Source organism: Anaerotruncus sp. (assembly GCF_057433415.1).
In genome coordinates this window covers 1-55,561 of record NZ_DBMDHH010000003.1, presented here as the reverse complement: position 1 = coordinate 55,561, position 55,561 = coordinate 1, and the positions used below count along the sequence as shown (strand labels likewise).

Here is a 55,561-nt window from a genome sequence, read left to right as displayed (position 1 = left end):
ATGGTTCATATAACTTCCTCCCGTCACATATATACTTTCATGGGGATTGTTCATTTTCCTGTTATCATGATACCCGTACAGGCTGTCAAAGTCAACCGATTACTGGGGAGAAATGGAAGCGTCCGGAAAAATTCTCCCGAAACGCCGCCCGGCTCTTGCATCGGGCGGACGGTCATGTTATACTGGGCTAAGATTTCCGCATGGGGGAGTAGTTTGCGCGCATTCCGGCGCGTGGCAAGTCAACATATTGGCCTCACGGCCTGGCTTGCCTGAAAGAACAAGACTCATGGACGGGCCCGAAGAGCCATGTCCGTGGGTCTTTCGTTTTGCCGGGGCGGGCGCGCCCCCGCAGGAGCCGAGCACCGTCCGGGGGCGGCCGCGGGCCCGGGGCGCGAACGCATCCGGGTTACTGAAACAACATGGCAAGGGGGATTCTTCCTATGGGAACGCCGACACTTTTTCTGATCGCGCTGGGGCTGTCGATGGACGCCTTCGCGGTATCCATCTCCAACGGCATGTGCTACCGGGGCTTCGGCCGGAAGCAGGCGGCGGCCGCCGCCTTTTCCTTCGGCCTCTTTCAGATGCTCATGCCGATCATCGGCTATCTCGCCGGGCGGACCTTCAGCGACGCGATCTCCGCCGCCGACCACTGGATCGCTCTTCTGCTGCTCGGGTTCATCGGGGGGAAGATGGTCTTCGACGGCGTCCGTGAGCTGCGCCATCCCGAGGGCTGCTCCCCCGACCATCTCTTCACCTTCAAGGTCCTCGCCGTGCAGGCGGTGGCCACGAGCATCGACGCGCTCGCCGTCGGGGTCGGGTTCGCGGTCATGCAGGTCAACATCGTCACGGCCGCGGCCTTCATCGGCGTGGTGACCTTCCTCTGCTGTATCGTCGGCTCCATGCTCGGCAGGCAGTTCGGGCTGCTGCTCGGCAGCCGCGCGCAGGTGCTCGGCGGGGTTATCCTCGTGGGCATCGGGCTGAAAATCTTTGTCGAGCACATGTTCGGCTGATCAAATCCGCACCCTGTTTTCGACCTATTTCGACAAAATTTGCCGAAACAGGTCGATTTTGCTTTCCGGATATGGTATCCTTTTCCTATCAGAGGGGAGGAACGCCGCCATGCTGTCCACAATCCAGAGCCTGGGGATCCTGGGAATCGATCCCTATCCCGTCACCGTCGAGGTGAACGTCGCCCGGGCGATGCCCGCCTTCGACATCGTCGGCCTGCCCGACGCGGCGGTGCGCGAATCGCGCGAGCGGGTGCGTTCCGTCCTCTCCAACTGCGGCTATCCCTTCCCTGACGGACGCATCGTCGTCAACCTGGCGCCCGCCGACGTAAAGAAGGCGGGCTCCCTCTACGACCTGCCCATCCTCGTCGGGCTGCTCGCCGCGCAGGGGCTCCTGCCCGAAAACGCCCCGCTTGCGGATTCCGCCTTCATCGGCGAGGTCTCCCTCTCGGGCGGGCTGCGCCGGGTGTGCGGGGTGCTGCCCATGCTGCTCGGCGCGGCCGGGACGGGGATGCGCCGCGCCTTCATCCCCGCCGCCAACGCCGCCGAGGCGTCGGCTGCGCGGGGGATCGAGGTCTTCCCGGTCGGCTCGGTCGGGGAGCTCGTCTCCCACCTGCGCGGGGAATGCGCCCTCCCGCCCGCCGGGACGGCCCGCTTTGGCGGCGGGCCACAGCCGCCCCTGCCCGACTTCGCCGACGTGAAGGGGCAGGGCCCCGCCAAACGGGCGCTCGAGGTCGCGGCGGCGGGCGGGCACAACCTGCTGATGATCGGCGCGCCCGGCACCGGCAAGAGCATGCTCGCCAAGCGCCTGCCCTCCATCCTGCCCGACATGACCGAGGAGGAGTCGATCGAGACGACGAAGATCTATTCCGCCTGCGGGATGCTCGCGCCCGACCTGCCGCTCATCCGGACGCGGCCCTTCCGGGCGCCGCACCACACCGTCTCGCCCGCGGGGCTCTGCGGGGGCGGCCCGGTGCCCCGGCCGGGCGAGGTATCCCTTGCCCACAACGGCGTCCTCTTTCTCGACGAGCTGCCCGAATTCCAGCGGCAGGCGATGGAGGCCCTGCGCCAGCCGCTGGAGGACGGCGTCCTCACGATCGCGCGGGCGGGCGCGCGGCTGAGCTATCCCAGCCGCTTCATGCTCGTGGCCGCGATGAATCCCTGCCCCTGCGGCTATTTCGGCCATCCCACCCGGCGCTGCTCCTGCCCGCCCTCCCGCGTGTCCTCCTATCTGGGGCGGGTGTCGGGGCCGCTGCTCGACCGCATCGACCTGAACGTCGAGGTCTCCCCCGTCACCTACGCCCAACTCTCCGCACGGCGGGACGCGGAGGAATCCTCCGCCGCGGTCCGCCTCCGGGTGCAGGCGGCGCGCGAACGCCAAAACGCCCGCTACGCCGGGACTGGCGTCTCCTGCAACGCCCGGCTCGACCCGTCGATGCTCGCCGAATCCTGCCCGCTCGACCCCGAAGCGCAGCGGATGCTCGGGCTGGTGTTTGAAAAGCTAGGCCTCTCGGGGCGCGCCTACGACCGCATCCTCAAGGTGGCGCGCACGATCGCCGATCTCGACGGGAGCGAACGCATCCGCGCGCCCCACCTCTCCGAGGCGGTGCAGTACCGCTCCCTCGACCGCAAATACTGGAACCGCGGATAATTTCAAAACGCGCGCCCCCGCCCCGGAAGCCCCGGGACGGGGGCGCGTTTTTTACCCCGCCGGGAAGAGGGCCCTGAGCGCGTGCGCGAGCGGGTCCCGCCCGCAGCGCGCGGTCACGCGCGCGCCCGGCAGCCTGCCCGAGATCGCCGAGCCCTCCGGCACGAAGGGATGTCCGCAGATTTCCAACATGGAACGGTCGTTTTCCTCGTCCCCCAGCGCGAGGGTCCCCGCGAGGGAAAGCCCCTCCCGGCGGCAGTATTCCCGCAGGGCCGCGCCCTTGGAAACGCCTGCGCCGCAGAGGTCGACGCAGCTTCCGCTCGACGAGACCAGCCGCACCCCCTCCATCCGACCGGCGAGCGCCCGCAGCGCCTCCGCCGCTTCGGATGGGACCCCCGGGAGCAGCAGGTCTGCGATCTCCCGCCCGCCGAAGTCCGCGCTGTCCCGGCAGTAAACCGGCTTATGGCGGAAACGGGACCCGCACCGGGAAAAATGCGCTTCGTAAAAATTTCCCGCCTCCCACGCACCGGCCAGCAGGATCGCGTCGGCGGCATAGGCCGCGTAGGGCGCGCCGAGCCGGTCGAGCAGGCGGCAGGCCCGGTAGGCCTCCTCCCCGGGCATGTATTCGACCGCACGGTAGGCCCCGGCCGCAAAGTCATAGACCGCCGCGCCGTTCATGCAGATGGCGGCGGGATGGCATCCCGCGAGACGGACCGGCCACTCCGCGATGTGGGGATGCCGCCCCGTGACGGCAACGACCCGGATCCCTGCGGCAGACAGCGCGCGAACGGCGGCACGGTCCGCCTCCCCCGGCAATTCGTCGGGGCCGAGCAGCGTCCCGTCCAGGTCGGCCGCGACACATTCGAGTCCGCCGAACATCCCCCTACCTCCCATCCGCGGGAGCTTCCAGGCTCCCAGCGCGGCAGGGGGCCCCGGACCCGCTCTCTTTTCCCGTCCCGGCCTCCCGTTCCTTTGCGCGCTGCTCGCGCCCGGCGCGTACCTGCGCGGCGCACGCCTCGTCGAGAATGCCTCCCGTCACCGTGATCCCCATCTCCGCGTAGCTTCCCGCCGTTTTCATGAGGAGCGCCGGGAAATCCAGCGCGGCGGAGCCGATGTAGATTTCCCGGATGCCCGCCTGCACCATCGCGGCCGCGCACATCGGGCAGGGCCGGTAGTTGCAGACGAGCAGGCAGTCCGAAAGGTCGTTCCTCCCCAGCTTCGCGCAGGCCTCACGGATGAGCACCATCTCGGCGTGCGCGCAGGGGTTTCGTTCGGTGTTTTCGCGGTTGCCGTCCCGCACAAGGACGCGGCCCTCCCGGTCGGCGATGACGCCGCCGTAGGGGTCGTCCCCCCGCGCGAGCGCGGCGGCCGCCTCCTCCATCGCCATGAGCACGAGCGCCTCGGCCCGTTTTCGTCCGAGCATCACTCCACCTCCCCGAGCGCGCGGGCAAGCGCGGCCCGCGCCTCCTCCATATCGAGCGACCGGACCCGTTCGCGCGCCTCCGGCAGCGCGGCGGGCGACATCGAAAGCTCGGTGATACCCATCGCGAGATAGAGCGGGATGAGTGCCGGGTCTGCGGCCGACTCGCCGCACACCCCCGTCCAGACGCCGTTTTTCCGGGCGTTCTCCGCCGTCAGCTTCATGAGCCGCAGGACGGCCGGGTCCGCCGGGCGGTAGTACCCGGCGATCCGTTCGTTCATCCGGTCGGCGGCCAGCGTATACTGGGTGAGGTCGTTGGTGCCAATGCTGAAAAAGTCCGCCTCACGCGCGAGCAGGTCGCTGAGGACTGCCGCCGCGGGCGTCTCGATCATGACCCCGACCTCCACGGAAGCGGTCCCCGTCCCCTCCGCCTCAAGCTCCGCGCGCGCCTCCCCGAGCAGTTTCCGGGCGCAGCGCAGTTCCTGGAGGGAGGCGATCATCGGGAACATGACCGCGAGCCTTCCGTGGACGGAGGCGCGCAGCAGCGCGCGCAGCTGGGTCCGAAAGAGCTCCCGCCGGTCCAGGCAGATACGGATCGCCCGCCAGCCGAGCGCCGGGTTTTCCTCCCGCCCCGTGTCGAGACAGGGGGCGCGCTTGTCCGAGCCGATGTCGACGGTGCGCACGATCACCCGCCTGCCCTCCATCCGTTCGAGGGCCTCCCGGTAGGCGAGATACTGCGTCTCCTCGTCGGGCGGCGTCTCCCGCCCGAGGTAGAGAAACTCGCTGCGGAAAAGGCCCACCGCCTCCCCGCCGTTTTCCAGAACCGCCCGCGCCTCCCCGGGCGCGCCGATGTTCCCGGCCAGCTCCACCCGGATTCCGCCGCGCGTTTCGGCGGGCGGGAACCCGCCGGCCCGCAGCCGCCCGAGGCGGCGCGCCGCCGCCCTCCGGCGGCTTCGCGCCTCAGAGAGCGCGGCCTCGTCCGGGTCGACCGTCACCCTGCCCGCGTCTCCGTCAACGGCCAGCAGCCTCCCCTCGAGCTCCGGGGCCGCCGCAATCCCCACGACGGCGGGGATCCCCATCGCGCGGGCGAGGATGGACACATGGGAGGCCGCCGACCCGCGCCGGGTGACGAACCCCGCCACCCGCGAGCGGTCGAGCGAGAGGGTGTCGCTCGGGGTCAGCTCGTCCGCGACCAGCACGACGGGGCCGTCCGGCTCTCCCTCCCCGGAAAGCCCCCCTCCGCCGCCGAGCGCCGAAAGCAGCCGGCGGGACACGTCTCGGATATCCGCCGCGCGTTCGCGGATGTTGGGGTCCCCGAGCGCCTCGAACTCCGCCGCGAGGGTCTCCCCCGCACGGCGCACCGCCGTCTCCGCCGCCGCGCCCCCGTCGAGCTGCCGCTGAATTTCCCCGGTGAAATCCGGGTCGTCGAGCAGCAGCGCATGGATTTCAAAGATCTGCGCCTCCGCCTCACCGGCGGCTTCGGCCGCCCGCTCCCGCAGGCCGCGCAGCTCCCGCCGGACGGCGTCGGCGGCCTCGCGGCATCGCCGCGCCTCCTCCCGCGCGCCTTTTCCGGGGATTTCCTCCTCCACCGCGGAGGGCGCGGCCAGCAGCCGCGCCCTCCCGACAGCGATTCCTCCGGAGGTTCCCGTTCCTTCCAGAATCTTCATGTTGTTCTCCCTTCCGCTCACAGGCTTTCGGCGCAGAAGGCGCGCATCGCCTCGCACGCGGCCTGCTCGTCCTCGCCGTCCACCGTGAAGGTCACCGTCTCCCCCGCCGCCGCGCAGAGAGCCATCACCCGCAGCAGGCGGGTACAGTCGGCCTCCCGGTCCCCCCGGCGGATGGTCACCCGGCTTTTGAAGGCCGCCGCCCGCCTGACGAGCTGTCCGGCCGGCCGGGCGTGCAGGCCCATCGGGTCGCTGATCGTATAGTCAAACTGCTGCATAAAGCCCCTCACAAACCCCTTCCGCTCACAGCGCGTGGTATTCCCGCGCGATGACCGCCGCGACGCGCGCGTTGTTGCGGATGATTTCCACGTTGGCCGCAAGGCTCGCGCCTCCGGTCAGCTCATTGACTTTGGAGAGCAGGAACGGCGTGTTCTTTTCGCCCGCGATCCCCTCCTCCTTCGCCATCTCGACCGCCCGGGCGATCGCCGCGTCGATGACCTCTTCCGCGATCGCGAACCGTTCGGGGATCGGGTTGGAGAGGATTGCCGCGCCCTCGAAGCCCAGCTCCCACTTCGCCTTGAGGAACCGGGCCACCATATGGTAGTCGTCGATCCGGTAGTCGATGCGATACTGGCTGTGCGGTGTGAAGAAGGCGGGGAAGGAATCGGTGCCCATGCCGATGACGGGCACGTCCTTGGTTTCGAGGTACTCCTTGGTGCGGCCGATGTCGAGGATCGACTTGCAGCCAGCGCTGATGACCCCGACGCTCGTGCGGCCGAACTCCTCGAGGTCGGCGGAGACATCCATCGACAGCTCCCCACCCTTGCTGACCCCGCCGATGCCTCCGGTCGCCATGAACCGGATGCCCGCAATCGACGCGCACCGCAGGATCGCCGCGATCGTGAAGCCCGCGTTGAGCCCGTTCACGATGGCGTAGGGGATGCCCTTGACCGACGCCTTCATCGCCCTGGAGACGGGGTCCGCCGGGTTATTGGCGAGCGCGCCGACCTGTTCCCGGTCGAGCCCCACGACGATCTTCCCCTTGTAAACGCCGATGGTCGCGGGCACCGCGCCGTACTCCCGCACCGTCTCCTCCGCCATGAGGGCGGTCTCGACGTTGGTCGGGTAGGGCATGCCGTGCGAGATGATCGAGCTTTCAAGCGCGACGACCGGCTCGCCGTTTTGGACCGCCTCCCGCACGCGGGGGGCGACGGTCAGATATGGTTCGATATTCATTCGTCAGCTTCTCCTTCTCATTATATAATGTGCAGCAGGCTGAGCGCCACGACGCCCACCGCAAGGATTCCCATGATCTTGATCGCGCCCTTGCCCTTCTTGACCAGCCAGAAGCAGACGAGCGTCACCGCGAGCGGGAGCATCTTGGGCATGAGCTGGTCGAGGAAATCGGCCTGCAGGCTGATGGCCTGCTCGCCGCTGCCGTAGGTGAGGGTGGTGGACAGGCTCACATAGGTGGCGGTCAGCGCGCCGAGCACGCCGCATCCGACGATGCCCGCCGCGTGGACGATGCGGTCCATGAGCCCGCCCTTCAGGATTTTGGAGACCGCGTCCTTGCCGAGGCGGTAGCCGTAGTTGACGAAATAGATGCTCTGGGCGGCCATGGCCGCGACGACGAGTACGCAGTAGATGACGACGCCCGCGACGCCGAGGTTGTTTTCCAGCACGAGCGCGACGGAGAAGGCGAGCAGGATGGGGTAGATGATCGCCTGGTTGAGGGTGTCGCCGATGCCCGCCAGCGGGCCCATGAGGCCGGTCTTGACCGCGGTGATCGCCTCGCCCGAGACGCTGCCGTCCTTGGCGCGCTGTTCCTCCATCGCCACGCTGATGCCCATGATGACGATGCCGATGTAGGGCTCGGTGTTGAAGAACTCCTGATGCCGCTCGAGCGCCTCGCTCAGGTCCTCCTTGGAGGGGTAGAGTTTGGCGAGGATGTGGCTGATCGCGTTGGTGAAGCCGAGGCTCTCAAACCGCTCGTAGTTGATGCAGCAGTGGGAAAAAATGAACCACTTAAACCAGGCGTAAAGCAGGTCCTTTTTGGTGACGATCGACTGGACGACGCCGGTTTTCTCCTTTGCCATTTAAGCCACCTCCGCTTTCTGCATGTCGTTGAAGAGATAGAGCGCCGCCGCCGCGATCGCGAAGGCCGCCACGCCCATCATCGTCATGCCCAGGTAGGACACGAGGAAAAAGCCCATGAAGAAATAGGGCGCCACGCTCTTTTTCATGATCACCTTGAGGTTGAGCGCGATGCCGACCGCCGGGAGCACGCCGCCGATGAGGGTGAGGATGCCGAGCACGCGGGTGCCGAGGAAATCGAGCGCGCTCTGGACGAACTCGGGCCCGAAGTAGGCGGCGAGCGCGACGGGCAGCACGGTCATGAGCAGCAGGACCGGCTGCGGATAGAGCACGTTCACCCGCCAGATGCCGCGGGTGTTCGCCTCGCGGGTGGGCTTGTCCGCCATGTGGGAGATGACGACGTTGAAGGTGTTGCGTCCGACCCACACGAAGGTGCCCAGCATGCCGAGCGGGACCGACAGGGTGAGCGCGACGCCCGTGTCGAGATTGGAGGCGATGGCCAGCGCCGTGGCCAGCGTCCCGGCGAGCGCCGGGTCGGAGGGCTGGGAGCCGCCGACCGACATCCAGCCCAGGTAGATCAGCTGGATGGTCGCGCCCATGATCGCGCCCTCCGCAGGCGCGCCGAGGATACAGCCGACCAGCGTGCCGGCGACGAGCGGTTTGCAGACGGTGAGGTAGCCGATGGCCCACGGCGCGCTCCCCAGGTAGTAGACGACCCCGATCAGAATCGCTTGCAGAACAGTCATTGTCCTTCCTCCTCTATAACACTTTGTCGATTTCCATTTCCTTGTCCTCCGGCACCACCTGCACATAGACGCGCACGCCGCGCTTCTGCAGGCGCAGGAGGGTCTCGTTCTCCGCCGGGGAGGAGGAGATGTTGCGGTAGAGGGTCGACCGGCCCGCGCGCTTGCACATGCCGCCCACGTTGAGCGCGCGGATCTCGACGCCGCGGTCCACGAGCGCCTCCACCGTTTCGGGCACCTTCACCAGCATGAGGATGCGTTCCTCCCCCGCCTCCTGCAGCAGGTATTCCGCCGCCCTGTCCACATCGGCCACCACGGCTTTGAACTCCTTGGGCACCGCCATCAGCAGCACCTCGGTCATAAACGAATCCCGGCAGGTCTCGTCGTCGACCACCATGATCTCGGTCGGGCTGTAAAGCCGCGACCACTGGGTCATGATCTGCCCGTGGATGAGCCGGTCGTCGATCCGCACCAATACGATATTTTTCATCTGCCTTCCTCCCCTACTGGTAAATTTCACGCAGGTTCCGGATCGACTCCCGCGCCGATTCGAGCGCGGCGTCCCGGATTTCGGCCGCGGTGCGGCCCTCCCGCATCGAGATCGCCTCGATGAGCATCGCGAGGTTCGCCCCGCTCACGCACTCGTACCCGAGGCCGCGGATGTTGCGGGCCGCCACGTTGCAGGGGGTCCCCGCGTACATGTCGGCCAGTACGAGCACGCCGCTGCCGTCGTCAAGCGCGCGCACCCGGCTGCAAAACCGCTCGTTGAAGGCGTCCATATCCACGCCCGGCTCGAGCGAAACCGCCTCGACCCGCTCGCTCTTCCCAGCGATCAGCTCGCTGGCTCTGACCATCGCCTCCGCCAGCCCCCCGTGGGACACCACCAGTATTCCAACCATACCCGTTCTTCCTTTCTTTTGTCAGTCCTCGTAATCCAGCGCGACGAGCTGGTAGATGTAAGCGATCTCGCTGACGGGGATTTCCACCGCGTAGTGGCTCGTCAGGAAGTGGAACGCCTCCTTGACCTGCGCCACGAACCGCTCTTTCTCCCGCAGGAACCCCTCCGTCTCGGGATACTGTTCGATGGGGGTCCGGGTGATCAGCCGCTCGATCAGGCAGCTGATGTGGATGTAGAGCGCGATGGTCACCCGGTTGCTGAACCGCTTGCCGGTGATGCCGCGCAGCCGGGTCACCGCCTCCTGCACGTACCCCATCAGCTTTTCGGGGTTGAGGATGGTGAGGTGCTTGACCACGTTGAGCAGCGAAAAATCCTTGAGCAGGTTCTTGTTGAAGGCGTCGAGCTCGGCCGCGTCGAGCCCGCCCGACAGCGCCGCGTCGATCCTGCCGAGCCCCTCCGCCGTGATCATGTCGCCGATCGCCAAAAAGGGAATGCCCTCGAAGCCGGGGTCCATCGCGCCGATCAGCAGCTTCACGTCGTACCGCCCAAACAGCTCGTCCTCCTCGCGGCTCTGGATCAGCCGGTAGTAGTCATAGGCGATCACCGCCGTTTCGATCGGGCGCGGCAGGCTGCCGCTGAAAAGGTCGATCATCCGTTCGGCCACGCCGGTGTCGGCGTCGCTCATAAAGACGACCGCCTCCTGCTTGCGCCGGCTGGCGAGCACCCGGCAGCCGGGCGCCGCGTCCCCGCAGGCGCTCTTGAGGATCGTGCCGATCTCCTGCCCGCTCCAGATGCCCCTGCCGACCGCAAGCGCCAGCGCGGTGGAGACGTTGTCCGCCAGCCCGAGCCGGATGTTCGCGATCCCGCCCACCCCCTCGCCGACCGCCTCCATCGACCCGGTGTCGAAGAGCAGGATGAACGCCCGGCACGTCGGCCGCCTGCGGATGTACTTCCCCAGCCGCACCGCGAGGTCCGCCTCGCCGGCGTTCACCGGCAGGTCGATCGCGTCGAAGGTGTGCCGCCCGATCAGCTTGTTGACCGTCTCGGCCATGCTGCTGGCCGTGGCGTAGCCGCGGCAGGCGATCACGCCGCGGATGGCGCTCACCTGCACCCCCTTGTTGCTGTATTTGATGTTGAGCGCCAGCAGCAGCAGGTCCATCTTGGAGATGCGCAGGTCCATGTTCTGCCCGATGAGCTCGGACGCCTCGAGCGCGATGGTCATCTCCCCGGGCGAGGTCCTCCGCAGCGTCCCCAGCGCGCCTTCCAGCTCGGCGTCCCGCCGCTCCAGCCACCGCTGGAGGGTGAGGTTGCGCTGCATCTGGGCGTGGAGCCCGCGCGAAATGAGGAACCCGCAGTGGACGGGGAGCACGGCGTGGTACTTCTCCGACACGGCCTCCAGCACCCCGTCCACCACCTGCTTGATCGCGTTGAACCGGCTGTTGGTGTGCTTTTTGTCGAAGTAGAGGTAGTCCATAAAGCTGTTGATATAGGCGTAGCAGCGCTCGAACACGCCGCCGAGCGACGCCTCCTCCCCCGCCTGCCGGGCAAAGCACCCGAGGACCGAATCGTAGAAGCGCACGAAGATGTCCACCGCGTCCAGCTTCTCGTACTCGTTGATGCTGATGAGGCTCTCCTGCTCGTTCTCGGCGGCGGGGTCCGCGCGGGAGGCCGCCAGGATCTCCTCCGGCAGGTGGTACTGGTAGACGTAGAGGCTTTCCGCGTCCGCGTCGCTGTAGAGGAAGGCATTGGCGCAGCAGCTGCGCACGCAGTTTTTGAGCTGCGCGACGTTCCCCGCGTAGACATAGTCCATCATCCGGTGGAAAACGCTCGTGCCGATAAAGATCTTGCGCCCGTTTTTGCGGGCCTCCCGCTTGAAGAAATAGAGCAGCAGTTCCTTTTTCTCCTCGGGGGTGCGCTCCTCAAGCGGCGGGACGCTCACCGAAACGGGGATCAGGCGCTGCAGCGCCCGGTCGAGCGCGCGCCCCGGCTCGGCGGAAACGGTGAAGACGAGGCGGACGTCCGCCATACGCACGGCGTCCTCCCCGCAGCGGGAATAGCGCCCGGTCTGCATGAACTGTAAGAGCCTCTCCTGACACTCGCTTCCGAGGGCTCCCGCCTCGTCGAGCAGCAGCATCCCGCCGTCCGCGGCGGCAAGGCAGCCGGGGGCGTCCCCCCGGCGCACGTCGCCGAAAATCTGGGCGAGCGCCTCCCCGTCGCTGCGGTATTCGGCGCAGCCGGCGGCGACCAGCCGCCCGGGCGGCAGCACCCCCTCGTCCGCCGCGTACTCGTACATCAGCCGCGCGAGCAGCTTTTTGCCGGTCCCGGGCTGTCCCGCCAGCAGCACCGGCAGGCCGTGGGGCGGATATTTCACCGCCGCCTTGAGTTGCTCGATGCAGTCGCTGATGCTGCGCGTGCTGCCGACCGCCTTCTGGAAGTTGCGCAGCCGGTTTTTTTCACGGTTCAGGTGCGCCGCCAGCTCCCGCAGGCTGTCGAAGGCGGGCTGGGCGACCGTCGCGTCGTACTGTGCCTCGAGCATCCCCTTGTGGAAGAAGTAGACCGGGCGCAGGTTCGCTTTGACGAGCAGCCCGTCCTTGACAAGCTCGTTGAGATACTGGCTTGTGAGGTTCCTGCTGACGTTCAGCCGGGCGCTGATGGCCGATGCGGTGAACCGCTCCGGCTCCTCTCCCCGGAAGCCGTCGGTCAGCCCCTTGATGTATTCCAGCAGTTCCTCTTTCGTTTTGACAAACATGTTGGCGCCCTCCCGTTGAAATGATCATAACCCCGCGCCCCGGGCGCGTAAATAGGTTTTGCGAAGGTTCGACACAGTGGCGTGATTTCCGTCAGTCTTGTGGGGTTTTTCCAGTTTATCCCCCGTTATGTCGACGTTTTTCAGGCACATTCCCTCATCCGCCCGGCCGTTTTTTGTCTCTTCGACAGATTTTTCACACCGTCCATGATACCATGCGCGCGCGGGAAAAGGACCCTTTCCGGCGCATCTCCAGTTATTTCCTCCCGCCGCTGCAGAAAAAGACAGCCCCCGCTCCGGGACCCGGAGCGGGGGCTGTCTTCGGCAATTTCCTATGTGGGAAGGTAAAGCGTTATAAGCGGAAGTTGATGTCATAATCCTCGGGCAGGAAGTAGAACTTGCAGCGGGCGATCCCCTCCTTCTGGGAACCGTAGAGGATCTCCTCGATGTAGATGATCTGCGTCTCGTTCTCCACCTGCAAAAAGGCGGTGACGTTGTCCTCCGCAGGGACGACCTTGAAGGAGAGCTCGGCGGAACTCGCCAGCTCGAAAATCCTCCGGTTGACCAGCGCGTAGGCCTCGTCCTCGTTGTTGAGGTCGACGTCGAGCTCGTTGACATACCGCACGGGGATCTGCACGAACGAATGCCCGATCGGGCGGCCGCCCGAATAGTAGACGTTGTTGCTCGCCATGACGATCTCGCTGACGCGGATGCCCAGCCGGTGCTGGGCGATCTCGGTGGGCGGGCCGTAGTTATAGGAGATCTTGATCTCGGTGATCTCCCGGCGCGCGCATTCGATGACCGGGTTCACGATCCGGCTGGCGGGCGCGCCGCGCCCGGGGTCGTAGGTGATGAAGGTCCCCTTGCCCTGCTGCTTCGCGATGAGGTGGTCCTCATTGAGGATGGTCAGCGCCTGCCGCAGCGTGTTGCGGCTGACCCCGTACTTTTCGGCGAGCACCGGCTCGCTCGGCAGCTGGGAGCCGTTTTTGTAGACGCCGTCGACGATGTCGGAGTAGATCTGGTTGTAGATCGAAACGTAGGAAGGGATTTTGTTGTCGTTGAGGCTTGTGATCTTCTTATTCATCGAGTCCCGTCCTTTCCACCGCCTCCAAAGTCGCCCAGCCCCCCACCGTCCGGAAGCCGAGACGGTCGAAGAGGTTCTCCTCCGGCCCGCGCCCGCAGAAGACGCAGGGCTTCTTTCCCTCGGCCAGCACGGCGCGGGAGAGCGCGGAGACGATCTCGGAGGCGTACCCGCGTCCGCGGAAGGCGGGCGCCGTGCCCACCCCGCCGAGCATGACCGTCCGCCCCGCGCCGGCGGTGCTGTTGCCGTGCGAAACGATCTCCCCGTCCCGCTCGAGCATCAGGTGGATGCCGTCGTTATTGCGGATGCGGTCGGCGATCATCTCGCCCGACGCATAGAGGGAGGTGAACTCCGGCAGGCTCTGCAAAAACCGGTGGATGCGCCCCGCGTCGGCGGGTTCCGCCCTGCGCGCCCGGCCGGCGTCCGGCTGGAGCGCGTCCTCCCCCTCCAGCATGCAGAGCCGTTTGCACCGGAGGATATATCCATCGCCCGCGTCCCCGCTAAGCCGTTCGACGAGCTCTTGTTTTCCCATTATAACAGAAATTGGAAAGCGTTTCAAAAGGGACCGCACAAAGGCCCCGTCCACGGCCTCCCCATAGACCATCAGGTTCTGGTAGAACCGCATGTATACCGCCCGGCAGACGCCGTTTTCCACATCCGCCCAGGTGTCCTGGAAGGGGGCGCTGGCCCCATAGAGCCGCAGGTCGGCCAGCAGGAAGGTGTTAAAGACGTATTCTTGCTCGAGATAGCGTTCGAGCAGCCCGGCATGCGAATCCGCGCATGTGATAATCAACCGATCACCTCAATCGGAAGCGGGCGGGCCCCGCGGCCCGCCCGCGCCGCTTCATTATTTCCAGATGCTGATCGTCCAGTCGGGACCGTAGGAGATGCCGTAGGTCTCGCCCATGCTGACCTCGTTGAGGGAGAGGTCGAGGTTGTTGAGCTCGTTGTTGTAGATGATCGGCTCCCCCTTGGCGACGTAGCCGAAGGAGCGGTGGAAGAGCACCTTGCCCTCGAACTTGACCTCCTCGCCGTGCTTGACCAGGGTGTTGACCATATCGCCGTGCCGGAAGCCCGCCGCGACAAACTGCTGGTAGTTGATGTTGGTGTCCACGCAGCCGAAGTTCGGGCAGATCATCGCGACATAACCGTCGGCACGGCCCTCGGTGATCTTCGCCTCGGGCAGCGGATTGCAGATGATCTCGTCGACGCTGTAGGCCGGGCCGACCCCCTCGTAGTCGATGAGCCCCGCCGCGAGCTTGCCCGCGCAGTAGGCGAACAGGTCGCGGCCGTGGAAGATCGCCACGTCCTCGGTGCCCGCGCCGACCAGGCGGTTGCGGGTCTCGTCGATCTCACGGACCTCGTCGATGCCGAACTTCTCCTTTACCAGCGTCAGCGAGCCGTTGTCGGGAGTGACGACGTAGTAGCCGTTGCTCGTTTTGGCGACGCACGCCTTGCGGGGGGTGCCGACGCCCGGGTCGACGACCGATACGAAGATGGTGCCCTTGGGCCAGAAGGCCATCGACTGCCACAGGCGGTAGGACGCCGTCCAGGTGCAGAACTTGGTGACCTCATGGGTGAGGTTGAACATCTCGATCTCCGGGTCGATCGACTTGACGACGCCGTACATCGAGCAGACCGCTCCATCTTTGAGGCCGAAATCCGTACTGAACACAACATAGGGTTTTCTCATTTTGTTACCTCCATTTACTGATCCGGCTTTGTGGCAGCCGCGTGCCCTGCAATTTCGATGGCAGTTGCAAGCCTTTAAAACGGGTACCACATCGGCGGCTTGACGATGACGCCGTAGGCCATGTAAGCCGCCGTCAATGCGGCCAGCACGGCCGCCAGTACAAGACAGATCTTATCGAGCCTGCCGTAGGGCGTCTCGACATACCAGGTGCGCTTTTTGTTCTTCCCGAAGCCGCGCAGGTCGAGCGCGTCCGCGATGACCCCCACGTCGTCGAAGGAGGAGAGGATGAGCGGCACCGCGATCGACACGACCCCCTCGATCTTCGCCTTGAGGGTGGTCTTTTTGCGGCCCAGCTCGAGCCCGCGCGCCTGGATGGACGCGGAGATGTTCTTGTAGTCCTTGATGAGGTCGGGCAGGTAGCGCAGCGCGATGGAAAAGACCATCGACAGCTTGTAGGGCAGCCCGACCCGGTTGAAGCCGGCGGCCAGCTGGGTGGGGGTGACGACAAAGATGAGCCAGAGGGAAACGAGGAACATCGCCACCACCTTGAGGGTGCGCACGGCAAAATACCAGAGCGTTTCGGCGGGCATGACGAGCCGTTCGGTGAACCGGAAAAGCTCGGTGCAGGTGCCGACGAACTCGCAGCCGATATGCGGGTTAAAAAGGTAGAAGAGGATGAGGTTCACCGTGTTGAGCCCCATCGCGACGAGCATGAGTGCCCAGATGATCTTCCAGTTCGGCTTCAGCGACGCGAGCGCCGCCGCCGCGACCGCCGTGACCGCCAGCAGGATGCGGCAGTCAAAGGTGGAGATCGTCAGGATGATGGTCACAATGAAGAGCAGCACCTTGACCTGTCCGCAGAGGGTGTGCAGCGGGGTGACGCCGGGGCTGAACCGGACGAGGTTATTGCTCGTCATGCCGCCTCACCATCCTTTCATATTCGATGAAGTGGCGCACAAACGCCTCCGGCTCGATCCCGAGGCGGCGCGCCAGCTTGCACAGCGACGTCTCCTTGAGGCTCGCACGGCGCAGGATGTCCGGGTCGGAGAGCATCCGGAAGACGTCCCCGTCCCCGATCTTCTCCCCGTCCGCCATGACGACGGCGCGGTCGGTGTATTCGATCGCCAGGTGCATGTCGTGGGTGATAAAGAGGATCGTGAGCCCCATCTCCCGGTTGAGCCGGTCGAGGAAGTCCATGATCTCGCGGTAGTGGAAGTAGTCCTGCCCCGCGGTCGGCTCGTCGAAGATCATAATCTTCGGCTGCATGACGAGGATTGAGGCGATCGTCACCCGCTTGCGCTGCCCGTAGGAGAGGGCCGACACCGGCCAGCTGCGCATTTTGGAGAGCCCGCAGAGGCCGAGCACCAGCTCGAGCTTTTCATCGATCGTCTTCTGGTCCACCCGGCGGAGCTTGAGCGCGAGGGTGATCTCGTCGCGGATCATATCCTTGACGAGCATCTGGTTGGGGTTCTGCATGACGTAGCCGATCCGCTCGCCGATCTCCTTGATCGAGAGGACGCCGTAGTCCTCCCCCTCGATGAGCACGCGGCCCTCGTCGGGGCGGATGACCCCGATCAGCAGGTTGGCGAGGGTGGTCTTGCCCGCGCCGTTCTTGCCGACCAGCGCGATGCGTTCGCACGCGCTGACCGTCAGGTCCACATGGCTGAGAACCTTGTTATCGTCGTAGGAGAAGGACACGTCCTCCACCCGCACGAGCTCCCCGGGCGCGGGCTGCGCCCGGTGGGGGGTCTCGCTGGCGAACCAGCCGCGCAGCGCCTCCTCCCGCCCCTCAAGGCGGATCTCCTCCACCGATTCGGGGTGGTCCTCCTCGGCGATCTCACAGCCGGCGTATTTGAGCGCCGTCACGTAGAGCGGCTCCCGGATGCCGTGCTCCTGCAGGAGCGGGGAGCTCAAAATCTTGGCCGGGGTGGTGTCCGCGACGATCCGCCCCCCGTCGAGCAGGATGACCCGGTCGACCGGCCGGTGGAGCACGTCCTCCAGCCGGTGCTCGATGATAATGACCGTCTTCTGCTGCTCCCGGTGGATCCTGTCGATCAGCTCGATCGCCTGGAGCCCCGCCTGCGGGTCGAGGGCGGCGAGCGGCTCGTCGAAGAGCAGGATTCCCACGTCGTTGTGCATGACGCCGGCGAGCGAGACCTTCTGCTTCTGTCCGCCCGAGAGGGAGAAGGGGGTGTGGGCGGTAAACCGCTCCATCCCCACGATGCCCAGCGCCCGCCGCACCTTTTCGAGCATGACGGGGCGCGGGACGCAGTCGTTCTCCAGCGAGAAGGCGACGTCCTCCCCCACCGTGAGCCCCGCGAACTGGCAGTCGGAATCCTGCATGACGGTGCCGACGCGGTTGCTGAGCTTATGGATGTCGAGGCTGCGCGTCTCGTCGCCCATGACCTTGAGGCTGCCGGTGAACTCCGCCTTGACCGAGAAGGGCAGCAGCCCGTTCAGGCAGGAACCCAGCGTGGATTTCCCGCTGCCGGACGGCCCGAGGATGAGCACCTTTTCCCCCTCGTAGATGGTCAGGTTGATGTCGTAAAGGGTGGGCTTCTGCTGTGACGCGTAGCGCATCCCGAAATCCCGGAATTCGATCACGGGCTTTTTCATGTCGGATTATTCCTCCGTGAGATTGGTTTTCAGCCGGTTCTTTTTGGCCATCATCTTGAGCAGCGGCACGCCGATGATCGCGGCCATGAGGCCGTCCTTGACGCCGGCGATGACGCCCTGCACCATGCCGATCTCCAGTTCGCCCTGGTACCACATCATCGTGAAGAGCGGGGTGATGCCGCAGAAGGCGATGAGCGGGGCGACAAAGGCGAGCACGGCGAAGGTGGCGGCCTGCTTGTTGGTGAAGACCCCCTCGCCGACCCTCGCGCCGTAGACGGGCAGCAGGCCGGTGATGAAGCCGCAGAAGAAATGCCCGATCGTCCAGTCGAACCAGAAGCCCCAGCCGCCGATCATGTCGGCCAAAAAGTTCCCGAAGCACGCGGCGATCGCCGCGGGCAGCGGCCCGAAGAGCGCTCCGACGATGACGATAACGACGGGCGCGAGGCTGAACTGCACCTGCGTAAAGATGGGGATCTGGATGTAGACCATCATGATCGCCATCAAAATTGCGCCGAGCGCGACGCCGACCACCGTTTTCGTGTTCCACTGACCTACCAGTTTTCTCCCGATTCCATTCATAACATACCCTCCTGCTTTTCCTCAGTTGTTCATATTGTTCAACCTGTTGAACAAGTTGCTTTCATTATAAAAAGCGCGCCCCCGCTTGTCAATGCGCAAAACCTGAAAACCGCAAATTTCAGCAGTTTCCACCATCCCGCCCCACGGATTCCGCCAGTTTGCACAAACCTGCTCCGCCGGAAAATATTTCTGCGTTTGGACTTGTATTGCCACACTAGATATCGTATAATACTATTTGTAAAACACAATATCTAGTGAGGAAGGGTTCGCAATGATCAATACGATTCGGAAACGCAGCGGCGAGGTCGTCGCCTTTCAGCCGGAGAAAATCACCCGCGCCATCTATAAGGCGGCCGTCGCGGTGGGCGGCAGCGACTGGGGCCGCGCCGAGGAATTGACCGAACAGGTCGTCGTCCTCGCAAACGCGCAGTTCCCCGACGGCACCGCCGAAGTGGAAAAGGTGCAGGACCTCGTCGAGAAGGTGCTCATCGAAAACGGCCACGCCAAGACCTCCAAGGCGTACATCCTCTACCGGGAGAAGCGCCGCAGCGCGCGCGAGGCGAACGCCCTGATCGGCGCGACGATCGACATGTTCTCCAAGTACATGGGGGACGGCGACTGGCGCGTCAAGGAAAACGCCAACGCCCAGAAATCGATCGCGGGCATGAACAACTACATCCGCGAAACGTTCACCAAGCAGTACTGGCTGCATGAGATCTACCCCGACAAGATCCGCGACGCCCACCTCTCGGGCGACCTGCACCTGCACGACCTCGGGTTCTTCGGCCCCTACTGCGCCGGCTGGGACCTCAAGCAGCTGCTGCTCGGCGGCTTCGGCGGCGTGCCCGGCAAGGTCGAATCGAGCCCCGCCAAGCACCTGCGCAGCTTTTTGGGCCAGATCGTCAACTCGACCTTCACCACCCAGGGCGAGACGGCGGGCGCGCAGGCGTGGTCCTCCTTCGACACCTACTGCGCCCCCTTCATCCGCTACGACCACCTCGATTTCGCGACGGTCAAGCAGGCGCTCCAGGAGTTCATCTTCAACCTCAACGTCCCCACCCGCGTGGGCTTCCAGTGTCCCTTCTCCAACCTCACCTTCGATATCAAGCCGCCCCGCACCCTGCGCGACCAGGCGGTCATCATCGGCGGCCAGCCGATGGACGCGACCTACGGCGAGTTCCAGGCGGAGATGGACATGCTCAACCTCGCCTTCTGCGAGGTCATGATGGAGGGCGACAAGAAGGGCCGCGTCTTCACCTTCCCCATCCCGACGATCAACGTCACCAAGGATTTCGAGTGGGACAGCCCGGTGGTCAACAAATTCATGGAGATCACCTGCAAATACGGCATCCCCTACTTCTCCAACTACATCAACTCCGACCTCTCCCCCGAGGACGCGCTCTCAATGTGCTGCCGCCTGCGGCTCAACACGGGCGAGCTCAGAAAGCGCGGCGGCGGTCTCTTCGGCTCCAACCCGCTCACCGGCTCGATCGGCGTCGTGACGGTCAACCTCCCGCGCATCGGCTATCTCTCCAGGACGGAGGAGGAGTTCAAATCCCGCCTGCTCGACCTGATGGAGATCGCCAAGGAGAGCCTCGAGATCAAGCGCAAGACGATCGAGGAGCAGACCCGCCGCGGCATGTACCCCTATTCGGCGCACTACCTCGAAAACGTGAAGGAGCGCACCGGCAGCTACTGGTTCAACCACTTCAACACGATCGGCCTCATCGGCATGAACGAGGCCTGCCTCAACTTCATGGGCAAGGACATCACCACTCCCGAGGGGCAGAAATTCTCCCTTGACATCCTCGACTTCATGCGCGACACGATCACCCGCTTCCAGGAGGAGACGGGCCACGTCTACAACCTCGAGGCGACTCCGGCGGAGGGCACCAGCTACAGCCTCGCCCAGCTCGACAGGAAAAAATATCCCGATATCATCACCGCCGGGCAGGACGCCCCCTACTACACCAACTCGACCCAGCTGCCGGTCGGCTTCACCGACGACATCTTCGAGACGCTCGACCTCCAGGACGAGCTGCAGTGCAAGTACACGGGCGGCACGGTGCTCCACCTCTATCTCGGCGAGCAGATCAGCGACGTCGAGGTCGCCAAATCGCTCATCCGCAAGGCGTTCACCAACTACCAGCTCCCTTACATCTCGCTGACGCCCACCTTCTCGGTCTGCCCCGAGCACGGCTACCTGAACGGCGAGGTCTATTCCTGCCCCGAATGCGGCCACGACACCGAGGTGTGGAGCCGTGTGGTCGGTTACCTGCGCCCGGTCCAGAACTTCCACCGCGGCAAGCGCGAGGAGTATAAGGAGCGCAAGAAGTACCGCATCAAACCGGAGGAGCTGAGCGCATGATCTTCGGCGGGATGCAGCGCAGCAGCACGATCGACTTCCCCGGCGCGCTCGCCTGCGTGCTCTTCACGCGCGGCTGCGACCTCGACTGTTTCTACTGCCACAACCGCGAGCTGATCGCCGGGGACGGCGACCAGCTCGCCGAAGCCGCCGTCTTTTCCTTCCTCGAAAAGCGGCGGGGCCTGCTCGACGGGGTGGTCGTGAGCGGCGGGGAGCCGACCCTCCAGCCCGATCTCGAGGAATTCCTCCGCCGCGTCCGCCCGCTCGGCTACCGCGTCAAGCTCGACACCAACGGCCGGCGGCCCGCGCTCGTCGAACGTCTCTGGAGGGAGGGCCTGCTCGATTACGTCGCAGTCGACGTCAAGGCGCTCCCGGCGGACTGCCCCGCCGTCTGCGGCGCGGACTGCTTTTCCGACGTGCGCCTTACGATCGATACCCTCCGTTCTCTCGGCGCGGCGTTCGAGGCGCGCACCACCCTCTACCCCGGCCTGGATGCCGGGGCGCTCAGGGAACTGCTCGCCTCCTTCCCGCCCCTGCCCCGCTGGCGGCTCAACTACTTCCACATGCCCGGCGCCTTCCGGCCCGCGGACGAAACGCGCCTCCGGCTTCCCGCGCTCACCCCGCAGTCGGTCGGGGAGGCGCTGCCGAAGCTGCTCGCCGCGCAGCCCAGCCTGCTTCACGGCGCCTGAACCCAAAACAGCGGCAGCCCCGGAACCATCTGGTTCCGGGGCTGCCTTTTCGCGCGGCTGTCAGAGGCCGCAGACCTTGTGCGGATTGAGGATGTTTTCGGGGTCGAAGGCGCGTTTGACGCCGCGCATGAGCTCGAGCACCTGCGGCTCGAGCGACTCGCGCAGGTAGGGGCGCTTGGCGTAGCCGATGCCGTGCTCGCCCGACACCTGCCCGCGCAGGACGTTCGCCTCGGCGTAGATCTTCTCCATCGCGAGGTGCAGGATGCGCTGCCATTCGTCCTCCTCCCTGCCGTCCCGCAGGATGTAGGCGTGGAGGTTGCCGTCCCCCGCGTGGCCGAAGCTCTTGATGCGCACGCCGAGCTCCGACTGGAGGGCGTGGATGTAGGCGACCATCCGGTTGATGCTGCCGCGCGGCACCACCACGTCGACCTCGTCCATCTCGTCGGTCGAGCCGCGGATCGCCTCGAGGAAGGCGCCGCGCGCCTTCCAGATCGACTCGTCCCGCTCCTCGGTGTCGGAGATGAGCACGTCGAGCGCGCCCTGCTCGAGGCAGAGCTTGGCGACCCCCTCGTAGTCCCGCTCGATCTGCTCGAGCGAGGGGCCGTCGAACTTGAGGATGAGGTAGGCGTCGGCCGAGTGGTCGGGGAACTTTTTGCCGAGGTACTGCTCGGCGTCGAGGATGACCTCCCGCTCCATAAATTCGACCGCGGTGGGCGCGGCCTTGGAGCGGACGATGAGGGGCACGGTGTTGATCGCGTCCCGCAGGCTCGGGAAGGGCACGAGCAGGCTGACGGTGCGCTTCGGCAGCGGCAGCAGCTTGAGGATGATCTTGGTGACCACGCCGAGGGTCCCCTCCGAGCCGACGATCAGATCCTTCATCGAATAGCCCGAGCTGTTCTTGACGACCTTGCCGCCGAACGTGACGATCTCCCCGTTCGGCAGCACGACCTCCAACCCGCGCACATAGTCGCGGGTGACGCCGTACTTGACGGCGCGCATGCCGCCCGCGTTGGTGCTGACGTTACCGCCGATCGTGGCGGATTTTTCGCCCGGGTCGGGCGGGTAGAAAAAGCCCTTCTCCTCGACATAGGCGTAGATCTCCATGAGCAGCACGCCCGGCTCTACGGTCAGAGTCAAATTGTCCTCGTCGAGCTCGAGGAAGCGGTTCATGAGGCTCATGTCGAGCAGGATGCCGCCCTCCGCGGCGACCGCCGCGCCGACGAGACCGGTGCCCGCGCCGCGCGGGGTGACGGGGATGTGCTCACGGGAGGCGTAGCGCATGACGGCGGACACCTCCTCCGCCGAGAGCACCCGCAGCACGACGTCGGGATAGTGGACGGTTCCGCTCAACTCGTCGTGGCTGTAGTCCTCGTGGATTTCCTCCCCCGCAAAGACGCGCTCGTCGTCCCCGATCAGCTCCCGCAGGGCGGCGATATCCGCCGCGGTCATCTGCTTATAGCTCATACCAGCACCCCCTTGGCGGCCTTGATCCGTTCGATGAGGCGGGGCACGATCTCATAGAGGTCCCCCACCAGCCCGTAGTGGGCGGTTTTGAAGATGGGCGCCTTCTCATCCTGATTGATCGCGACGATGAGGTCGGCGCCCTGCATCCCCGCGACAAACTGCACCGCTCCCGAGACGCCGCAGGTGATGATGAGCCGGGGGCGCACGGTGCGCCCGCTGAGTCCCACCTGGCGCTTGGCCTCCACCCAGCCGCTCTCGGCGAGCGGGCGGGTGCAGGCGAGCTGCCCGCCGAGCAGCTCCGCGAGCTCCTCGAGCAGCGCGAGGTCCTCCTCCTTTTTGACGCCGCGGCCCGCCGCGACGAGCACGTCGACCCCCTCGATGAACTGTTCCGGCTCCTTGGGGGTGACGCCGAGCACCGTCACGCCGCTTTCCAGCATGGCCGGCGTGACCGCCCGCTCCGTAATTTCGCCCGACGGGGCCTCCGACCGCGTGGGCGCGTCCATCACCTTGTAGCGCACCGTCGCCATCTGCGGGCGGTGGTTGGGGGTGACGATCTGCGCCATGATGTTGCCGCCGAAGGCGGGGCGGATCTGGATGAGGTCGGTGTTTTCGAGCATATCCAGCACGGTGCAGTCGGCGGTGAGGCCGGTGTGCAGCCGCGCGGCGACGCGGGGGGCGAGCTGCCGCCCGACGGGGGTGGCCCCGACGAGGATGGCGGCGGGCCTCTCCGCCTTGACGAAGTCCTCAAAGACGTTGGCGTAGGGCTCGATACGGAAGCGCGCGAGCGCGGGGGCGTCGTAGACGAACACCCGGTCGACGCCGTAGTGGAGCAGCTCCCGCGCGGAACCGGCAACGTTTTCCCCGATGAAGAGGGCGTAGACCGGCTGGTCCGCCTTGGCGGCCAGCTCGCGGGCCTTGCCGATCAGCTCGAGCGTGACGGGATGAACCCGCCCGTCGACATGGTCGACGTAGACCGCCACCCCCTGCCACGCCGCTTTGTCGACGGCGGGGGCGGGCGCGTCCTCGAGGTATTCGACCGCGCCCGCGGGGCCCTTCTTGACGCAGATGCGGCACATCTTGCAGGCCGCGTTGACCGAAACGCGCCCCTCCCGCTCCTCGAGCGCGCCGAAGGGGCAGAGCGCCGCCAGCGCGCGGGGGTCGGGGATTTTCTCCTGATGAATCACCAGCCTCGGCATAACGGGGCCTCCTTACACAAACTTTTTGTCGCGCAGCAGCGCGTAGAGCCGGTCGGAGAGGGCCTCCCCCTCCTCCTTCCACAGCTCCCGGCGGTCGTTCACCGCGGGCGGGAAGATCCGCTGCACCTGGGTGGGCGAGCCGTTCAGGCCGTAGTGGGTTTCCTCGCGGTCCTCCATCTCGTCGAGCGTGAGAATCTCCACCGGCCGCCCGGCGCTCTCCGTCTTTTTGACGTAGGAGGGCAGGCGCGGCTGGAAGATGTCCTGGTCGACGGTGAGCAGGCAGGGAAACCGCACCCTCACCCGTTCGACGTCGTCGGGCATATCCATCTCCACCGAAACGCCGTCCTCCCCGATTTCGAGGATCTTCCGCACGTTGGAGACGCTCGGGATGCCGAGCCACTCGGCCAGCTCCGGCCCGACCTGGGCGGTGTCGCCGTCGGTCGTCTGCTTGCCGCAGAGGAGCAGGTCGAACTCGCCGAGCCTGCGCACCCCCTGCGAGAGGGCGTAGCTCGTGGCGAGCACGTCCGCGCCGCCGAACCGCCGGTCGGAGAGGAGCACCCCCTCGTCCGCGCCCATGGCGTAGGCCTCGCGGATGACCGTCTCGGCCTGCGGCGGCCCCATGCTGACGACCGACACCTTCCCGCCGCACCGCTCCCGCAGGCGCAGGGCGGTCTCGAGCGCGTAGAGGTCGTAGGGGTTCATCTTGGAATCCACCCCGCCCCGCTTGAGGGTGCCGGTCACCGGGTCGATGTCCACCTTGTTGGTCCCGGGGACCTGTTTGATGCACACGAAAATATTCATCTGCGCTATTTCCCCTTTATCCGATTTGAGTTTTCAAGCAAAAGAGGCCGTCGGGACTGCCGGCGGCCTCTGCGTTCCGTGTCTTACGGCGCGCTCACGACGCTGTCCAGCCTGCCGATCCCGCCGATCTCCACCGAGACCCGGTCCCCCGGCCGCATCGGCCCGATGCCGAGGGTGGTCCCCGTCAGGACGACGTCCCCCGGCTCGAGGGTCATGACCGCCGAGATGTAGCTGACGATCATGCGCGGCTTGAAGAGCAGGTGCTTCGTGTTGGAGTCCTGCACCACCCTGCCGTTGAGGATGGTGCGGATGGGCAGGTCCGCGGGGTCCGCGTCGGTGTCGACGCAGGGGCCGAGCGGCAGGAAGGTGTCGAACCCCTTCGCCACGGTCCACTGCCCGTCGGAGGGCTGGAGGTCGCGCGCGGTCACGTCGTTCGCGCAGGTGTAGCCGAGGATATACTCCCCCGCCGCGTCCTCCGGGACGTTTTTGGCGCGTTTCCCGATGACGATCGCGAGCTCCCCCTCGTAGTCGACCCGCCTGGACTGCGGCGGATAGACGATCGCCTCCCCCGGCCCGATGACCGCGGTGGCGGGCTTCATGAAGATGACCGGCGTCTCGGGCACCTTCTCATTCGATTCGATGATATGGTCCATATAGTTGAGTCCCACGCAGACCGCCTTGGTGGGTTCGACCGGCGCGAGCAGCTTCACCCCGGAGAGCGGCGCGCCGCCCTCCGCCGGGGTGAACCCCTCCGCGACCGAGCCGTCCAGCCATTCCACCCGTTCGCCGCAGAGCTTTCCGTAGCGCGCGCGGCCCTCGTGGAGCACCCTTACCAGTTTCATAGTCGTCCCGACTCCCTTCTTACTCATCAGATTGTCAGACATTAAAGCGGCCCAACCGGCGCAAAACCCGTTCCCGCGCCGGAAGCCCGGCGGGATGAAACGCATCCTCCGGACCATTCTAACATGCCGCGCGTCCCGCGCAAAGTGTGAAAATCCCGATTTGCAGCGGGAAAATCCCGCGGTTTCCCGCCGGCCGCCGTTGGGAAACGGCCCGGCGGCCGGCCCGCGCGCCCGCGCGGGCCCCGCCGCGGCCAGCTTCTCTCTTCCGTCAGCCGCCGAGGTATGCCTTTTTGATGTCGGGGCTGTTCAGCAGTTCCTGGCTCGGGCCGCTGCCCACGATGTGCCCGACCTCGAGCACGTAGGTGCGGTCGGAGATGGACATCGCCATGAACGCGTTCTGCTCGACGATGACCACCGGGGTCTTGCGGGTGCGGTTGATCTTGACGATCGCGTCGAACATCTCGTCGACGATGACGGGCGCGAGCCCGAGACTCGGCTCGTCGAACATGAGCAGCCTGGGGTCGCTCATCATGCCGCGGCCGATCGCGAGCATCTGCTGCTCGCCGCCCGAGAGGGTCCCCGCGAGCTGCCTGGCGCGCTCCTTGAGGCGCGGGAAGAGCTCGTAGACCTCCTCGACGTGGCGGTCGAGCTCGGCCTTGGAGTACTTCTTGCAGAAGGCGCCCATCTCGAGGTTTTCGAGCACGCTCATCTGCGGGAAGACCTCGCGGCCCTCGGGGATGTAGACGATGCCGCGCCCGACGACGAGGTGCGCCTTGAGGTTGCTGATGATTTCGCCGTTATAGGTGATATCCCCCTTGGCGGGGCGGTTGATGCCCATGATCGTCTTCATCAGGGTGGTCTTGCCGGCGCCGTTGGCGCCGATGATCGAGACAATCTCGTTGTCCCCCACCTCGATGGACACGTCGAAGAGGGCCTGCACGTTGCCGTAGAAGACGTTGATCCCGTTTACCTTCAGCATAGCCATAAGCCTAACCCTCCACCGCCGGCGGGAGGTCCACCGGCTTATACTTGTCGCCGAGATAAGCGCGGATCACCTCGTCGTTGTTCTGGATCTCATAGGGGTTGCCCTCGGCGATCTTCGCGCCGAAGTTGAGCACGGTGATCTTGGTGCTGATGTTCATGACGACGTCCATGTTGTGCTCGATGAGGAAGAGGTCGATCCCCTTCTCGTGGGTCTTGAGCAGGATATCGACGAACTCGCGGCGTTCGGAGGGGTTGAGCCCCGCGGCCGGCTCGTCGAGGATGAGCAGGTCGGGCTTCATCATGAGCGCGCGCCCGAGCTCGGTCATTTTCTGCTTGCCGTAGGCGAGGTTCTTGACCTTCTCATGCCGCAGGTCGGCCATACCGATCTCCTCCAGGACCTCCTCGGCGCGTTCGATGAGCAGCTTCTCCTCCCGTTTTTCGCCGCGCAGGTCGACCAGAAACTGGATGAGCCCGATCCTGGTCATCTGGTGCGCGCCGATCATGAGGTTTTCGAGCACGCTCATCGAGCTGAAGAGCTTGAGGTTCTGGAAGGTGCGCCCGATGCCGAGCCGGGCGATCTGGAAGACCGGCTTGCCGCTGATCTGGGTATCGCCGTAGAAGATCGTCCCGTCGCTCACCGGCAGCACGCCGGTGATCATGTTGACGGTGGTGGTCTTTCCGGAGCCGTTGGGACCGATCAGGGAATGGATGCAGTTTTTGGGCATTTCCAGCGACAGGTCGTTGACGGCGACCAGCCCGGAAAACCGTTTGGTGACATGTTCCAGCTTCAAGACAGGTTCCATCATCTGCGCCCTCCGGTCTTTTCTTTTTTGGCCATCCAGAACATCCCCAGCCGGTTCTCCTTCGTGAAGAGGGAGACGAGCCCGTTGGGCAGGAAGATCGCGAAGAGCAGGGCGATGATACTGAAATAGAGCCAGTAGTTGGTTCCCAAAAAGCGCAGCATCTCGGGCAGCAGGGTGATCATCGTGGCGCCCAGGATGTTGCCGACGACCGAACCGATGCCGCCGAGCATCATCATGATGAGATAGTTGGCGGACAGGTCGGTGGTGAAGGTGGTGGGGTTGATGTACCCCATCAGATAGGCGTACATCGCGCCGCCGAGGCAGCCGAAGACGGTCGCGAGGGTGAACGCCTGAATTTTGAGCTTGGCGATGTCGATGCCGCACGCCTCGACCGCCTCAACGTTGTCGCGGATCGCCTTGAACACGCGGCCCCACTTGGAATGGACGATGCGCCACGCGGTGAAGGCGAGCAGAATGACGACGACGAGATAGAGGTAGTAGACCTTGCGGGAGGTGTCGAGCACATAGCCGAAGAGGTTGATGTGCGGGACGCCCTGCACGCCCATCGTGCCGCCGGTGAGCTCGACCCAGTTGGTGAGCACGAGGCGGACGATCTCGCTGAAGCCGATGGTGGTCAGCGAGAGGTAGACCCCCTTGAGGCGCAGGCTCGGATAGCCGAGCACCCAGCCGATTGCGACGCCCATGACGATCGCGAGGAGAAAGCCGATCCAGGGCGAGGTGCCCAGGCGGGTGCTGGTCAGCGCGGCGATGTAGGCGCCCAGCGCCATGATGCCGGCGGTGCCGAGGTTCATCTGCCCGGTGAGGCCGGTGATGAAGTTGAGGCCCATGACGATGACGATGTTGACGAGCGTCTGGCTGAGCAGGATATGTACATAGGCGTTGTCGTAGCTCATCGGGAAGACGATGAGCACCGCCAGGAGCACGGCCAATAAAACACGTTTTACGATTTTCATATCCGGCCCCTCCTAGCGTCTGTGTCCGAGCAGGCCGGACGGTTTCACGAGCAGGAAGACGATCAGCAGCACGAAGGCCACGCAGTCCTTATAGAGCGTCGGGATGATCAGCGTGCTGAGGTTCTCGAGGATGCCGATGAAGATGCCGCCGGCGATCGCGCCGGGCAGGTATCCGAAGCCGCCGATGACGCCGGCCGCGAAGCCCTTGAGGCCGATCATGTTGGCGATCGTGAGGTCTATGGTGAAGAGCGGGATGACCATGATGCCGATGGCGGAGCAGATCACCGCGCTGAGCGCAATTGTCAGGTTGATGTTGGCGGTCACGTTGATGCCCATGAGGGTCGCGGCCGTCTTGTTCTGCTGGACGCAGCGCATCGCCTTGCCCATCTTGGTGGTCTTGAAGAAGACCTGCAGGGCGGTGACGATGATCGCGGAGACGAGGATGATGGCGATGTTCGCCTTGGGGATGACGATGTTCCCGACCTTGACGATCCCCTTGAGGAAGCCGGGGACGGTGAAGGGGGTGGCGCCCCAGATCACGCGGGCGGACTCGGTGAGGATGCGCCCGAGGATGACGGTGCCGATGACGGCGAAGACGGGGGACGCCATGTTGCGCAAGGGATTGAAGATGCCGGTTGCCACGAGCACGCCGAAGAGGAACATGGTGGCGACGGTGGCGATGACGGCGACCGCGGGCGCGGCGCCCATGCGGACGACGAACTGTCCGGCAAAGACGTAGGCGCCGAGCATGATGAGCTTGTCGTGGCTGAAGTTGAGCAGGCCGGTCGCGTTGAAGATGATGGTGTACTCGATTGAGACGAGCGCGTAGATAAATCCGAGGGCCAACCCGCTGACGATCAATTGGACGATGATTTCGGCTGTCATTCTTTCACCCCTGTATTCGTTGCTGTTTTGTCAGCGGCGCGCGCAAAACAGCCGTATTCTGCATGGAGAAGGGGGCCGCGGGGCCGCCGCCTGGCGGCCCCGCGCAGCGCCCCCGGCGCGTGGGAGAGGTTCACATGGTCCGATCAGCTGTTGAGGTCGACGTACTCGACCATCGTGGGCACCTTGTCGAGGATCTGCGCGATGACGCAGCCGTGGAGCAGGTTGCCCTTGTCGTCGCACTTGTAGCTGCCCTCGGGGAGGGTGAGGCCTTCGGTGGCCGCGAGCGCGTCGCGGACCGCCTGCGGGTCGTCGGAACCGGCGCGCTCGATCGCGTCGGCGAGCACGTAGGTCGCGCTGTAGTAGGTCGCGGCATAGAGCTCGGGGGCGTAGCCGTACTTATCGGTGAACTTCTTGGTAAAGTCCGCGGTGATCTGGTCGTTGCTCGTGGAGACGAAGTCGGTGACCGAGTACCAGCCCTCGACATATTCGGGTTCGAGCAGGTTGAGCACCTGGTCCATGACGACGCCGGCGGAGGCGATGACCGGGACTTCGACGCCCAGCTCATAGAGCTGGCGGGCGGTCAGGGCGACCTCCGCGTCGTCGGTCCAGGAGATGATGCAGTCGACGTTCTCGCTCTTGAGCTGCATGATCTGGCCGGTGAGGTCCTTGTCGCCCGCGTTGTGGCCGACGGCGACGTAGGGCACGCCCGCCTCTTCCAGGTAGGCGATGATGACGTCGCGGCCGCCGGTGCCGAAGTCGTTGTTGTTGAAGGAGATGCCGATCTTGGTGGCGCCGAGCTTCTCGATCGCGAACTTGGCGGCAACCTGTCCGTTGATCGTGTCAGCGGGACGGCAGCGGAACATGTACGGGTTGCCGGCCTCCTCGAGCTTGGGGCTCGTGCCGCCGGTCAGGAAGGCCACCTGCGCGTTCTTATAGAGCTCGTTGGTCGCCATGGCGTTGCCGCTCGTGTGCGGGCCGATGACCGCCGCGACGTCCTGGGTGAGGATTTTGGTGACGACGTTGACCGCGGTGGTCTGGGTGTTCTGGTCGTCCTCGATCGTATAGACGAGCTTCTTGCCCAGCACGCCGCCGCCCGCGTTGATCTCCTCGAGCGCCAGGTCGACGCCCTCGCGGGTGCGCTGGCCTGCCAGCGGGAAGTTTCCGGTGAGCGCGCAGCTCAGGCCGATGAGGATTTCGCCGTCGGTGGCTGGAGCGGCGTCGCCCTCGGGGGCGGGCTCGGCGGAGGCGGCGGGGGCCGCGTCCTGGCTCGGGGCGGCGGGGGCCGCCGCGGTGTCGCCGCAGGCGCCCAGCATGGCCGCCACCATCATCACTGCCAGTAGGATTGCAAGATGCTTTTTCATTTTCTTTCCTCCCGTTACTTGTTCTCTTTCCACAGCCCCGCCTCCGCGGGGCCAAAATCACATCGGATCAGGAGAGCTTGCCGACCTTTTTCAGCACGTCCACGAGGACCGCTTTCTCCTCGTCGGTGATGGGGGCGAGCGGGCTTCTGGCGGGGCCGACCTTGATGCCGGTCACGAGCTCGATGGCCGGGCGCATGATCGAGTTGGGCAGGATGCGGCCGTTCTGTCCGCAGCTCTTGCAGAAGCGGTAGAGCGGGACGAAGAGCTCCTTGGCCTTCTCGTTTTCGCCGGCGGCGAACGCCTGCATGATCGCGCGGATCTCGTGTCCGAAGATGTGCGCGCCGCCCGAGACGATGCCCATGGCGCCCTGCACGATGGTGGGCAGCAGCATGATGTCGTCGCCGTTGAAGATGACGAACTCGGGGTTGACGTCCTCGGTGGCGAGGAAGTAGTCGGTGACCTGGGTCGGATTGATGCCCGCCTCGTCCTTAATGCCGATGATGTTGGGGATCTTGGCGAGCTCATGGACGGTGGGGGCGTCGATGTTGATGCCGACGAAGATGGGGATGTTGTAGAGCAGGATGTTGACGCCGACGCTCTCGGCAATCGTCTTATAGTGGTTGTAAACGCCCGGCTGGGTGGGTTTGTTGTAGAAGGGGCAGACGACCATGCACAGGTCGATGCCGAGCTCCTCGGCCTTTTTGGTGAGGGCGACGGTCTCCTTGGTGGAGGCGCAGCCGGTGCCGGCGATCACGGGTTTGCGGCCGGCGCTGACGCGGACGGCGGTCTCCATGAGCTTGACGCGCTCGTCGAAGGTGCAGAGGCTCGCCTCGCCGGTGGTGCCGGTGACGATGAGGGAGTCGCACAGGTCGTTTTTAATGAGGTATTCGATCAGATCCTCATAGACCTTGTAGTCGATCTCTTCCTTCTCGTCGAAGGGGGTCACCAGGGGCAGGAGAATCTGCCCGTATTTCTCGGAAAACTCTTTTCTCGTCATGCTGCGTTCCTCCTAAATTCTGTTTGACATCAGCGCCCCGCATTGCTTATCGGGTTATAATGTTATCTGACATCTTGCCTCCATTATATTCATGCTGCAAAGGCATGTCAATCACCATTCGGAAGATTTGTCGTAAATCATTAAAATTAGTGGATATTTTTTGTCGATAGAATACATTTTACCCCCTTGACACGCCATTTGCGCGTTGCTATAATGAGTGCAGATATCAGACAACCTTATATCCAACCAATTACAACGGAGGACGCCTATGATACTCGACGCCCACTGCCATCTCGGACGCGACTGCGTCTACGACTTTGAAGTGACCGAAGAGCTCCTGTTGCGCACCTTCTCGGAGAACGGCATCGACGGCGGCATCGTCCAGCCCTGCATCACCCGCCCCTACCTGGCCGATGCCCGCGAAGCCCACGACCGCATCCGCCGCCTCTGCCTCGCCCATCCGGGGCGCTTCTGGGGCATGGCCTCCCTCAGCCCCCACTACACGCCGGAGGACTACTATGAGGAGGTCCGCCGCTGTGTGCGGGAGCTCGGGTTCGTCGGCGTCAAGCTGACCCCCAACGGCCACGCGGTCGACCTCATGAGCCGCGACGCGCGCACCGTCTACGAGACGGCCCGCTCCCTCGGCATTCCGGTCATGGTGCACACCGGCATGGGAATCCCCTTTGCGGACCCCGCCCGCCTCTACCCCCTCGTGCGCGACTTCCCCGGCGTCAAAACGGTGATCGCCCACGCGGGCTCCGATTTCTTCACCGTGCAGGCCATGCAGCTCGCGAAGGCGTTCGACCACGTCTGGCTCGAACCGAGCGGCGTCGGCATCGAGGGGATCGAGGGCTTTCTCGCGGAGCTGCCCCCCGACAAGCTGATGTTCTCCACCGACGTGCCGGTCCAGGCCGCCGGGGAGCTGCTCAAATACCGCCGCGCCGTCAAAAGCGGGGCGGCGCTCGAACAGATCTTTTCCAAAACGGCCATTCAGGTGTTCGGGCTCAGCCCGGACGGCAAACAATAAAAGGAGTTGGTTTCAATGAGAGACGGAGCCCAGATCATCCTCGGCGCCGGCAGATACATCCAGACCCCGGGCGCGGCGGCGCTGGCGGGCCGCGAGGCGAAGCTCTTCGCCGACCGGGCGCTCGTCGTCGCGGGGCGCACCGCGTGGGAGATCGCGGGACCCGACGTGGAAAAGGGCCTGCGGGAATCCGGCGTGGAGTACAAGGTCCACCCCTTCTCCGGCTTCTGCAGCGAGACGACGGTCGGTTCGATCGTCGCCGACGCGCGTACATACGGCGCGAAACTGGTCATCGGCGTGGGCGGCGGCAAATGCATGGACGCCTCCAAGCTCGCGGCCGACCGGCTGGGCGTGCGGGTCGTCACAGTGCCGACGACGGCGGCGACCTGCGCCTGCTACGCGACCGTCTGCATCAAATATGACGACACCGGAACGCCCGACTGCAACGAATACTGCAGCCAGCCGGTGGGCGCCGTGCTGGTCGACACCGAACTGCTCTCCCGCCGCTCCCCCTCGCGGATGCTCGCGGCGGGCATCGCGGACGCGATGGCCAAATACCCCGAGATCGACTTCAGCATCCGCTTCGTCAAGGGCTGGGACATCACGATCATGCCCGTCTCGGCGCTCCAGGTGGCCAAGTCGAACACCGAGAAGTACTTTGCCGACGCGGCCGAAAGCGTGCGCGACGTGGCGGCCAAGCGCCTCACCCCGGTCGTCGACGACATCCTCTTCACCAACCTCGCGCTGACCGGGCTCACCTCCCAGCTTTCAAGCGGCAGCAAGCAGCTCGCGATCGCGCACGGCCTCTACGACGCGGTGAGCAAGCTCTATAAGCCCCAGCGCGCCAGGCTCCTGCACGGCGAGATCGTCTCGGCGGGCATCCCGGTACAGCTCGCGGTCAACGGCTACTCGGAGGAATACATCGAAAAGAACATCCGCTTCCTGAAGGAGCTCGGCACCCCGACCTGCATCTCCGACCTGGGCATCGAACCGACCGGAGAAACCCTCGAAGCGGTCCTCGACTTTATCTTCACCAACGTGGGCATCGATGAGCCCGGGCTCCAGCGGCAGATCCGCAAGGAGTTCGCGCGCGTCATGAAATAGCCACAATTTCCCTGCCGAGGCTTGATGAAAGGGAATGCGGGTGTTATAATGGAGGCGGATAAACCCCCTCCCGGTTGTCGGATGATAGGACAGGAACGGACGGCGGGAGGCGGCGAGCGCGATGAAGGTGGTGGGAACGATGAAACCGATCGAACGGATTTCGATCGTCGATCAGGTGATCAACAACCTGAAGGACTACATCGTTGAACAAAACGTCGCCGTGGGCGACAAGATGCCCACGGAAAAGGAAATCTGCGAGATGTACGGCGTGGGGCGTTCGACCGCGCGTGAGGCCTACCGGATGATGCAGGCCATCGACATGATCGACGTCAAGCGCGGCAAGGGCGCCTATTTCAAAGGGGTCCCCAGCGAGCGCACCGACGACAGCTGTGTGGCCTGCTGGTTTAAGGAGCACGGCCAGCGTCTGACGAGCATCATGGAGGTGCGCATGGGCATCGAGACGATGACCACGCGGCTTGCCATCCAGCGGATCAGCGACCGGCAGCTCGAACAGCTGCGGGTGATCCACGACCTCTTCATGCAGAGCGCCAAGGCGCGCAACTATGTCAAGATGGCCTTCTACGACGAGGAGCTCCACCACAAGATCGCCGAGGCGAGCGGCAACGAGCTGCTCATCCGGATGGAGAAGATCATCGCGGAGTGCATCGTGGATTACCGTGTGCAGACCTACCTGCTGCCCGACAACGCCGACCATGCGATCACCACCCACGAGGCCCTGATCGGCGCGTTTGAAAAGCGCGACGTCGAGGCGGGCGTCGCGCTGATGACCGAGCACATCGAAAACTCCCTCGAGGACATGGAAGCGATCGTGCAGGAAAAGGAATCCTGAACGAACCCGTCCCCGCCGCGGCCGCGGCGGGGATTTTTTTACCGGAACGGAGGAACGGCATGGACGTCTACGGCGAGATCCTGCGGGGGACCGCGCTCCCCCGCTTTTTCCCCCTGTGCCAGCGGTTTGACCGCGCGGAGGTCCCCGACGCCGGGGAGGCGGTGCGCTGCACCCTTTGCGAGGCGGGCGTGCTCGAACGCCTTCGCCCGGGGGACACGGTGGCCCTCACGGCGGGCAGCCGGCAGATCGACCGGCTCCCTGAGATTCTGCGCGCCCTGGCCGAAGCGGTGCGGTCGCGCGGAGCCCTCCCCTTCCTCGTGCCCGCGATGGGCAGCCACGGGGGCGCGACTGCGGAGGGGCAGCGCGCGCTGCTCGCCCGCTACGGCGTCACCGAAGAGACGGTTGGCGCGCCGGTGCGCTCCTGCATGGACACGGTGGAGGTCGGCCGCCGGGCGGACGGCGTCCCCGTGCGCATCGACCGGCTCGCGGCCGAAGCCGACTGGATCGTGCCGGTCGGCCGCGTGAAGCCCCACACCGACTTTCGCGGCCGGGTGGAAAGCGGCGTCATGAAGATGCTCGTCGTCGGGCTCGGCAAGCGGTACGGCGCGGACCTCTGCCACAGCGCGGGCTTCTCCCATATGGCGGAAAACATCTGGGAATGCGGACGGGTCATCCTGCAAAACGCGCGCGTCGCCTTCGGGGTGGCGCTCGTGGAGAACGCCTGCCACCGGCTGCGCGTCGTGGAGGCGATCCCCGCGGAGCGGATTCCCCTGCGGGAGCCCGAACTGCTTGAACAGGCCAAAGCTCTCATGCCGCGCATCCCCTTCGACCCGCTCGACGCGCTCTTTGTGCGCCGGATGGGCAAGGAACTGAGCGGCGCGGGCATGGACCCGAACGTCACCGGGCGCTCGGTGCAGCTCGGCGTCGGCCCGCCGCACGCCGCGCGCCTCGCGGTGCTCGATCTGACCGCCCATTCGGCGGGCAACGCGGCGGGCATGGGCAACGCCGACTTCATCACCGAGCGGCTGCGGGGCAAGATCGACTTCACGCCGATCTACGTGAACGGGCTGACCTGCCGCGACCCGGCGGGCATGCGGATGCCCTGCGTGATGCCCGACGACCGCTCCGCCCTGCTCGCCTGTCTGCACACCTGCGGCGCCGCCGGGCCGTTCCGCGCAGTGCTCATCGAGGACACGGCGCACATCGAAACGCTGTGGGCGTCGGAGGCGCTGCTCGCCGAAGCGCGGGAGAACCCCGCCCTCACGGCGGCGGGTCCGCCCCGGCCCCTCCCCTTCGACGGCGAAGGGGCGCTCGGGACGCTCGCCTTCCCTCTTGCCGAACAGCTCTAGAACGCACGAAAGCGCCGGGGATTTCTCCCGGCGCTTTCCTTGTTTTTGGAGTTTTTCCCACAGCCGCATAAAACACCCGGGCCCCCGGCGTCGGCCGGGGGCCCGGGTGTTTTCTATTTCTTCGTGGGCGGGCGGCGGCGCGCCGTGCGCACCCACGATTTTTCGAGGTTGCCGGCCGTGATCAGCACCGGCTCCACGACGACATAGGAGGGCAGGTGCTTGCCGAGCAGGCTGCTCGCGGCGGCGAGCCCCAGGTAGCGGCCCATCTCGTACGCCTGAGACGAGACGATGCCGATGACGTTCTGGTTCATGAGGAAGAGGCGCGCGATCTCGTCGTTGATCTGGGTGGTGACGAGCAGGATATCCTCACGGCCGATCGACTGCAGATATTTCTGCGCCGTGAGGGTCGCGTCCGCGCTGAAGATGTAAAGCCCCTCCGTCTCGGGGTGGGCCTCCAGCGCGTCCCGCACCACCGACAACGCGTTCTGCTCCCGGATGAAGTCCTTGCGGAAGACGATGTCCAACTGGGGGAAGTCCTCCGTCACCGTGCCGATCGCGGACATGTCCCGCTGGCGCGCGGTGAAGTTGATGTCCGCGTTGCAGACGAAGCCGATCTTGCGCTTTCCCCGCCGGATCATTTCGGAGGCAAGCAGCCTGCCGGCCAGCCGCTCCTTCTCGGTCTCGTTGGTCGCCACACAGGTGGCGTAGGCGTATTCCGGCAGGTCGGGCGGCACGTCCACGCCGAGGATCAGCTTGGTACGCTCGGCCGAAAGCGCGAGGAACCGGTCGCGCAGCGCCGTCTGGTCGTTGGAAAAGCTGATGATCGCGTCGGGGGCGAGCCGCGCGAGCTCCTGGAGCTGCATGTCCCGCATGCCGACGCTCCCCTTCGCCTCCGCCACCTCGAGCAGCGTCATGTCGAGGCTGGCCAGCGATTCCCGCACCCCCTGCAGCACGAGCTCCGAGAACATCGTGCCCGCGCCGTCAAGCGCGATGCAGGCGGTAAAGCGGCGGGAGCGGATGCGCCCGAGCTCGTCCTCCGAAAGCTCGAGCAGCTCGGGGCGCGCCGCCGGTCCGCCCGACGGCGCGCGTGCGAGCGACCGGGTGCTGCCGCCCGGCAGGAAGGAGGGGAGCAGCAGCGTGCGGCTCTGGTCCATCCGCTCATTGAGCAGCGCCCGGACGACCGCGTCGGCCAGCTGGGGCGCGCCGAGATCCACCCGCGTCAGGTCGGGACGGCTCTCCTCCATCGCGTAGAGCCCGCCCATCGCCACGAGCGAGACGTCCCGCGGATAATCCAGCCCGTGCCTGCGCAGGCTCGCGGCGGCGTGCACCGTCGCCCACGTCCCGGCGGCGGCCACCGCCGTCAGGCCCGGATGGCGCGCGAAATGCGCGTCCACCACCGCCTGGACGGCCTCGTTCCCCTCCTCCACGGCCCGCGCGATGTTCAAAAAGCGGGAGGGCCAGTACTCCAGCCCCCGGTCGGCAAAGAGGGCCCGCGCGCCCGCGCGGATCTCCTCGGTGACGTCGATGTTGTGGATGCTCGTAAAGATGGTGATCTCCCGGTGTCCCCGGCTGATCAGGTGGGAAAGCGCCATCCGCACCGCCTGCCGGTAATCGAAGGAAACGGCGCAGGAATTGCCCGCCGGGGGCGGCGCGCTGCTGAGGAAGACGGTCGGCACCTCATAGGGCGGCGCCTCCCGCCTGGCCGGCGGGACCCGCACCGAGGTGTGCACGACGCAGAAGCTCAGCCGGTGGAACCGCTGGAGCGCGCGGAGCTCCCCGTCCGGGATCGTCTCCGGCGCCGCGATGAGCACCAGCTGGATCTTATGCTCCGCCAGCCGCTGCTCCAGCAGGCCGAAGAAGTCCGCGCAGGCGCACATCCCCGTGCCGTGGGCGAAAAAGCCGGCCAGCCGGATTCCCCGCAGGCCGTAGCGGTCGTATTCCCGCAGCGGGCGGTATCCGAGCTTTTCAATCGCCGCGCGCACCCGCGCCGCGGTCTCCGGCTCCACACGCCGGGTCCCGTTGAGCACGTGTGAAACCGTCGCCGCGGAAACGCCGCTTTCCCGCGCGACCTCACGGATCGTTACCATACAGCCGCCTCCTTCGTGAAAACTACACAAATCATACTTTTAGCATAATCTCTCACGCGCGCATTGTCAATTTGGGAGTTGTGCCGAAACGCCCCCCGGCCGAAATTTCGCCGTTTTGACCGCGCGGACCCGTCGAACTTTTACAAATTCACCACGAAACTGGTAGATTTTTTCGATTTTGTTTTCTTGTTTACGCAAACATGTGTACGCATTTATTAAAAATCGGCTTAATTTTACAAATTTTAAGTGCAATTTTCACAGAAAATCATTTGACAGCACCCCGTCATCTTGCTATGATGAAGTAGAAAAGCGGCCCTGAGACCGCTGAAAAATCGATTTGAGGAGGAACCCCTATGCTGCTCATCCGCAATGCGAACATTGTGGGGCGTGGAATGTCCGATATCCTGATCGGAGACGACGGAAAGTATCTCGAGATCAAACCGGAAATCCGCGCCGAAGGGATCGAGAACTGCGAAGTGATCGACGCCCGCGGCATGCTCGCCGCCCCCACGTTCGTCAACACGCACATGCATTTCGACAAGGCCTACACGGCGCTTCAGGGCCGTGAGAGCTCGGTCGAAACGCTGGAGGACTCCATCCATATCATGCACGACTTCAAGCGGCATTACACCGTTGAGGAAGTCAAGGCCCGCGCCGAGCGCGCGATCCGCGAGTGCGTCATGTTCGGCACCACCAAGCTGCGCACCAACGTCGACATCGACAACATGGCCAACCTCGTCGGCCTCGAGGGCGTCCTCGCCGCGAAGGAAGCGACCAAGGACATCTGCGACCTCCAGGTCATCGCCTTCCCGCAGGAGGGCATCTACGCCAACGAGGGCACCGAGAAGCTCATGTGGGAAGCCATGGAGATGGGCTGCGACATCGCCGGCGGCATGCCCGCTGCCGAGTGGCTCCCCGAGCTCGCCCGCAAACACGTCGACCTCGTCTTTGAGATCGCCGAAAAGTACAACGTCCCCATCGACATGCACATCGACCAGTCGAAGGACATGTTCGACCGTTCCCTGGAATACACCGCCTGGCTCACCCTCCAGAAGGGCTGGGGCCCCCGCGTCACCGGCGGCCACTGCACCTCGATCACCTACCAGAACCAGTCTCACGCGATCAAGGTTATGAAGCTCATCAAAGAGGCCGGAATGAACATCTGCACCAACACCCAGGTGCTTGCGATCATGGGCATCGACGCCGAGCCCCGCACCCGCGGCGTCACCAGAATCCGTGAGATGGTAGAGATGGGAATCAACGTCGCCACCGCGCAGGACACGATCTGCGACGGTTTCCACCTCTATGGCACCGGCGATCCGCTCGACTACGGTCTGGTGGGCGCTTATACCGCGCAGTACAACACCCCCGGCACCGCGAAGACCATTTTCGACATGCTGACCACCAACTCGATGCGCATCTTCGACCCCGACGCCAAGTACGGGATCGAGGTCGGCAACGACGCGGACCTCAACATCCTCGACGCGGACAATATCCAGGAGGCGCTGCGCACCCGTGCGTCCCGCCCCTATATCCTGCGTCACGGAAAGGTCATCGCCTCCTTTGAGCGCAAGGCGGCGCTGCTCTGAGACTCCGGAAAAAGGTTTGACAAACCCATCCGCTTCGCCTAGTAAGACAGCAGAGGCAAAGGCGCCGCGGGAATGAAAACGTTTTTTCGCGGCGCCCTTTCTCTAATTTCAGGAAAGGAAGTCGGCTTATGTACAATCCGGAACAACCCATTTTTGAGACACAGCCCGACAGTACCGTCAAGGTATCCATTGGCGTGGAGGAGAACCCCAAGAGCTGGTGGCAGACCCTCTTCTTCGCCTGGCAGATCACCCTCGTCGACTTTACCCCCTTCATCTGGGCCGGCATGTTCGTTTCCCTCGCGGGCCTGCCCGACACCGTTGTGCCGGTCATGATCAAGACCTGCTTCCTCGCAATGGGCATCGGCACCCTGATCCAGACCACCATCGGCAACCGCCTGCCGATCGTCCAGGGGCCGTCCTCCTCCGTTTTGACCGCCATGGGCGGCGTCACCGCCACCTACGGCTTCCCCGCAATGTGGGGCGCGGTCCTCGTCGGCGGCGCGCTCGAGGCCGTCATCGGCTTCTCCCGCGTGCTTGGCAGACTGCGTAAATTCATCCCGCCCGTCGTCACCGGCTCGGTCGTCGCGACCATCGGTTTCGTCGCGTGCAAGATCGCCGCGGGCTGGATCTTCTCCTCCCACGAGCCGATCTTCCTGATTCTGGCGGCGGTCGCCTTCCTCTTCGCCCTCTTCCTCAAGTTCAGGGGCAAGGGCCTGCTCTCCCAGGGCTTCGTCCTCATCTCGGTCCTCGTCATCGGCGTCGTCATCTCGTCGATCGTCGGGATCTTCGACTGGGGCAAGGTCTTTGCGGAGGATTGGTTCGCTCTGCCGACCATCTTCCCCTTCCGCAACTTTGAGGGCATTCCCAGCGCGGCCGGTTCTCCCGTCGTGTTTACCTTCGCCGCCATCCTCGCCGGCTTCACCGGCTACATCGGCTCGATGTTCGAGTCGATCGGCGACTACGCCGCGACCTGCGCCGTCTGCGACCAGGTCTACCGCGTCAAGCACATCAATAAGGGCATCTTCGCGGAAGGCCTCGGCTGCATGTGCAGCGGCCTGCTCGGCGCGCTGCCCGTCACCAGCTACACCCAGAACATCGGCATCCTCGCCGCCACCGGCGTGGCTTCCCGTCGCGTCACCCGCGTCGCCGCCGTCATGTTCCTGCTTTACGGCCTGTCGCCGAAGCTCGCCATGCTGCTCGCCTGCATCCCGCGCCCGATCGTCGGCGCCGTCTTCCTCATCTCCGCGAGCATGATCATGTTCTCCGGCATCGACGTCGTCATCTCCGAGACCCGCGACGTCCGCGGCAACCTCATCGCCGGCACCACGATCGGACTGGGCGTCATGATGCCCGTCTTCTTCTCCACCACCGGCGCCGAGTGGGCCGCCTCCTTCCATCCGTTCCTGAAGATGTTCGTCAACAACAACGTCTTCATCGCGGTGGTTTCCGGCGTCCTGCTCAACATCGTCCTGAACATGCTCCTCAAGGAGCGCAAAGCCACCGGGACCCCCGCGCAGGGCGCGTAATTACGACAAACTCCTACTCTACCTTCTCACACAGACAGCGAAAAGCCCCGCCCGGAAACGGGCGGGGCTTTTCGTAACCTCTTTTCAAACCGGCGCGAAAGGGCTATACTAAGGAAAAGGCGGTGATCGTATGCGTCAGCAGTCCCTCTTTGAAAGCCGGGAGCCCGAGGCCCCTCTGGCCAGCCGCCTGCGCCCCGAAACCCTCGAGGAATTCGCGGGTCAGCGGCACCTGCTCGGCGAGGGCAAGGTCCTGCGCCAGCTCATCGAGAGCGACCGGGTCTCCTCGATGATCTTCTGGGGACCGCCCGGCGTGGGCAAAACCACCCTCGCGCGGATCATCGCACACAGGACCCAGGCGGAATTCATCGATTTTTCCGCCGTGACCAGCGGCATCAAGGAGATCAAGGAGGTCATGGCGCGCGCCGAAACCGGGCGGCGGATGGGCGACCGGACGATCCTTTTCGTCGATGAGATCCACCGCTTCAACAAGGCCCAGCAGGACGCCTTCCTGCCCTTCGTCGAGCGCGGGAGCATCGTGCTCATCGGGGCGACCACCGAGAATCCCTCCTTCGAGGTCAACTCGGCGCTGCTCTCCCGCTGCAAGGTCTTTGTCCTCCAGGCGCTTTCGGAGGAGGACCTCTTTTCCCTCCTGCGCCGCGCCCTCTCCGACCCGCGCGGCTTCGGCGGGCAGGAGGTCGACTTCCCCGACGAGCTGCTGCGGATGGTCGCCGCCTTCGCCAACGGGGACGCGCGGGTCGCGCTGAGCACCCTCGAAATGGTCGTACTCAACGGCGAGCGGCGGGACGGGAAGGTCACGGTGACGAGCGGGACGGTCGAGCAGTGCATCAGCAAGAAGTCCCTGCTCTACGACAAAAACGGCGAGGAGCACTACAACATTATTTCCGCGCTGCACAAGTCGATGCGCAACAGCGACCCCGACGCCGCCGTCTATTGGCTTTCGCGGATGCTCGAGGCGGGCGAGGACCCGCTCTATGTCGCGCGGCGGCTCATCCGCTTCGCGTCGGAGGACGTCGGCATGGCGGACAGCCGCGCCCTCGAGATCGCCGTGGCCGCCTACCAGGCAAGCCATTTCATCGGCATGCCGGAATGCAGCGTCAACCTCACCCACGCGGTCGTCTACCTCTCCCTCGCGCCCAAATCCAACGCCCTCTACCTGGCGTATGAGAGCGCCAAAAAGGACGCGCAGAAGATGCTGGCCGAGCCGGTGCCCCTTCAGATCCGCAACGCCCCCACCCGCCTCATGAAGGAGCTCCACTACGGCGAGGGCTACCAGTACGCGCACGACAGCGAGGACAAGCTCACCAACATGCAGTGCCTGCCCGACTCCCTCGCCGGGCGCAGCTACTACCGCCCGACCGCGCAGAGCTCCGAGGCCCGCGTCCGGGAACGCATGGCCCAGATCGCCGCGTGGTGCCGGGAAAACACCTGACCAGATCCACAAAAGCGGCCGCCTTTGGCGGCCGCTTTTTCCTGTCAGGCGCTCCGGGCGGCGGGTCGGCGGCCCTTCCCCGCGCGCTCCTGCCCGGCAAGCTCGCCGCGCCTTCCGTTTCCACCGTTGAGAGCGCACCGGAGGGACGCGATAAAAGCCCGCGGCCGCAAACAGGCGCGCGGTAAATCTAAAGCCCCGCCGGGGTGAAGGAGAGCAAAAATGCCGCCCGAGGGCGGCATTTTCCAGGATCAGAGCACCATCAAAAGGGTGCCGCCGGTGATGAGCACCGCGCCGATGACCGATTTGACGCTGACCGCCTCGTGCAGGAAGATGAAGGCCATCACGATCGTGATCACGAGGCTGAACTTGTCGATGGGGACCACCTTGGAGACCTCGCCGATCTGGATGGCCTTGTAATAGCACATCCACGAGGCGCCGGTGGCGAGCCCCGAAAGGATGAGGAAGAGCATGCTGCGCTGGGAGATGTCGCGGATGCCGTGCTGGGAGCCGGTGAGGAAGACCATCCCCCACGCGAGAAGAAGCACGACCACCGTGCGGATGGCGGTGGCAAGGTTGGAATTGACGTTTTCGATGCCGATCTTGGCAAGGATGGAGGTCAGCGCCGCGAAGACCGCCGAACCGACCGCGTAGACAGCCCACATATAAGATTCTCTCCTCAATGCTATTCTCAGTCCACCTGTCCGAGCGTCCCCAGGCTCGCGGCCTTGAGGTACGCGTTGATAAACCCGTCGATGTCGCCGTCCATCACGGCGTTGATGTTGCCCATTTCAAAGCCGGTGCGGTGATCCTTGGCGAGGGTGTAGGGCATGAAGACGTAGGAGCGGATCTGGCTGCCCCAGGCGATCTGCATCTGCTCCCCCTTGATCTCGTTGATGTTGGCCAGATGCTCCCGCTCCTTGATCTCGACGAGCTTGGCGGTGAGCATCTTCATGCACATGTCGCGGTTCTGGAACTGGCTACGCTCGTTCTGGCAGGAGACGACGATCCCGGTCGGGATGTGGATGAGGCGGACCGCCGAGGAGGTCTTGTTGATGTGCTGGCCGCCCGCGCCGGAGGAGCGGAAGACCTCCATCTTGATGTCCTCGGGGTCGATCTCGACGGTGTTGTCGTCGGGCAGCTCGGGCAGCACCTCCACCGAGGCGAAGGAGGTGTGCCGGCGGCCGGACGCGTCGAAGGGCGAGATGCGCACCAGCCGGTGCACGCCCGCCTCCGAGCGCATGAAGCCGTAGGCGTTCTCCCCCTCGATCATGATCGACGCGCTCTTGAGGCCCGCCTCGTCGCCGTCGAGATAGTCGAGGATTTTATAGGTATAGCCGTGGCGCTCGGCCCAGCGGGTGTACATGCGGTAGAGCATCTGGGCCCAGTCCTGCGCCTCGGTGCCGCCCGCGCCCGCATGGAAGGTCATGATCGCGTTGTTCACGTCGTATTCGCCCGTCAGCAGGGTGGCGAGCTTCTGGGTCTCGAGGTCCTGCTCAAACCTCTCGGCGTCCGCGAGCGCCTCCTCGTAGACCGATTCGTCCTCCTCCTCGTCCGCGAGCTCGATGAGGGTGAGGGTGTCCCCGTAGAGGGCGTCGAGCCTGTCCCAGCCCTCGATCTTTCCCTTGACGCGGGCGGTTTCCACCTGGTTCTTCTGCGAGCGTTCCACATCGTTCCAGAAGCCCGGCGCGGTCGTCTGCTCCTCCAGTTCGGCGAGCTTGCGCTTGAGGCCCTCGTATCCGATCGCCTGGGCGAGATCGTCCAGTTCCTCACGGCGGCCCTCCAGCCGCAGGCGCAGCTCCTCAAATTGCAGCATATCGGCAACTCCATTCCACTAGCATTTGTCATTCTCAGAAATAATATTATAGTATTTTTTCCCGGGAAAGTAAAGCGGTTCCGGCGCAAAACCCCGTGGAAAAGCCGTTCGCACGAAAAGTTCACAATTACGCTCTTGAATTTTCAGGGGATTGTCTGTATCATGGGTATTCAGAAAGCACTATTTATGGATTTATGATTCAGGGGTTGATTTTTTGGCGAACTATACGGGCGTAAAGTGCCCCGTCTGCAACAAACGCTTTACGGAGGACGACGACATCGTCGTGTGCCCGGTCTGCGGCGCGCCCCACCATCGGACGTGCTACCAGCAGCTCGGGCACTGCGCGCTGAACGACCTGCATATCAAGGGACATGCCTGGGAGCCGCCGCACGAGCAGCAGACCCCCGGGCAGGCCCCCGGCGGCTCCGCGGGCGGGACCGCCTGCCCGGCGTGCGGCGCCGGCAATCCCTCCACCGGCCTTTTCTGCCAGGTGTGCGGCGCGCCGCTGCACCGCGGCACCCAGGGCCAGCCCCAGCCCCAGCAGGGACAGCCCTTCTCCCCCTTCGGCGGACAGCCCTATGCCGCCGCGCCGCCCGCGCAGAATCCTTACAGCGCGGCCTTCGGCGGGCTCAACCCCTCGGAGGAGATCGACGGGGTGTCGGCGCGGGATCTCGCGCTCTATGTCGGGGAGAACTCCGGCTACTTCCTCCCCCGCTTTAAACAGATTTCCCAGGGGAAGCCCGTTTCTTTCAACTTCTGCGCGCTTTTCTTCAACTTTTTCTACTTTTTCTACCGCAAGATGTATTCGGTGGGGCTCATCCTGCTGGGCATCACCCTGCTCGCGCAGATCCCCACCCTCTTCGTCATGCCCGAGGCGGTCCATTTCGCCCTCGACCACATGAACGACATCTACGCCGGGGCGAGCATGTTTGAGTTCATCAGCGAGTTCCAGCCCACCCAGCACCTGTGGGCCTACGCCGCGATGGAGTACATGCGCTATTTCCTGCTCGCCGTGGGCGTCGTCTTCTCCCTCTTCGCCAACCGCTTCTACCTGCGGCACGCGGTCAAAAAGGTCACCCGCGTCCGTGAGGGAATGCTCGCGGCGCAGGGCACGCTCGATGACCGCCGCTACACCGAGACGATCGCCCGCGCGGGGCGCACCAACCGCGCCATCGTCGTCATCGCCGCCGTGGGCTGCGTGGTGGCCTATTTCGCCGTCTATATCCTGATGGTGATGGCGATCATGGTCTCCTGAACCGATCGACCCGAGGGGGAGCGGCAAAGCCGCTCCCCCCTTTTTGCCCTTCTTGCGTTTTTCGCGGCGGGGTGTTATGATGGACCCATCGGGCGCGCTGCGCGAAAGAAAGGAGCCCTGTCATGGCCGCTGAACGAATCTCCGAACCCGCCGTGGTCTGGAAGGACCGCAAACGCATCTGCGGACTGCCGATCACCTTTACGAAATATTCGATGTCGGAGGACCGGCTCTTTCTCGAGACTGGACTTTTGAACACCCGGCAGGAGGAGGTCATCCTCTACCGTGTGCGGGACATCAGCCTCACCATCAGCCTGTGGCAGCGGATCTTCCGGGTTGGGTCGGTGCTCGTGCAGTCGTCGGACAAGTCGCTGCCCAGGCTGCTGCTCAAGAACATCCGCGAGCCCCGCGGGGTCAAGGAGCTCATCCACAAGCAGGTGGAGGAGATGAAGCTCGCCCGCCGCCTGCGGGTCGGCGAAATCCTCGACAACGACGAGTGCGGCTGCGAGGACGGTGAGGACGGGATGCTCCTGTGAGGAGAAAAATCTCAAAAAGCCCTTGCAAATCCGGAGCAATCATGCTAAGATGATGGTTAATCGAATAACGCTGAGATCGGGAGAGTAGCGCATCCGCGCCGCAACAGAGAGGTCCGCCGCCGGCTGAAAACGGACCGCGGGAAGCGTCTGCGTGAAGTTCACCCGTGAGCGGCGCCGCTCAACCCCCCCCGGGGCGGTAGGCGGCGACGGTTCGCCCCGTTAAAAAGCGCAGAAGTGTCCAATACTCTTTGTATTGGGAATTTGGGTGGTACCACGGACTGGCGTCACGGCCGTTCGTCCCTTTGCGGACGGACGGCCTTTTTATTTTGCAGTATCACAGGGAAGGATGAAATACAATGTTAAACGCGCTGCAACAGATCAGACAGCAGGCGGCCGATGCGCTGGCGCAGGCCGGCGACCTCAAGGCGCTCGACGACCTGCGGGTCAAATACCTCGGCAAGAAGGGGGAGCTCACCGTCATCCTCAAGCAGATGGGCAAGCTCTCGGCCGAGGAGCGCCCGAAGGTCGGGCAGCTCGCCAACGAGGTGCGTTCGGGCATCGAGGCGCTCGTCGAGGAGCGCACCGCCGCGGTCAAGGCGGCCCTGCTCGACCAGAAGCTCGCGCTCGAAAAGCTCGACGTGACGATGCCCGGCAGGGCCGCGCCGCTCGGCAAGCTCCACCCGCTGACCAAGGTGCTCGAAGAGGTCAAGGAGATCTTCCTCGGCATGGGCTTCTCGGTGGCCGAAGGCCCGGAGGTCGAGACCGACTACTACAACTTCGAGGCGCTCAACATTCCGAAGGACCACCCGGCGCGCGACACGCAGGACACCTTCTACATCAGCGACAACGTCCTGCTGCGCACCCAGACCTCCCCGGTGCAGGTGCGCACGATGGAAAAGCAGAAGCCCCCCATCCGCGTCATCGCGCCCGGACGGGTCTACCGCTCCGACGCGGTGGACGCGACCCACTCCCCCCTCTTCCACCAGATCGAGGGGCTCGTGGTCGACCGCGGCGTTACGATGGCCGACCTCAAGGGCACGCTGGAGATGTTCGCAAAGCGGCTCTACGGCGAGGAGGCGGTCGTGCGCTTCCGCCCCCACCACTTCCCCTTCACGGAGCCGTCCGCGGAGATGGATTTCCAGTGCTTCGCCTGCCACGGCGAGGGCTGCCGCCTCTGCAAGGGCGAGGGCTGGATCGAGATCCTCGGCTGCGGCATGGTGCATCCCAAAGTGCTCTCCATCTGCAACATCGACCCCGAGGAATACAGCGGCTTCGCGTTCGGCATGGGGCTTGAGCGGATCGTCATGCGCCGCTACGGCATCGACGACCTGCGCCTCTTCTACGAGAACGACCTGCGGTTCCTCAACCAATTCTAAGGGAGGGTAACTTATCATGAATCTGTCCATGAAATGGCTGGCCGACTATGTCGACGTCGGCAATATCACGCCCCACGAGTTTTCCGAAGCGATGACCATGTCCGGTTCCAAGGTCGAGGGCTGGGAGCGCGAGGGCGCGGAGATCAAAAACGTCGTGGTCGGCCGGGTCGACGAGATCGTCCGCCACCCCGACAGCGACCACATGTTTGTCACGCAGGTGGACGTGGGCGCGGGAGCCCCCGTGCAGATCGTCACCGGCGCGCAGAACGTCCGGCAGGGCGACTACGTGCCCACCGCCCTGCACGACTCCTGGCTGCCGGGCGGTGTCCACATTAAAAAGGGCAAGCTGCGCGGCGTCGAGTCCTGCGGGATGCTCTGCTCCCTTTCCGAGCTGGGCCTCACAACCCACGACTTCCCCTACGCGGTCGAGGACGGCATCTTCATCCTGGAGGAACCGGACATAAAGCCGGGGCAGGACATCCAGTCGGCGATCGGGCTCGACGACGTGTGCGTCGAATTCGAGATCACCTCCAACCGCCCCGACTGCCTCTCGGTCACCGGGCTCGCGCGCGAGGCGGCCGTCACCTTCGGAAAGCCTCTCGACCTCAAGGCGCCCGCGGTCAAAGCGACCGTCGACGACATCAAAAACCACCTCTCGATCGAGGTGCTCGCCCCCGCCCTCTGCCCCCGCTACACGGCGCGGATGGTCAAGAACATCAAGATCGCTCCCTCCCCCCGCTGGATGCGGGAGCGGCTGCGCGCCTCGGGCGTGCGCCCCATCAACAACATCGTCGACATCACCAACTACGTCATGCTCGAATACGGCCAGCCGATGCACGCGTTCGACTACAAGTATGTCGAGGGCGGCAAGATCGTCGTCCGCAACGCCAAGCCGGGCGAGACGATCATGACCCTCGACGGGGTCGACCGCGTCCTCTCCCCCGAGATGCTCGTCATCGCGGACGCGAAGAAGCCCTCCGCCGTCGCGGGCGTCATGGGCGGCGAATACAGCGGCATCATGGACGACACCAACATGATCGTCTTCGAGTCGGCCTGCTTCAACGGCCCGTCGGTGCGCACCACCGCCAAAAAGCTCGGCATGCGCACCGAGGCGTCCGGCCGCTTTGAAAAGCAGCTCGACCCCGCCACCACCATCCCGGCGGTCGAACGCGCCTGCGAGCTCGTCGAGCTGCTCGGCGCGGGCGAGGTCGTCGGCGGCATGATCGACGTGGACAATTCCGACCACGCCGAGCGCCGCATCAAGCTGGAGCCCGACTGGATCAACAGCTTCCTCGGCATCGAGGTGCCGGTCGAGGAGATGCACCGCATCCTCACCCGCCTCGAATGCAGGATCGACGGCGAATTCGTCATCCCGCCCACCTTCCGCGCCGACCTCGCGCACAAGGCCGACCTCGCTGAGGAGGTCGCGCGGTTCTACGGCTACGACAAGATCCCCGTCACCGCCATCCGCGGCACCGCCAACGGCCGCTACACCCCCATCCAGAAGTTCGAGCAGCTTCTCGGCCGCACCCTGCTCGCACAGGGGCTTTACGAGGTCGCGACCTACTCCTTCATCAGCCCCAAATACTACGACAAGATCGGGCTTCCGGCGGACAGCGATTACCGCAAATGCGTCGTCATCCAGAACCCGCTCGGCGAGGACACCAGCGTCATGCGCACCACGACCGTCCCCTCGATGCTCGAGGTGCTCTCCCGCAACTACAACAACCGCAACAAAGCCGCCGCCCTCTATGAGATCGGCAACGTCTACCTCCCCGTCGAGGGACGCGAGCTGCCCGACGAGCGCGCCTGCGTCACGATCGGCGCCTACGGCGAGGGACACGACTTCTTCACCCTCAAAGGCGTCGTCGAAACGCTGCTCTCCGCGGCGGGCGTCGAGGGCGCGGAATATGCCGCCGTCTCCGACGATCCCACCTACCATCCCGGCCGCTGCGCCGTAATCACCGTGAACGGCCAAAAGCTCGGCATGATCGGCGAGGTGCACCCGGCAATCTGTCAGAATTACCAGATCGGCGCGCGCGCCTATGTCGCCTGCCTCGACGAGGCGGTGCTGTTTGAAAACGTCGCGCCCGAGCGCGGCTACAAGCCGCTGCCCCGCTTCCCCGCCGCGACCCGCGACCTCGCGCTCATCTGCGACGACGAGCTGCCCGTCGCCGCGCTCGAAAAGGCGATCCGCGAGGCGGTCGGCAAGGTGCTCGAGGAGGTCAGCCTCTTCGACGTCTACCGCGGCGCGCAGGTCGCCGAGGGCAAAAAGAGCGTCGCCTATTCCCTCACGATGCGCGCCGACGACCGCACCCTCACCGACGAGGAGGCCGACGCCGCCATCAAGCGGGTGCTCAAATCGCTCGCAAACCTCGGCGTCGAAATCCGCAGCTGAATCCAAGCATCAAAAAAGCCCCGGTTTTACCGGGGCTTTTTTTGATTGCTATCGCGCGAGTGCCGCAAACAGCAGAACGAAAATAAAAAGGGAAACTCCGCCCGTATATGCCGTATGCCGCTTCATACTCGCCAGTACCGCCTCATCTGCGGAAATAATCAGGTCGGGGTACTGATCCCAATAGATCACGTCGATGACATTCCCAATCTGCCCCAGCGAGTCGGAATACCTCCCGAACAGCTTCAATTCCCGACGCACCCCGCCGAGATAAAAGCAGACCTCATATTGATGACTGGAAAACCCGTGCAGCAGTGGATAACCATTATAAACCTCATCACAGGCGCCAATGGTAGCCTGTCCCCGGACGCCGTTTTTGAAGATCTTTTCATAGACCTCCATATCCGTTTTTGTTTCAGCTATAAGAAATCCATAGCACGCAAGGCCAAACAGCAGATACAACGGTTTCAGGGCTCCGTTGTGCGGAAAAATGATTAAGAGCGCCATATACACCGCCGCAAAAGCAATCAGTACATATGCCCATTTCTTGTGCCACCTCATTTCGCCGCCTCCTTACGCGAATATTATAGCATCTTTTCTGAAAAAACGCAGCGGTATATTTGCGCGGGTAAAGTCATACAATATGAGAAATATACAGTTTACGCCTTGCCATAAGGCGAAAATTGTTGTAAAATGGTCAGTAAGAGGGAGGGGTGATGTCATGCACGAGCCGACGATATCCTTTTCGATCCATGAGGATAAGGAACAGCAGATGAAGGAGATCCTGACGGAGGTCTATGACGCGCTCCGCCAGAAGGGCTATAACCCGATCAACCAGATTGTGGGATACATCCTGTCGGAGGACCCGACTTATATCACGACCCACAACAACGCCCGCAGCCTCATCCGGAAAATCGACCGCGACGAGCTGCTCCAGATGCTGGTCAAAAGCTACCTGAACGATTAGAACATTACGGACGCCCCCGCCCGCAGGACGGGGGCGTTGACATCCCGTGGAGGCTTTATGAAGACCGTCCTGATTACCGGCGCGTCCCGCGGCATCGGCCGGGCGTGCGCCCTCGCCTTCGCGCGGGAGGGCTATGCCGTCGCGGCCTGCTGGCACAAAAACGAGGCCGCGGCCCGCTCGCTTTTGGACGAGCTCTCCGCCCTCGGCTGCGACGCGGAGCTCTACTGCGCCGACGTCGCCGACCCCGCCGCCGTCGAGGCGATGGCCGCCGCCGCCGAAAAACGCTTCGGCCACATCGACGCGCTGGTCAACAACGCGGGCATCGCCCAGCAGAAGCTCTTTACCGACCTCACCGCCGCCGACTGGGACCGGATGCTTTCCGTCAACGCGGGCGGCGTGTTCCATACCTGCCGCTGCGTCCTGCCCGGCATGCTCCGCCGCCACAGCGGCCGCATCGTCAACATCTCCTCCATCTGGGGGATCTCCGGCGCGTCCTGCGAGGTGCACTACTCCGCCTCCAAGGCCGCCGTCATCGGCTTCACCCGGGCGCTCGCGCAGGAGGTCGGCCCCTCGGGCGTCACCGTCAACTGCGTCGCCCCCGGCGTCATCGACACCGAGATGAACGCCAATCTCTCCCCCGAGACCCTCGCCGCGCTGTGCGGCGAAACGCCCCTCTGCCGCATCGGCTCCCCCGAGGAGGTCGCGGACGCCGTCGTCTTTTTATGCGGCGGGAAAGCACGGTTCATTACGGGACAAGTGCTAAAGGTCGACGGCGGCTTTCTGGGCGGCTGATCCGGGGGACTTTCGAGAAAGTCCCCCGGACTGGGGGGACCTTTTGGGAAAATGTCCCCCAACCCCCCCGAAAACACATCAGGCCGGCCTCCCCGCCCCACCGCGCACGCGGCCCGTGCCCAAAGCTGTAGCGCGCGTTCAACCGGAAGCCGCATCCCGCGCTGAAACCGCGCGCGCGTTCAGCTCCCCCGTCAGCCGCGCGCACAGCCGGAACCCTTCCGCGAACGCGGTTTCGCAGTGGATACACTCCATTTCGTACTGCGCGTCGATCAGCGATTTCAGCCAGACAACCTGCTTCTGTGTCAGCCTGCTCCGGATTTTACGGGCGCACCGGCCATATCGCGCCTTAACCTCCTCAAAGCCCGGCTGATGCGCCGCCAGGCCCGCATAATAATCCAGTCCGTTCCTGTAAAGCTGACGTAAATAATCTTCCGCCACCGTTTTTCGCCTCCCAGCATAATATGTGATAGAATGTTTTGATACGACCTTTTTGGTCGCCTCTCTGCCTTTAGTATACACGACTAATAAAGTCGTGTCAAGGGGGTTATCGCTCTTATGAATCATTTTGGCAGTCGTCTCCGGGCGCTACGCCTCAAAAAGCAAACGCCTCAAAAGACGTTGGCCGATCTGCTCGGCATCACCGTGCGGCAGTACCAGCGTTACGAAAGCGGAGAACAGGAACCGCATATCAATGGGTTAGTCGCTATTGCCGATTATTTCGGCGTATCGATAGATTATCTTGCCGGGCGGACCGACAAACCGGAAACAAACCGTTAAAACAACAAAGGAGGGCACTTCACGTGTTTGACCAGGACACATTCGGAGACCGATTAAAATTTCTGCGCAGCCGGGAGGACAAATCGCCTGAAGAGATCGCGGAACTGCTCAACCTGTCGACCGAGCAGCTTCACAAGCTAGAAAACGGCAGTCTGAACGCCTCGCTGGATTTCCTTGTGAAGCTGGCGGGCTACTTCCAGGTATCGACGGATTACCTGCTGGGACTGACGGACATCCCGCACCTTGAGCAGGGAGCATCCGACTGAGCGCCAATCGATAAAAAAAGCCGCCGTCCCGGAGGGGACGGCGGCTTTTCAGCATCATTCAGGCTTTTTTCTCGCCGAGCTGGCGCTCAAGCCAGATGGAGGCGATATTCATCGCGTCGAAGAGGTTGTTCTTTTCGGTCTTTTTCACGACGCGGTCGCGGGGGCGGAGCTCCTCGTCGGTGGACCAGATTTGGACGGAGACCTTGGTCGGGAGGGTTTCGCCGTCAAAATCGGCCTCGCTGAGGATTTGGAGCATGGCGACGTATTTGTCGCCCATATCGCCGTAATAGATGGTATTCCCGCTGCGGACGAGCGGGCGGCCCTTGTAGGTCAGGGAACCGGGCTTGGTAATTTTCTTTTCCACAGTCATCACTCGCAATCTATCTTCATGAAATTTCGTACCGAGATAAATCATAACATAAATTTGCCAGGCTGTAAAGCGCGGCGCGCTTTTCCGACGGCTTTCGACACGGGTCGGGCGCGCGCCGTGGCAGAGCGGCCGGCCTGATAAAGCTTTGAGGGGTCCGGGGGACTTTCTCGAAAGTCCCCCGGAAAGCTTTTCGCCAAGGCCTTTTCCAGAAAAGGCCGTAACAATGACACGTACCTCCCGCTACTTCAGCTCGGCGATCGTAACCCCCGCTTCCCCTTCCCCGTACGTCCCCAAGCGGAAGGTTTTGACGTTGCGGTGCTTGCGCAGGCGCTGCTGGACGGCGGCGCGCAGGGCGCCGGTGCCCTTGCCGTGGATGATCGTGACGGTGGGCACGCCCGAGAGGACGCACGAGTCGATGAACCGCTCGAGCTCGACGAGGGCCTCATCGGAGGTCATGCCGCGCAGGTCGAGCTCGGTTTTGACGTCGCGGGTGGCCTTGGAGGAAACGCCGCGCGACGAAACGCCGGCGTTATTGACCGTGACGCGCTTGTTGGACATGTCGACAAGGCGCACCTCCGACTGGTGGACGCGCGTCTTGATGATGCCCGCCTGCACGTTGAGGTATCCCTGCCCGTCGGGCGCGGAGAGGACGGTGCCCTCCTTCCCGAGCTCGAGAAGGCGCACGGTGTCGCCGCGCTTGATCGGGCGGTCGGGCACGTAATTTTCCACGTTCTTGCGGGTGACGGGGTCCGCGAGGTCCTGCAACTTCCGCAGGTTTGCCTTAAAGGCGACCTTCGCCGCGGCGGCGCGCTCGGAGAAGTCGGCGCTGTCCTTCTGGCGGCGCAGCTCGTCGAGCTCGTCGATCAGCTTTTCCGCCTGCGCGCTCACCTGCTCGACGATGCCGCGCGCCTGCACGCGGGCGCGCTCGAGCTCGCGCTCCCGCTCCCGCTCGGCGGTACGGCGCAGTTCGTCCGCCTCGGCGGAGGTGCGCTGCGCCTCGACCCGCTGGCTCGCCGCCAGCGCGCGTTCCTTTTCGAGCTCCTGCCGGGTGCCCTCGAGCTGGGCGACCACGTCCTCGAACCGCGCGTTCTCGCCCGACAGGTGGGTGCGCGCGTTCTCAATGACGTCGGAGGGCAGTCCGAGGCGTTCGCTGATCGCGAAGGCGTTCGACCGCCCCGGCACGCCGGTAAGCAGGCGGTAGGTGGGCCGCAGGGTCGCCACGTCGAACTCACAGCAGGCGTTTTCGACGCCGTCGGTGTTGAGGGCGTACATCTTGATCTCGGCGTAGTGGGTGGTGGCGACCACCCGGGCGCGCTGGGCGCGCAACTGCTCGATGATCGCGACGGCGAGCGCCGCGCCCTCGACCGGGTCGGTGCCCGCGCCGAGCTCGTCGAGCAGGACGAGGGAGTCGCCGTCCGCCTCGTCGAGGATGCGGATGATGTTGGTCATGTGCGCCGAGAAGGTGGAGAGGCTCTGCTCGATCGACTGCTCGTCGCCGATGTCGACGAGCAGCTTTTTGAAGACGGGCACCGTGCTGCCGTCCGCGACGGGCAGCATGAGGCCGCATTGGGCCATCGCGGTGAGCAGGCCCAGGGTCTTGATCGCGACCGTCTTGCCGCCCGTGTTGGGGCCGGTGACGACGAGCGTGTCGAACGTCTCCCCGAGCGAAAGGTCGATCGGCACGACCTTGTGCTTGTCGAGCAGCGGGTGGCGGGCCTTTTTGAGCCGCACCACGCCGGTGTCGTTGATGGCGGGCACGCTCGCGTGCATCTCGTCTGCGAGGCGGCTCTTGGCAAAGTAGAGGTCAAGCTCGACGACCGCCTCATAGCTGCCCCGGATGCTGGCGGCGCAGCCGCCCACCTGCGCGGAGAGCTCGTAGAGGATGCGGTCGATCTCCGCCTGTTCCCTGCCCTGCAAAAGCCGGATCTCGTTGTTGGCCTCGACGACCCCCATCGGCTCGATGAAGACCGTCGCGCCCGACGAGGAGGTGTCGTGCACGAGGCCCTTGATCTCATTGCGGTATTCCAGCTTGACGGGCACGACGAAGCGGCCGTCCCGCTGGGTGATGATGTTGTCCTGCAAAAACTTCTGGTAGGTCGCCGAGCGCACCATCTTATCGAGGACCTCGCGCGCCTTGGCGCCCGCCTGGCGGATTTTACGGCGGATGTCGGCGAGCTCGGGGCTCGCGTTGTCGGAGATCTCCTCCTCGCTGATGATCGTGTCCGCGATGTGCTTTTGCAGGTCGGGGAGAGCGACCACCGAATCGAGCAGGTAGGAGAGGCTCGTCTGCCCGCCCTCGAGCTGCCGCCGCCACCGTTCGATCGTCTCGAAGGCGCGCAGCACCTTCCCCACGTCGAGCAGCTCGCGCGGCGAAAGCCGCGCGCCGATTTCACTGCGCTTGAGCGCGGCGGCGGGGTTCTCCACCGCGCCGACCGACGGCGTGGAGTAGCGGTTGGTCAGCGTGTTCGCGTCGACCGTGTACTGCATG

The 55,561-nt window shown here is 64.5% G+C and carries 53 protein-coding genes and 1 other annotated feature (1 of these 54 cut by a window edge); of the genes, 19 read left to right on the top strand and 34 right to left on the bottom strand.

Annotated features, from left to right (window positions below; translation table 11 throughout):
* A protein-coding gene (locus ACZO3G_RS01725) for a phospho-sugar mutase (protein ID WP_276870373.1) crosses the window boundary here: on the bottom strand, positions 1–9 show its beginning. It extends 1,701 nt beyond the left edge of the window; only the first 9 of its 1,710 coding nucleotides appear in the window; the start codon lies at positions 7–9; its stop codon lies off the left edge, out of view.
* A gap of 431 nt (positions 10–440) precedes the next feature.
* Here ACZO3G_RS01725 and ACZO3G_RS01720 point away from each other — a divergent pair, with 431 nt between their 5' ends.
* A complete protein-coding gene (locus ACZO3G_RS01720) occupies positions 441–1,010 on the top strand; it encodes a manganese efflux pump MntP (protein WP_101551257.1) in 570 nt (189 codons plus the stop codon).
* A gap of 109 nt (positions 1,011–1,119) precedes the next feature.
* A complete protein-coding gene (locus ACZO3G_RS01715) occupies positions 1,120–2,658 on the top strand; it encodes a YifB family Mg chelatase-like AAA ATPase (protein WP_121585935.1) in 1,539 nt (512 codons plus the stop codon).
* Between the two features lie 51 nt (positions 2,659–2,709).
* On the opposite strand, the gene ACZO3G_RS01710 is transcribed toward ACZO3G_RS01715, so the two are convergent.
* The 16 genes from ACZO3G_RS01710 to ACZO3G_RS01635 all read right to left on the bottom strand — a co-directional run bounded on the left by ACZO3G_RS01710 (position 2,710) and on the right by ACZO3G_RS01635 (position 18,189).
* Positions 2,710–3,534, bottom strand: coding sequence for an HAD family hydrolase (locus ACZO3G_RS01710; protein WP_276870376.1), 825 nt, complete (start codon positions 3,532–3,534; stop codon positions 2,710–2,712).
* A gap of 4 nt (positions 3,535–3,538) precedes the next feature.
* Positions 3,539–4,078: a nucleoside deaminase gene (locus tag ACZO3G_RS01705; protein ID WP_256152204.1), complete on the bottom strand. Its 540-nt coding sequence runs from the start codon at positions 4,076–4,078 to the stop codon at positions 3,539–3,541.
* Positions 4,078–5,742 (bottom strand): phosphoenolpyruvate--protein phosphotransferase, encoded by a 1,665-nt coding sequence (ptsP, locus tag ACZO3G_RS01700; protein WP_276870380.1) that lies wholly within the window; start codon positions 5,740–5,742, stop codon positions 4,078–4,080. Before ptsP ends, ACZO3G_RS01705 begins: the two co-directional genes overlap by 1 nt.
* A 17-nt stretch (positions 5,743–5,759) precedes the next feature.
* Positions 5,760–6,017 carry an HPr family phosphocarrier protein gene (locus tag ACZO3G_RS01695; protein ID WP_121585939.1) on the bottom strand — a complete coding sequence of 86 codons (258 nt, stop codon included), beginning with the start codon at positions 6,015–6,017 and terminating at the stop codon, positions 5,760–5,762.
* Positions 6,018–6,042: 25 nt separating this feature from the next.
* On the bottom strand, positions 6,043–6,975 hold the full coding sequence (locus ACZO3G_RS01690; RefSeq protein WP_276870384.1) for a pseudouridine-5'-phosphate glycosidase: 933 nt from the start codon (positions 6,973–6,975) through the stop codon (positions 6,043–6,045).
* 20 nt (positions 6,976–6,995) lie between these two features.
* Positions 6,996–7,835, bottom strand: coding sequence for a PTS system mannose/fructose/sorbose family transporter subunit IID (locus ACZO3G_RS01685; protein ID WP_101551272.1), 840 nt, complete (start codon positions 7,833–7,835; stop codon positions 6,996–6,998).
* On the bottom strand, positions 7,836–8,579 hold the full coding sequence (locus ACZO3G_RS01680) for a PTS mannose/fructose/sorbose/N-acetylgalactosamine transporter subunit IIC (protein ID WP_101551274.1): 744 nt from the start codon (positions 8,577–8,579) through the stop codon (positions 7,836–7,838). It abuts the gene before it with no gap.
* 13 nt (positions 8,580–8,592) lie between these two features.
* Positions 8,593–9,066 (bottom strand): PTS sugar transporter subunit IIB, encoded by a 474-nt coding sequence (locus ACZO3G_RS01675; RefSeq protein ID WP_101551276.1) that lies wholly within the window; start codon positions 9,064–9,066, stop codon positions 8,593–8,595.
* A 13-nt stretch (positions 9,067–9,079) separates the two neighbouring features.
* Positions 9,080–9,475 carry a PTS sugar transporter subunit IIA gene (locus ACZO3G_RS01670; protein ID WP_101551278.1) on the bottom strand — a complete coding sequence of 132 codons (396 nt, stop codon included), beginning with the start codon at positions 9,473–9,475 and terminating at the stop codon, positions 9,080–9,082.
* Between the two features lie 21 nt (positions 9,476–9,496).
* A complete protein-coding gene (locus ACZO3G_RS01665; RefSeq protein ID WP_276870388.1) occupies positions 9,497–12,223 on the bottom strand; it encodes a sigma 54-interacting transcriptional regulator in 2,727 nt (908 codons plus the stop codon).
* Positions 12,224–12,572: 349 nt separating this feature from the next.
* Positions 12,573–13,304: a GntR family transcriptional regulator gene (locus ACZO3G_RS01660; RefSeq protein ID WP_486846725.1), complete on the bottom strand. Its 732-nt coding sequence runs from the start codon at positions 13,302–13,304 to the stop codon at positions 12,573–12,575.
* Complete coding sequence (locus ACZO3G_RS01655) at positions 13,297–14,094, bottom strand: GNAT family N-acetyltransferase (protein ID WP_276870391.1); 798 nt, start codon at positions 14,092–14,094, stop codon at positions 13,297–13,299. Before ACZO3G_RS01655 ends, ACZO3G_RS01660 begins: the two co-directional genes overlap by 8 nt.
* A 54-nt stretch (positions 14,095–14,148) precedes the next feature.
* Complete coding sequence (locus ACZO3G_RS01650) at positions 14,149–14,994, bottom strand: SAM hydrolase/SAM-dependent halogenase family protein (RefSeq protein WP_101551286.1); 846 nt, start codon at positions 14,992–14,994, stop codon at positions 14,149–14,151.
* Positions 14,995–15,068: 74 nt separating this feature from the next.
* Positions 15,069–15,911: an energy-coupling factor transporter transmembrane component T family protein gene (locus tag ACZO3G_RS01645; protein ID WP_101551288.1), complete on the bottom strand. Its 843-nt coding sequence runs from the start codon at positions 15,909–15,911 to the stop codon at positions 15,069–15,071.
* A complete protein-coding gene (locus ACZO3G_RS01640) occupies positions 15,898–17,610 on the bottom strand; it encodes an ABC transporter ATP-binding protein (RefSeq protein ID WP_101551290.1) in 1,713 nt (570 codons plus the stop codon). Before ACZO3G_RS01640 ends, ACZO3G_RS01645 begins: the two co-directional genes overlap by 14 nt.
* Before the next feature lie 6 nt (positions 17,611–17,616).
* Positions 17,617–18,189, bottom strand: coding sequence for an ECF-type riboflavin transporter substrate-binding protein (locus ACZO3G_RS01635; RefSeq protein WP_121585948.1), 573 nt, complete (start codon positions 18,187–18,189; stop codon positions 17,617–17,619).
* 271 nt (positions 18,190–18,460) lie between these two features.
* On the opposite strand from ACZO3G_RS01635, the gene ACZO3G_RS01630 reads away from it, so the two are divergent.
* On the top strand, positions 18,461–20,557 hold the full coding sequence (locus ACZO3G_RS01630; RefSeq protein WP_256152198.1) for a ribonucleoside triphosphate reductase: 2,097 nt from the start codon (positions 18,461–18,463) through the stop codon (positions 20,555–20,557).
* On the top strand, positions 20,554–21,243 hold the full coding sequence (locus ACZO3G_RS01625; RefSeq protein ID WP_276870401.1) for an anaerobic ribonucleoside-triphosphate reductase activating protein: 690 nt from the start codon (positions 20,554–20,556) through the stop codon (positions 21,241–21,243). Before ACZO3G_RS01630 ends, ACZO3G_RS01625 begins: the two co-directional genes overlap by 4 nt.
* Positions 21,244–21,303: 60 nt before the next feature.
* Here ACZO3G_RS01625 and ACZO3G_RS01620 read toward each other — a convergent pair whose 3' ends face one another.
* The 10 genes from ACZO3G_RS01620 to dapA all read right to left on the bottom strand — a co-directional run bounded on the left by ACZO3G_RS01620 (position 21,304) and on the right by dapA (position 31,550).
* On the bottom strand, positions 21,304–22,707 hold the full coding sequence (locus tag ACZO3G_RS01620) for an FAD-binding oxidoreductase (protein WP_276870403.1): 1,404 nt from the start codon (positions 22,705–22,707) through the stop codon (positions 21,304–21,306).
* Positions 22,704–23,903, bottom strand: a complete 1,200-nt coding sequence (locus tag ACZO3G_RS01615; protein WP_276870404.1) for an electron transfer flavoprotein subunit alpha/FixB family protein — start codon at positions 23,901–23,903, stop codon at positions 22,704–22,706. The genes ACZO3G_RS01620 and ACZO3G_RS01615 overlap by 4 nt, the downstream gene beginning before the upstream one ends.
* Before the next feature lie 12 nt (positions 23,904–23,915).
* Positions 23,916–24,704: an electron transfer flavoprotein subunit beta/FixA family protein gene (locus tag ACZO3G_RS01610; protein WP_101551304.1), complete on the bottom strand. Its 789-nt coding sequence runs from the start codon at positions 24,702–24,704 to the stop codon at positions 23,916–23,918.
* 83 nt (positions 24,705–24,787) lie between these two features.
* Positions 24,788–25,546, bottom strand: coding sequence for a fumarylacetoacetate hydrolase family protein (locus tag ACZO3G_RS01605; RefSeq protein WP_101551306.1), 759 nt, complete (start codon positions 25,544–25,546; stop codon positions 24,788–24,790).
* A gap of 268 nt (positions 25,547–25,814) precedes the next feature.
* Positions 25,815–26,525 carry an ABC transporter ATP-binding protein gene (locus ACZO3G_RS01600; protein ID WP_101553236.1) on the bottom strand — a complete coding sequence of 237 codons (711 nt, stop codon included), beginning with the start codon at positions 26,523–26,525 and terminating at the stop codon, positions 25,815–25,817.
* A 10-nt stretch (positions 26,526–26,535) separates the two neighbouring features.
* Positions 26,536–27,333 (bottom strand): ABC transporter ATP-binding protein, encoded by a 798-nt coding sequence (locus tag ACZO3G_RS01595; RefSeq protein ID WP_101553237.1) that lies wholly within the window; start codon positions 27,331–27,333, stop codon positions 26,536–26,538.
* Positions 27,333–28,307: a branched-chain amino acid ABC transporter permease gene (locus tag ACZO3G_RS01590; protein WP_101551308.1), complete on the bottom strand. Its 975-nt coding sequence runs from the start codon at positions 28,305–28,307 to the stop codon at positions 27,333–27,335. Before ACZO3G_RS01590 ends, ACZO3G_RS01595 begins: the two co-directional genes overlap by 1 nt.
* A gap of 12 nt (positions 28,308–28,319) precedes the next feature.
* The gene (locus tag ACZO3G_RS01585; protein WP_101551311.1) at positions 28,320–29,192 is read right to left on the bottom strand and encodes a branched-chain amino acid ABC transporter permease; all 873 of its coding nucleotides are present in this window, start codon (positions 29,190–29,192) and stop codon (positions 28,320–28,322) included.
* Positions 29,193–29,335: 143 nt separating this feature from the next.
* Positions 29,336–30,553 (bottom strand): ABC transporter substrate-binding protein, encoded by a 1,218-nt coding sequence (locus ACZO3G_RS01580; RefSeq protein ID WP_276870423.1) that lies wholly within the window; start codon positions 30,551–30,553, stop codon positions 29,336–29,338.
* A 67-nt stretch (positions 30,554–30,620) separates the two neighbouring features.
* Positions 30,621–31,550 (bottom strand): 4-hydroxy-tetrahydrodipicolinate synthase, encoded by a 930-nt coding sequence (gene dapA, locus ACZO3G_RS01575; RefSeq protein ID WP_121585957.1) that lies wholly within the window; start codon positions 31,548–31,550, stop codon positions 30,621–30,623.
* 268 nt (positions 31,551–31,818) lie between these two features.
* On the opposite strand from dapA, the gene ACZO3G_RS01570 reads away from it, so the two are divergent.
* The 4 genes from ACZO3G_RS01570 to ACZO3G_RS01555 all read left to right on the top strand — a co-directional run bounded on the left by ACZO3G_RS01570 (position 31,819) and on the right by ACZO3G_RS01555 (position 35,877).
* On the top strand, positions 31,819–32,577 hold the full coding sequence (locus tag ACZO3G_RS01570) for an amidohydrolase family protein (protein WP_101551316.1): 759 nt from the start codon (positions 31,819–31,821) through the stop codon (positions 32,575–32,577).
* A 15-nt stretch (positions 32,578–32,592) separates the two neighbouring features.
* Complete coding sequence (locus tag ACZO3G_RS01565; RefSeq protein ID WP_276872476.1) at positions 32,593–33,678, top strand: iron-containing alcohol dehydrogenase family protein; 1,086 nt, start codon at positions 32,593–32,595, stop codon at positions 33,676–33,678.
* 121 nt (positions 33,679–33,799) lie between these two features.
* On the top strand, positions 33,800–34,528 hold the full coding sequence (locus ACZO3G_RS01560; RefSeq protein ID WP_101551321.1) for a FadR/GntR family transcriptional regulator: 729 nt from the start codon (positions 33,800–33,802) through the stop codon (positions 34,526–34,528).
* Positions 34,529–34,587: 59 nt separating this feature from the next.
* Positions 34,588–35,877 (top strand): nickel pincer cofactor-dependent isomerase, group 22, encoded by a 1,290-nt coding sequence (locus ACZO3G_RS01555; protein ID WP_276872475.1) that lies wholly within the window; start codon positions 34,588–34,590, stop codon positions 35,875–35,877.
* Positions 35,878–35,990: 113 nt separating this feature from the next.
* Here the strand turns inward: ACZO3G_RS01555 and ACZO3G_RS01550 are convergent, their stop codons facing one another.
* Positions 35,991–37,964 (bottom strand): LacI family DNA-binding transcriptional regulator, encoded by a 1,974-nt coding sequence (locus ACZO3G_RS01550; protein ID WP_486846718.1) that lies wholly within the window; start codon positions 37,962–37,964, stop codon positions 35,991–35,993.
* Positions 37,965–38,317: 353 nt separating this feature from the next.
* Between ACZO3G_RS01550 and ACZO3G_RS01545 the strand changes: the two genes are divergently transcribed.
* The 3 genes from ACZO3G_RS01545 (at position 38,318) to ACZO3G_RS01535 (ending at position 42,529) form a co-directional block, all read left to right on the top strand.
* Positions 38,318–39,553 carry an amidohydrolase family protein gene (locus ACZO3G_RS01545; RefSeq protein WP_101551328.1) on the top strand — a complete coding sequence of 412 codons (1,236 nt, stop codon included), beginning with the start codon at positions 38,318–38,320 and terminating at the stop codon, positions 39,551–39,553.
* Positions 39,554–39,681: 128 nt separating this feature from the next.
* A complete protein-coding gene (locus ACZO3G_RS01540) occupies positions 39,682–41,079 on the top strand; it encodes a uracil-xanthine permease family protein (protein WP_276872473.1) in 1,398 nt (465 codons plus the stop codon).
* A 130-nt stretch (positions 41,080–41,209) separates the two neighbouring features.
* Entirely contained in the window at positions 41,210–42,529 is a 1,320-nt protein-coding gene (locus ACZO3G_RS01535) for a replication-associated recombination protein A (RefSeq protein WP_276872472.1), read from the top strand.
* 248 nt (positions 42,530–42,777) lie between these two features.
* On the opposite strand, the gene ACZO3G_RS01530 is transcribed toward ACZO3G_RS01535, so the two are convergent.
* On the bottom strand, positions 42,778–43,191 hold the full coding sequence (locus ACZO3G_RS01530; RefSeq protein WP_101551334.1) for an EamA family transporter: 414 nt from the start codon (positions 43,189–43,191) through the stop codon (positions 42,778–42,780).
* Positions 43,192–43,217: 26 nt separating this feature from the next.
* On the bottom strand, positions 43,218–44,342 hold the full coding sequence (gene prfB, locus ACZO3G_RS01525) for a peptide chain release factor 2 (RefSeq protein ID WP_121585964.1): 1,125 nt from the start codon (positions 44,340–44,342) through the stop codon (positions 43,218–43,220).
* Positions 44,343–44,556: 214 nt separating this feature from the next.
* Between prfB and ACZO3G_RS01520 the strand changes: the two genes are divergently transcribed.
* The 4 genes from ACZO3G_RS01520 to pheT all read left to right on the top strand — a co-directional run bounded on the left by ACZO3G_RS01520 (position 44,557) and on the right by pheT (position 49,904).
* Positions 44,557–45,597, top strand: a complete 1,041-nt coding sequence (locus tag ACZO3G_RS01520; RefSeq protein WP_147437505.1) for an RING finger protein — start codon at positions 44,557–44,559, stop codon at positions 45,595–45,597.
* Between the two features lie 122 nt (positions 45,598–45,719).
* Entirely contained in the window at positions 45,720–46,130 is a 411-nt protein-coding gene (locus tag ACZO3G_RS01515) for a PH domain-containing protein (RefSeq protein WP_256152185.1), read from the top strand.
* Positions 46,131–46,193: 63 nt separating this feature from the next.
* Positions 46,194–46,435: a binding site (T-box leader), on the top strand.
* Between the two features lie 51 nt (positions 46,436–46,486).
* Positions 46,487–47,506, top strand: coding sequence for a phenylalanine--tRNA ligase subunit alpha (pheS, locus tag ACZO3G_RS01510; RefSeq protein WP_101551342.1), 1,020 nt, complete (start codon positions 46,487–46,489; stop codon positions 47,504–47,506).
* A gap of 16 nt (positions 47,507–47,522) precedes the next feature.
* A complete protein-coding gene (pheT, locus tag ACZO3G_RS01505; RefSeq protein ID WP_276872471.1) occupies positions 47,523–49,904 on the top strand; it encodes a phenylalanine--tRNA ligase subunit beta in 2,382 nt (793 codons plus the stop codon).
* 48 nt (positions 49,905–49,952) lie between these two features.
* On the opposite strand, the gene ACZO3G_RS01500 is transcribed toward pheT, so the two are convergent.
* On the bottom strand, positions 49,953–50,462 hold the full coding sequence (locus tag ACZO3G_RS01500; protein WP_276872470.1) for a hypothetical protein: 510 nt from the start codon (positions 50,460–50,462) through the stop codon (positions 49,953–49,955).
* Positions 50,463–50,622: 160 nt separating this feature from the next.
* On the opposite strand from ACZO3G_RS01500, the gene ACZO3G_RS01495 reads away from it, so the two are divergent.
* On the top strand, positions 50,623–50,868 hold the full coding sequence (locus tag ACZO3G_RS01495; RefSeq protein ID WP_101551345.1) for an IreB family regulatory phosphoprotein: 246 nt from the start codon (positions 50,623–50,625) through the stop codon (positions 50,866–50,868).
* 57 nt (positions 50,869–50,925) lie between these two features.
* Entirely contained in the window at positions 50,926–51,660 is a 735-nt protein-coding gene (gene ymfI / locus ACZO3G_RS01490) for an elongation factor P 5-aminopentanone reductase (RefSeq protein ID WP_276872469.1), read from the top strand.
* Positions 51,661–51,798: 138 nt separating this feature from the next.
* Here the strand turns inward: ymfI and ACZO3G_RS01485 are convergent, their stop codons facing one another.
* Positions 51,799–52,098 carry a DUF6809 family protein gene (locus ACZO3G_RS01485; RefSeq protein ID WP_101551349.1) on the bottom strand — a complete coding sequence of 100 codons (300 nt, stop codon included), beginning with the start codon at positions 52,096–52,098 and terminating at the stop codon, positions 51,799–51,801.
* A 117-nt stretch (positions 52,099–52,215) separates the two neighbouring features.
* On the opposite strand from ACZO3G_RS01485, the gene ACZO3G_RS01480 reads away from it, so the two are divergent.
* Complete coding sequence (locus tag ACZO3G_RS01480; RefSeq protein ID WP_276874504.1) at positions 52,216–52,437, top strand: helix-turn-helix domain-containing protein; 222 nt, start codon at positions 52,216–52,218, stop codon at positions 52,435–52,437.
* A 23-nt stretch (positions 52,438–52,460) separates the two neighbouring features.
* Entirely contained in the window at positions 52,461–52,703 is a 243-nt protein-coding gene (locus ACZO3G_RS01475) for a helix-turn-helix domain-containing protein (protein WP_158595532.1), read from the top strand.
* A 58-nt stretch (positions 52,704–52,761) separates the two neighbouring features.
* Here ACZO3G_RS01475 and ACZO3G_RS01470 read toward each other — a convergent pair whose 3' ends face one another.
* Together ACZO3G_RS01470 and ACZO3G_RS01465 are read right to left on the bottom strand one after the other, a co-directional pair.
* On the bottom strand, positions 52,762–53,067 hold the full coding sequence (locus tag ACZO3G_RS01470) for a hypothetical protein (protein ID WP_121585971.1): 306 nt from the start codon (positions 53,065–53,067) through the stop codon (positions 52,762–52,764).
* A gap of 246 nt (positions 53,068–53,313) precedes the next feature.
* The coding region (locus ACZO3G_RS01465) for an endonuclease MutS2 (RefSeq protein WP_486846715.1) at positions 53,314–55,561 on the bottom strand (2,248 nt) is incomplete at its 5' end.

What these genes read in the sequence shown, in the direction of transcription:
- ACZO3G_RS01720 (WP_101551257.1), top strand. Translation starts at nt 441, where the DNA reads ATGGGAACGCCGACACTTTTTCTGATCGCGCTGGGGCTGTCGATGGAC.
- ACZO3G_RS01715 (WP_121585935.1), top strand. Translation starts at nt 1,120, where the DNA reads ATGCTGTCCACAATCCAGAGCCTGGGGATCCTGGGAATCGATCCCTAT.
- ACZO3G_RS01710 (WP_276870376.1), bottom strand. Translation starts at nt 3,534, where the DNA reads ATGTTCGGCGGACTCGAATGTGTCGCGGCCGACCTGGACGGGACGCTG.
- ACZO3G_RS01705 (WP_256152204.1), bottom strand. Translation starts at nt 4,078, where the DNA reads ATGCTCGGACGAAAACGGGCCGAGGCGCTCGTGCTCATGGCGATGGAG.
- ptsP (WP_276870380.1), bottom strand. Translation starts at nt 5,742, where the DNA reads ATGAAGATTCTGGAAGGAACGGGAACCTCCGGAGGAATCGCTGTCGGG.
- ACZO3G_RS01695 (WP_121585939.1), bottom strand. Translation starts at nt 6,017, where the DNA reads ATGCAGCAGTTTGACTATACGATCAGCGACCCGATGGGCCTGCACGCC.
- ACZO3G_RS01690 (WP_276870384.1), bottom strand. Translation starts at nt 6,975, where the DNA reads ATGAATATCGAACCATATCTGACCGTCGCCCCCCGCGTGCGGGAGGCG.
- ACZO3G_RS01685 (WP_101551272.1), bottom strand. Translation starts at nt 7,835, where the DNA reads ATGGCAAAGGAGAAAACCGGCGTCGTCCAGTCGATCGTCACCAAAAAG.
- ACZO3G_RS01680 (WP_101551274.1), bottom strand. Translation starts at nt 8,579, where the DNA reads ATGACTGTTCTGCAAGCGATTCTGATCGGGGTCGTCTACTACCTGGGG.
- ACZO3G_RS01675 (WP_101551276.1), bottom strand. Translation starts at nt 9,066, where the DNA reads ATGAAAAATATCGTATTGGTGCGGATCGACGACCGGCTCATCCACGGG.
- ACZO3G_RS01670 (WP_101551278.1), bottom strand. Translation starts at nt 9,475, where the DNA reads ATGGTTGGAATACTGGTGGTGTCCCACGGGGGGCTGGCGGAGGCGATG.
- ACZO3G_RS01665 (WP_276870388.1), bottom strand. Translation starts at nt 12,223, where the DNA reads ATGTTTGTCAAAACGAAAGAGGAACTGCTGGAATACATCAAGGGGCTG.
- ACZO3G_RS01660 (WP_486846725.1), bottom strand. Translation starts at nt 13,304, where the DNA reads ATGAATAAGAAGATCACAAGCCTCAACGACAACAAAATCCCTTCCTAC.
- ACZO3G_RS01650 (WP_101551286.1), bottom strand. Translation starts at nt 14,994, where the DNA reads ATGAGAAAACCCTATGTTGTGTTCAGTACGGATTTCGGCCTCAAAGAT.
- ACZO3G_RS01645 (WP_101551288.1), bottom strand. Translation starts at nt 15,911, where the DNA reads ATGACGAGCAATAACCTCGTCCGGTTCAGCCCCGGCGTCACCCCGCTG.
- ACZO3G_RS01640 (WP_101551290.1), bottom strand. Translation starts at nt 17,610, where the DNA reads ATGAAAAAGCCCGTGATCGAATTCCGGGATTTCGGGATGCGCTACGCG.
- ACZO3G_RS01635 (WP_121585948.1), bottom strand. Translation starts at nt 18,189, where the DNA reads ATGAATGGAATCGGGAGAAAACTGGTAGGTCAGTGGAACACGAAAACG.
- ACZO3G_RS01630 (WP_256152198.1), top strand. Translation starts at nt 18,461, where the DNA reads ATGATCAATACGATTCGGAAACGCAGCGGCGAGGTCGTCGCCTTTCAG.
- ACZO3G_RS01625 (WP_276870401.1), top strand. Translation starts at nt 20,554, where the DNA reads ATGATCTTCGGCGGGATGCAGCGCAGCAGCACGATCGACTTCCCCGGC.
- ACZO3G_RS01620 (WP_276870403.1), bottom strand. Translation starts at nt 22,707, where the DNA reads ATGAGCTATAAGCAGATGACCGCGGCGGATATCGCCGCCCTGCGGGAG.
- ACZO3G_RS01615 (WP_276870404.1), bottom strand. Translation starts at nt 23,903, where the DNA reads ATGCCGAGGCTGGTGATTCATCAGGAGAAAATCCCCGACCCCCGCGCG.
- ACZO3G_RS01610 (WP_101551304.1), bottom strand. Translation starts at nt 24,704, where the DNA reads ATGAATATTTTCGTGTGCATCAAACAGGTCCCCGGGACCAACAAGGTG.
- ACZO3G_RS01605 (WP_101551306.1), bottom strand. Translation starts at nt 25,546, where the DNA reads ATGAAACTGGTAAGGGTGCTCCACGAGGGCCGCGCGCGCTACGGAAAG.
- ACZO3G_RS01600 (WP_101553236.1), bottom strand. Translation starts at nt 26,525, where the DNA reads ATGCTGAAGGTAAACGGGATCAACGTCTTCTACGGCAACGTGCAGGCC.
- ACZO3G_RS01595 (WP_101553237.1), bottom strand. Translation starts at nt 27,333, where the DNA reads ATGGAACCTGTCTTGAAGCTGGAACATGTCACCAAACGGTTTTCCGGG.
- ACZO3G_RS01590 (WP_101551308.1), bottom strand. Translation starts at nt 28,307, where the DNA reads ATGAAAATCGTAAAACGTGTTTTATTGGCCGTGCTCCTGGCGGTGCTC.
- ACZO3G_RS01585 (WP_101551311.1), bottom strand. Translation starts at nt 29,192, where the DNA reads ATGACAGCCGAAATCATCGTCCAATTGATCGTCAGCGGGTTGGCCCTC.
- ACZO3G_RS01580 (WP_276870423.1), bottom strand. Translation starts at nt 30,553, where the DNA reads ATGAAAAAGCATCTTGCAATCCTACTGGCAGTGATGATGGTGGCGGCC.
- dapA (WP_121585957.1), bottom strand. Translation starts at nt 31,550, where the DNA reads ATGACGAGAAAAGAGTTTTCCGAGAAATACGGGCAGATTCTCCTGCCC.
- ACZO3G_RS01570 (WP_101551316.1), top strand. Translation starts at nt 31,819, where the DNA reads ATGATACTCGACGCCCACTGCCATCTCGGACGCGACTGCGTCTACGAC.
- ACZO3G_RS01565 (WP_276872476.1), top strand. Translation starts at nt 32,593, where the DNA reads ATGAGAGACGGAGCCCAGATCATCCTCGGCGCCGGCAGATACATCCAG.
- ACZO3G_RS01560 (WP_101551321.1), top strand. Translation starts at nt 33,800, where the DNA reads ATGAAGGTGGTGGGAACGATGAAACCGATCGAACGGATTTCGATCGTC.
- ACZO3G_RS01555 (WP_276872475.1), top strand. Translation starts at nt 34,588, where the DNA reads ATGGACGTCTACGGCGAGATCCTGCGGGGGACCGCGCTCCCCCGCTTT.
- ACZO3G_RS01550 (WP_486846718.1), bottom strand. Translation starts at nt 37,964, where the DNA reads ATGGTAACGATCCGTGAGGTCGCGCGGGAAAGCGGCGTTTCCGCGGCG.
- ACZO3G_RS01545 (WP_101551328.1), top strand. Translation starts at nt 38,318, where the DNA reads ATGCTGCTCATCCGCAATGCGAACATTGTGGGGCGTGGAATGTCCGAT.
- ACZO3G_RS01540 (WP_276872473.1), top strand. Translation starts at nt 39,682, where the DNA reads ATGTACAATCCGGAACAACCCATTTTTGAGACACAGCCCGACAGTACC.
- ACZO3G_RS01535 (WP_276872472.1), top strand. Translation starts at nt 41,210, where the DNA reads ATGCGTCAGCAGTCCCTCTTTGAAAGCCGGGAGCCCGAGGCCCCTCTG.
- ACZO3G_RS01530 (WP_101551334.1), bottom strand. Translation starts at nt 43,191, where the DNA reads ATGTGGGCTGTCTACGCGGTCGGTTCGGCGGTCTTCGCGGCGCTGACC.
- prfB (WP_121585964.1), bottom strand. Translation starts at nt 44,342, where the DNA reads ATGCTGCAATTTGAGGAGCTGCGCCTGCGGCTGGAGGGCCGCCGTGAG.
- ACZO3G_RS01515 (WP_256152185.1), top strand. Translation starts at nt 45,720, where the DNA reads ATGGCCGCTGAACGAATCTCCGAACCCGCCGTGGTCTGGAAGGACCGC.
- pheS (WP_101551342.1), top strand. Translation starts at nt 46,487, where the DNA reads ATGTTAAACGCGCTGCAACAGATCAGACAGCAGGCGGCCGATGCGCTG.
- pheT (WP_276872471.1), top strand. Translation starts at nt 47,523, where the DNA reads ATGAATCTGTCCATGAAATGGCTGGCCGACTATGTCGACGTCGGCAAT.
- ACZO3G_RS01500 (WP_276872470.1), bottom strand. Translation starts at nt 50,462, where the DNA reads ATGAGGTGGCACAAGAAATGGGCATATGTACTGATTGCTTTTGCGGCG.
- ACZO3G_RS01495 (WP_101551345.1), top strand. Translation starts at nt 50,623, where the DNA reads ATGCACGAGCCGACGATATCCTTTTCGATCCATGAGGATAAGGAACAG.
- ymfI (WP_276872469.1), top strand. Translation starts at nt 50,926, where the DNA reads ATGAAGACCGTCCTGATTACCGGCGCGTCCCGCGGCATCGGCCGGGCG.
- ACZO3G_RS01480 (WP_276874504.1), top strand. Translation starts at nt 52,216, where the DNA reads ATGAATCATTTTGGCAGTCGTCTCCGGGCGCTACGCCTCAAAAAGCAA.